We start from the raw sequence: 48,117 nt of genomic DNA, 5'->3' as shown, positions 1-48,117 counted from the left end.
TAATTGTCGTCGGCAGCGTCAGATGTGTATAAGAGACAGCCCGCGGCCCGACTCACGGCCTCGTCACTCGGTCGTGACCGGTCCGTCCGTCGGCTGCTCCGGTGCGACGAGGCGTCGCGTCCGCCGCAGCGCGAGGACGAGCAGACCGGCGACGACGAGCAGGCCGGCCGCGAGGAGCGCGCCGGTCGTGAGCCCGGCGCCGGTGACGGCGAGCGGACTCGCGGTGTCCCGGCCGGTCGTGGCCTCCGGCGCACCCGGCGTCGCGCCCGGTCCCTCCGGAGCCGGGCCGGTCCCGGGCTCGGTCGCGATGAGACCGCCGTTCCAACGGAGGTCCTCGCCGTCGGTTCCGTTCGGCGACGGGTCCGCGATCACGATGTCCGGCATGACCCACTCCGCCGGGTCGATCGCGGAGTTCCGGAGATCGTCGTCGCCGACCCGAGGCGACGTGGCGTCGGCCATCAGGTCGTCCGGGAGTCGCACGTCGATCCGGTAGGCACCGGAGCGGAGCGCATCGAACCGGTACCGGCCGTCGGCGTCGGTCGTGGCGGTCCGGGTGACCGGCTCCCCGCGCTTGTCGGTGCCGGTCAGTTCGAGCTCGACGTCTGCGACACCGGGCCCGGGCGTCCCGTCGAGCCCGTCGTCGTCGAGCCCGTTCGCGTCGAGATCCCACCAGATGCGTTCGCCGAGCGCCGAGCTCACCAGCTGAGCCGCGACCTGGGGCGATTGTGCGCCGAGCGATTGCGTCGCGGAATGCACGACGGCGTCGTTCACGAACCGGGCGTCGACCGCGGCACCGATGGTCGTCAGCTCGTAGTCCACGACCACTGGCGCGAACGGCGTGAGCTCGGCGACGGTGGCCTCGATCGCGGTCGCCTCTGCGATGGACGCCGGGCAGCCGGTCATGCCGAACTCGTCCGCCGCGCACCACCGCGCTCCGTCCGGCAGGGTGCCGAAGCCGTCGTCGACGACGGGGTCGACGTTGCTCGCGACCGCATCACCGGGGGCCGCCGTGTAGCGGAGGTCCGCTCCGTCCGACGAGGCCGAACCCGCCAGGACGCCCTGCCCGGTCGAGCCACGTTCGTCGCCCGGGTACGGGAGGACGTCGATCATCCGCACCTCGCGCTGCACGGCCCCGGCGCTCATGTTCCCGAAGACGACGTCGACCTCGACCGCGTCGCCGAACTCGACGACGGACCGGGCCACGTGCTTGTCGATCTGCAGTCCGGATGGGGTGGTGACCACCATCGACTGCCAGGAGTAGTGGGAGTCGAGTCGTCCTGGCTCCGCGGGGAAGTCCGTCAGGGACCCCGGGTCGTCCGGACTCGCGACGATCGCACGATTGAGGAACTGTCCGACGGAGAACCGGTCCGAGACCGCGATGTAGGCGATCACCGGCTCGGCTCCCTGTCGGATCCGCCCGAGGTCCCAGGTGAGGAGCGTGCTGCCGTCCGCCTGCGGGACCACGGTCGTGGCCGCCGGGGTCGCCGAACCCTCGTCGAAGAGGAATCCGGCCGGCAGGGAGTCCGTGACCGTCACGGCGTCGGCTCGATCGGCCACCCCGTCGGGGGTGATGATCTGCGGACGCACCTCGAAGGTGATGGGTGAGCCAGCCGCGATCGGTGCCGGAGCGCCAGGCGCGACCTCCGGTGAGGTGGCCCGCTTGTTGAGCGTGACCGCCGCGTTCGCGGCGACCAGTTGATCGCCACGGGGGTACTGTGCGTTGCCCTCGGACGCGCGGTACCGGCCGTGCCACCATCCGTCCTCCACCCAGGCGGTCGCCGACTCCCGGTCCGGACCGTTGCCGGAGGACTTGATGCTGTAGGTCTCGGTGATCATGGTGCCCACGTCGAGGCCCTGTCTGGCCTGCAGTTGCACCCACAGGGTCACGCTCGTGCGAGGAGGGAGCTCGCCGTCGACGGGACGAAGACGGACCTTCGTGATGTCGTCGGTGTCGACGAGTGACGGGTCGGCGATCCAGGTGTCGTCGGCGTCGTCGCAGGTGGTCGCATCCATCTGCGCCTGCCGGGTCTCGGCGTCGGCCGCGGCGTCGACGCTGGGCGTCGTCCCGTACTCGACGATCACAGCCCCGGCGGTTGAGCGGAACTCTGCAGGGTCTCCTCCGCCGGGACGCTCACCGACCTGCTGGGTGGCCGGGTCGAACACCGCGCAGAGCACGGCGCCGGTCAGGGGGCTCGTCGTGGTGTTGTTCCAGGCGACGGTCTGCTCGAACCGCTGGCCGCCGGCGACAGGCCCGTCGCCGGAGCCGGCCGTGCTCTGTCCGGGCACCATGCGGTTGTCGGTCCGGCGGTCCGAGTACCGGCTCGCGTGGTCTCCGCCGCCGGTGCGCTGGGCGATCGTCGCGGTGGCGACGTTGTCCGCCAGCGGCTCCGGAGCGTTCGGCAGAGGCGTCCCGTCCGCGGCGACACCCGTCACGCGGAGATCGGCGAGGTCCAGCCGCACGGGCAGGGCGCCGTTCGCCGGGACGTCGTCCTCGGGCACGAACACGCCGAATCGTCCAATGGCGAGGTAGCCCTGCGCCGTGATCGCGGAGCCGGAAGCGGACCGCGAGGGGATGTGGTCGCCGCTCAGGTCGGCCCCACTGACCGTGACGAGGACGGAACGGCCGTCGGCTGCCGGCTCGCAGGTCCAGGTCCCGGAATCCGAGACCGCGTCGTCGCCTCCGCCCGCCGCCTTCGGGAAGACCGCGGAGTCGAAGGCCCCGGTGAGACAGCTCTGCGGCACCGGCCTCCCCTCAGGGTTGACGGTCGCGAGCCGCGCGCCGGCTGGATACCCGTTGAGATCGATGACGAAGGTGACGTCGCCCACGACGTTCCCGGATCCGCGAGCGCCGCGTCCCTCATCGGTGCCGAAATCGGTGATCGAGAGGTAGGTGTCGTGTGCGATGTACCAACCCACGGTGCCGTCCTGCTCCTGCACGCCGTCGACGACCGGCCCCCGTCGGACGCCGACGTTGACGCGCGGGCCGCTGCTCACCACCAGATCCGGTGCGGTCGTGCTGGCCCGGATCTCGGACCCGTCGGCGGCGTCGGCGGCGATGATCTCGATACCGTCCTGCGGCGCGCTGATGACGGTGCCGTTCGCCGGCGCGGTGGTGAGCATCGCGGTGAGCTCGATGGCGCTCACGGAGTTCGGGAGGACGTCGGAGCGGACGCAGTCGAGGACGGCGCGGTCGGGACTGACCGTCGATCCGGCGACGCAGTACCCCGGCAACTGATCGACGGTGGGCCACTGCAACCCTTCGGGCAGCCGCTGTCGGACGACCACCCGGTTGTCGCGGGCGGCCCCGCGCAGCTGCGCCTCGATCGTGTATGTCACGGCGTCGTGGGACCGCAGCACCGCGTCGTCGGGTGAGACGTCGAGCCCCGGACCGGGCGCCTGATCGAAGGGAACGCTCCCGGTGGCGGTCCGCTGCAGCGAGGTGTTGAGGCCGAGCGACTGGGTCGCGGCGGCAGCGGGAGTCGAGGTGGTGTCCGGTGCCGTGACCGGCAACATGGCGCCACCGGTGACGGCGACGATGGACAGGGCGCCGAGCGCCCTGCGGAAGAGGATGGTGTTCACGTGGGTCCGACCTTCTGGAGGAGAGGGGGCCGTCACACGATACACAAATTGGTCGACTGATATGTGGAATACGCAAGAATCCCGACGATGTAAGACGGGTGTTGGGGCCGGGTCATGTGCGGTGGACCGGCGGAGGAGGGTGTCCGCGGCGCGGACGGCTCCTTCGGTCGGATCGCCCGGCCGCGCGCGCCAGCGTCTACTGCAGCGCGGACGTCAATCTGGCGAGGTTGTCGAGCACCGTCGACCGGAGGGGCTGCTTCAACCATTCCGCGAGCGTCAGTTCCTTGCTGATCTCCCGGTACCCGTCCTCGACGCCGCGCATCTCCTGAACGAACTCGCGCCCGCGGACCATGAGCGAGACCTCCAGGTTGAGACCGAAGGAACGCATGTCCATGTTGCTCGACCCGATGACGGCGACGTCGTCGTCGATCGTGAAGTGCTTCGCGTGGAGGATGTACGGCGCCGGGTACTGGAAGATCCGCACGCCGGCTCGCAGGAGCGCCTCGTAGTAGGAGCGCTGCGCGTGCCAGACCATCGCCTGGTCGCCGATCTCCGAGACGAACAGGTCGACCGGCACACCACGCTGGACCGCCGTCGTGACCGCTGCGAGCAACGACTCGTCGGGCACGAAGTACGGACTCGTGATGACGATGCGCCGCTGCGCCGCGTAGATGAGGGTGAGGAACAGCTTGAGGTTGTTGTCGCCGTCGAACCCCGGCCCGCTCGGCACGACCTGCAGCTCGAGGTCGCCCACCGGTCGGGCCTCGAGCAGACCGACCTCATGAGACAGGACGTCGCCCGTCTCGCTGTACCAGTCGCTTAGGAAGATCGTGTTGATCCCCGCGACCCCGGGGCCCTCCACCCGCGTCATGAGCTCCTGCCACTGGAGACCCCGCTTGATGTTGCCCGGCTTGTTGTAACTCCGGTCGATCATGTTCTGCGAGCCCATGAACGCGACCGCGCCGTCGACGATCACCATCTTGCGGTGGTTCCGGAGGTCGGGACGTTGGAACTTGCCCTTGAACGGTTGGAGCGGCAGCATGAGCGCCCACTGGGCACCCATCGCGGTGAGGCGTTTCAGCGTGTGCTTGTAGTCGGGGGTCCGCCAGCTCGCGAAGTGGTCGAGCAGCACCCGGACCGTGACGCCGCGGGCCACCGCGCGCTCGAGCGCGTCGAAGAACGGCTTCGTGGTGCGGTCGCAGGTCAGGATGTAGAACTCGACGTGCACGAACTGCTCGGCACGGTCGACCTCGTCGGCCATGGCATGGAGCGAGGCCTCGTAGTCACCGATGAGACTCGCGGTGTTCCCGCCCTGCAGCGGCATCGACCCGAGGTTGCGGTTGAGCGTCACGACCGACCGGAACCAGGCCGGGGCGTTCGACGTCAGGTTCGCCTTGACGAGGTCGCGGGTCGTCTGGCGGATGTAGACGTTGATGTCGTACTGCTTCCGCCGGCGCACCCGTGGGAGTTTCGGATTGCCGATGAGGAGGAAGGCGATGACACCGACGTACGGGATGAGGAAGATCGCGAGCAGCCAGGCCATCCCCGCGGTCGGGCGCCGGTTGCGCGGGACGACGATCACCGCGATGACACGGATGATGAAGTCCAGGACGAGGGCCGTGATGCCCAGCCAGTTCCAGGAGAACTCGATCGTCATGTCGCCCATCCGCTCAGCTGCCGAGGCTCCAGCCTACTGACCATGCCGGACAGCTGTGGGGCGACATCGCCACGTGATACGGGCGGGTCAGACCTCGCGAGGGGCGGAGGGCTCGACCGGCGGGAGACCGAGCTTCGCGCGCTGCTCCGCCTCGACCTGCGCGTACGCCTTACGCTCGTTGCGGTCGGACCGCAGGATGGCGCGCATCACGACCCAGAAGATGATGCCGACGACCACGGTGGGCAGCAGCGACCAGAGCGCGTTGAGCCAGTAGTCTTCGATCACTCCTCAATCGTACCGCCCTTCGACAGGCTCAGGGACCGGAGGGTTCGCTCAGGGACCGGAACGACGTGGTCGCGCGATGCCGAACGAGCGCGCAGCGGCCTCAGGAGCCTCCGGCGAGGGCGCCCCACAGACCGCTGACGACGAGGTACAGGCCGATCCCGCCGACCACGATCCAGATGGTGATGCGCGCCGTCGTCGGCCCCTGTTTCTTCGGGTCCTGGTGGTCGCCGGGGTCCATCATGCTCATCGTCGCGCCTGACTGTCGGTGGTCGTGCTGCCGGGTGGCCGCTACTTGACCAGGGGGAAGAGGATCGTCTCGCGGATGCCGAGACCGGTCAGCGCCATGAGGAGTCGGTCGATGCCCATCCCCATGCCTCCGGACGGCGGCATCCCGAACTCGAGCGCCCGCAGGAACTCCTCGTCGAGACGCATGGCCTCGACGTCGCCCTGTGCGGCGAGCTTCGCCTGCTCGATGAAGCGTTCGCGCTGCACGACCGGGTCGACGAGCTCGGAGTAGCCGGTGGCGAGCTCGAAGCCGCGGACGTAGAGGTCCCACTTCTCGACCGCGCCATCGATGGAGCGATGGGCGCGCACGAGCGGGCTCGTGTCGACCGGGAAGTCCATGACGAAGGTCGGGCGCTCGAGGCCACCCTTGACGAAGTGCTCCCACAGCTCCTCGACGTACTTGCCGTGGATGGGGTGCGGGACCTCGACGCCCTCACGCTCGGCGAGCGCCTTGAGTTCCTCGATCGGCGTCTGCGGCGTGATCTCGACACCAGCGGCGGCCGAGAGGCTCTCGAACATCGAGATGCGGTCCCACTCGCCACCGAGGTCGAACTCCGTGCCGTCGGCCCAGGTGACGACGTGGCTCCCGCTCGTCGCGAGCGCGGCGTTCTGGACGAGGGTCTGCGTGAGGTCGGCCATGGTGCCGTAGTCGCCGTAGGCCTCGTACGCCTCGAGCATGGCGAACTCGGGGCTGTGCGTGGAGTCGGCGCCCTCGTTGCGGAAGTTGCGGTTGATCTCGTAGACGTGGTCGATGCCGCCGACGACGGCGCGCTTCAGGTACAGCTCGGGCGCGATGCGCAGGTAGAGCTCGGTGTCGAACGCGTTCGAGTGGGTGACGAAGGGGCGGGCCGAGGCTCCACCGTGCATGACCTGGAGCATCGGCGTCTCGACCTCGACGAAGTCGCGCTCGGTGAAGGTCTGGCGGAGGCTGGCCACCGTCTTGGCCCGGTCGAGCACGTTCTTGCGCGCCTGGTCGCGGGCGATGAGGTCGAGGTACCGGCTCCGGACCCGCGTCTCCTCGTTCAGCTCGTTGTGGAGATTCGGCAGGGGCAGGATCGCCTTCGCCGCGATGGTCCACTCGGCCACCATGATCGACAGTTCGCCGCGGCGGCTGGAGATGACCTCGCCGGAGACGAAGACGTGGTCGCCGAGGTCGACGAGTTCCTTCCAAGCGGCGAGCTGTTCGTCGCCGACGCTGGCGAGGCTCACCATCGCCTGGATGCGGCTGCCGTCACCCGACTGCAGGCTGGCGAAGCAGAGCTTGCCGGTGTTGCGCAGGTGCACGACGCGGCCTGCGACGCCGACCGTGACGCCCGTCGCCTCGTCGGGCTGGAGCTCACCGAATCGGGCGCGCACCGCCGGGATCGTGTCGGTGATGGGGAGGGTGACGGGGTAGGCGCCACCGGCACCCGACGTCGCCTCGTCGATGAGGCGCTGGCGCTTCGCGAGCCGGACGGCCTTCTGCTCGGAGAGCTCTGCCTGCTCTGCTGCGTCGTCGATCGGCTCTGGCGTCGTGTCAGTCATGCGGTGGGATTCTCCTCGTGCGGTCACTGGAGTTTACCGGGGACCGTGCGGGCCGCGCGCACGGCCGGTTTCCTATGAACCGGCTATCGACGCCCTGACAAGGGTCTGCGAACAACCATTCGGAGGACATCGCCGGGTACCCGGGCCGTGCTTGGCTCGAAGGACAGGAGTCCCGATCGGGGGCACCGACGCCGGAAACGAACTCGAAAGGCTCGTCATGACGACGCTCTCCGACCACCAGCACACCGACCACCGTGAAGCCACCACCGTCCCACCGGTACCGGCCTCCCCCGCCGCGCCGCGCGGACAGGCGGGGATCGACGCCGGTCTCCTCCTCCTGCGCCTGGCCCTCGGTGTGGTCTTCATCGCCCACGGCCTCCAGAAGTTCCTCATCGACTCCATTCCAGGCGTCGCCTCCGGGTTCGGAGGCATGGGCATCCCGGCACCGGAGATCGCGGCGGTCGTCGTCGCCGGGCTCGAGGTGGTCGGTGGCCTGCTGCTCATCGTCGGCCTCGGCACGCGCATCGTGGGCGCCCTGCTGGCGGTGACGATGGCCGTGGCGATGGTGCTCGTGCACCTGCCGGCGGGGTTCTACGCCGCAGACGGTGGCTTCGAGTACGTCATGCTGCTCGCGCTCGCGTCGCTCGCGCTCACCCTCGCCGGCCCGGGCCGATTCGCGATCGACGCGCTGATCCGTCGCCGCCGCAGCCGGTGACACGGGCCCGCCCGCCTGCCCGGACTCGGGTGGGCGGGCGGCGGTTCGTCCACCCGGCTAGAGCAGCTCGTCGACGTCGGGCGTGGTCGCCCCGCGCAGCGCCTCGTCGACCGACGACCGCACGAGCGACGACAGGAAGCCGCCGGCGTTCTCCACGCCGATCTCCTGGAGCAGAGCCGTCGACTGCTGCACGACCGCGCGGGAGAAGCTCGCGGCCGTCTCCACCGCTTCGGCGTAGGCCGCACGATCGGCCTCGGCGATGATCACGGGCTCCGCGCCCATCTCGACCACGAGCGCCTGCCCGATCGGTTGGACGGGGGCCGGTGCGGTCACGGCGAACGAGGTCTCGTGCAGGCGCGCGAGATCCAGGCTCGTGCCGGTGAACACCATGGCCGGGTGGATCGCCAGCGGAATGGCACCGGCGCGCGCTGCCGGAGCGAGCACCGCTGTCCCGAACCGAGCCGAGGTGTGCGCGACGAGCTGACCCGGCTGCCACGCACCGACCGCCGCGAGCCCTTCGACCAACGACGCGAGTTGCGCATCGGGCACGGCGATGACGACGAGTTCGCTCCGCTCGACCACCTCGGTCGGATCGAGCACCGGCACATCCGGCAACAGGGCGTTCGCCCGTTCAAGGCTCTCTTCCGACACCGCGGTGATGCCGACGATCGCATGTCCGGCTCCCCCGAGCGCCGCTCCGATGACCGGGCCGACGCGACCACTCCCGATGATCCCGACGCCGAGCCTGGCGCTCCGTCGTTCCGCGCTCACGTGGTCCTCCGGTCCTGGTCGGTCGTCGGGAACGGCACGGACGGTGCCGGGCTCTGCTCCTGCCACGGCTCGGCGTGCGCCCGCGTCGTCGGTTCGGTGCCGGACTGCGCCACCGGCTCATCGAGGTAGGGCGCCGTCGCCTGCGCCTCGTCGGGCTGGTGCTCGGGGTCGAAGCTCGCCCACCGGTGGCTGCGGTCGGTCGACTGCGCGACCACGATCGCCGCCGACGCCGCGTCGAACATCCGCACCGCCTCGTCGCGGGCCATGGCCGGGAGCTTGGCGATCACGGGGCCAGGGACCGTGTGCGCGGTCGCGGAGGCGAGGTCGAGCGCGCGCAGGAGCGGCCCCTGGTCGACCCGGATGCTCTGCAGGCGTGCGAGCGGGAGGATGTGGAGTTTGCGCCAGACCACCCCCTGCCGGAACAGCAGCATCCCGTCGCGCAGGGCGTAGCCGGTACGACGCCAGGAGAACCAGTTGATCCATCGCGAGCGGCGGGGCGAGCCCACGAAACCGACGCCGTCGCGTGTGGCGAGGGCCGACTGCAGGGGCGCCCAGGCGCTGCCGTCGATGCGGCCCGCGAGCATCAACTCCACGACCTGGGCGGCGTCCACGAGCGACCCGACCGGCAACACCGTGTTGCTCGTCGCACCCCGAGCAGCCTGCTCCAGTGACAGGCCGGCCTTGTTGATCCGGACCCGCCACCAGCCGAACGGGCGCCAGATGATGGGCTGTGACACCTCGATCGCGTGGATCCGTCCGGGCGGGACGGTGTCGTTCGTCGTCGAGAAGAGCCCGAAGCCGATGCGGACGCCCGAGGGCGTCGCGGCGATGCTGTAGCGCAGCGACTTCGTCACGCTCGACCAGACGAAGGCCCCGAGACTCAGCACCATCGGGACGAGCCAGAACCAGGCCCAGTCCAGCCCGTTGACGAGGAGCACGACGCCGGCCACGACCGAGATCAGGACGATCACGGTGAACGGGCTGAGCAGCGTGGATCCGACCAGGCGTCCGAGCGTCAATCGCACGACGGAGTCCGGCACCGCCTCCTCCGGGTCGAGTTCGGGCGAGATGAAGTCGTCGACGCGCTCGGTGACGAACCGGGACACCCCGCCGGCGCCGTCGGGCACCGATTGCGGCGGCAGGGTCGGGTCGGCCGGGTCGCCGGCTGCGGCGGTCTGCCGGCGTTCGGCGAGCTTCACCCCGCTCGCGAGCGTGAGGACGTCCCGGCGGAGGCCGTCGGCGTCGGCACCGTACAGGTACTCGAGTTTGACGTTCGCGTCCTGGCCCGCGACGCTCACGTTGATGCGGGAGGCCCCGATGAGCCTGGCCAGGAGCGGCTTCTCGATGGAGACGCCCTGGATGCGGTCGAGCTTGGCTTTGCGGTTCGTGCGGAACAGGATCCCGCTGCGCACCTCCACCGCCTCGTCGGTCACCCGGAACGTGTGCATGCGCCATGAGAACCAGAACACGGCGATCACCACGATGAGCCCGACGGCGATCGCGAGGAGCACCCACCCGACGAAGCCGTGGTTGAGGATGTAGTCGATCGGGTCGGTCGGCTGCTCCATCCCCGGAGCGGGGATGAAGAACTCGATGAGTCGCTCGCGGAGGTTCGCGATCACGATGCCGAGGATGGCGACGAATGCGATGCCGCCTCGGAGCAACGGCGTCGCCGGGTGCAGCCGGTGCCACTGCCCGTCGACGAGACTCTGCCCGGCCACCCGCGGGACGATCGCCTCGGCCGTCGGCTTCACCCGAGGACCCGCGGCCGGAGCCTCGAACCGCTCCGGCGGTCCTGCCGCCTGGTGCTCGCTCACAGTCCGGTCCGCCGGCTCTCCGCCACGGCGACCAGATGGTCGCGCAGCCCCTCGGCCTCGGCTTCCGGCAACCCGTTGATCACCACTCCGGTCGAGGCGGAGGCGGTCACGAACTTGAGGTCGGCGAGGCCGAACGCCCGCGAGAGGGGCCCGCGGTTGATGTCGACGAGCTGCATACGCCCGTACGGCACGGCGACGAAGCGCTGCCACATGATCCCTCGGCGGAACAACAGATCGTCCGCGCGCAGTTGGTACCCGATCGATCGGATGCGACGAGGGATGAACGCCGCGGCGATCAGGGAGATCACGGCGAAGGCGGCGAACGGCCACCAGATCCAGGTCCAGTCCCAGACGAGCGCGACGAAGACCACGGCCGCCGTGACGAGCACGAGACCGGCACCCTCGGAGATGAACTCGACGGCGATGAGCTTGCGACTCACGCGTCGCCACTGGGCATCAGGCAGTTCCAGCCGCTTGCCGCTCTGCTCCGCAGGGTCGGCCTGGACCGTCTCCGGCGACGACAGCTCCTCCAGCGGCGTCTCGATCAGCGGCCGCTCGGCGGGCTGATCAGGTGTGGGACGGGGCTCCCCCGGGTGCGGCGTCGTCATCATCATCCTTCGGAACGGTGCAGAACCACTCGGCCACCAAGGCGGCGACGACGAGTGCGACGGATCCCACGATGGACGCGATCACCAGCCACAACGAGCCTATCGCGGGCAGGATCGGGCGGGTCAGGACGAAGAGCAGGATCCCGACGGTCGCCCCGGCCACCAGGGAGCCCGCATGGCTCGAGGCCTTCGCGAGCGCGGCGACCCGCATGGCGCGGAACGGATCGATCCGACGGGTGGCGCGACCGGTCGTGCTGCGGCGGATCGGCCAGGACAGGGCGATGAGGATGATCGCGACCGCCACGAGCGAGACCGCGAGGGTGACGGGCGGGATGATCGACGCGCGTCCGCCGGAGACCATCGCGACCTCGACGAGGAAGCCGAAGACGACGCCCACCCCGGCGAGGACGATGAGCGGTGTCGCGGTGGTGCGGGTCACGGGTGCGTGCCGTCGTCGGGGACCACGGAGCCGTCCTTGGCGGCCGCAAGGGTGTCGAGGCGGCCGACGCCGGGCAGCGTCGCGTCGGGGTCGAGGAGCAGCCAGGGCACGACGACGAACCCGCGCTCGGCGGCTCGCGGGTGCGGGACCGTGAGGCGTTCGTCGTCGATCGTCTCGTCGTCGTAGGCGACGAGGTCGAGGTCGAGCGTCCGATCGCCCCAGCGTTCCTCGCGGACGCGGCCGTGCGCGAGTTCGATCCGCTGGAGTTCGTCGAGGAGCGCGTGCGGCTGGAGGCGGGTGCGGACGGCAGCGACACCGTTGAGGTAGGCCGGAGCCGACTCGTCGACACCGGACGACTTGACGGCCGCGCTCGACACGAGCGGCGACGGCCGCACCTCGAGCACCCCGTCGACGGCGGCGAGGTCGTCCACCGCCTGTGCGATCGTCGCGCGGCGGTCCCCCAGGTTGGCCCCGATGGCCACGACGGCCCAGACGGCGCGCGGCTTCGGTGGTCCGGGCCGACGGGCGGGGTCGTGGATCGGTGTGCGCGAGACCATCAGACGGCCCGCCCGGCCTGGGTGCGGTCGGCCTGGGTGCGCTCGATCGTCACCGCCACGTCCGCGAAGGGCACCGTGATGGGGGCGCTCGGCTTGTGCACGGTGACCCGGACCGCCTCCGCGCGCTCGTTCGCGAGCACCACGTCGGCGATGCGCTCGGCCACCGTTTCAATGAGGTCGACCGGGTCGCGCTCCACGGCCGCGACGACCGCCTCGGCGAGCTCGCCGTAGTGCATGGTCGCGCCGAGCTCGTCGCCGCCGGCGGCCGGGCGGAGGTCCAGCGACACGGTGACGTCGATGACGAACTCCTGTCCGGCCTCGCGCTCGAAGTCGAAGACGCCGTGGTGCGCGAACGCACGCAGGCCCGTGAGGGTGATCGAATCAGTCATCGGCTCCACCTTGCCATGCATCGAGGGTATCGAGAGCGAGTCTGGTTGCGGCGACGTCGTGGACGCGCACACCCCAGGCTCCGGCCTGCGCGGCCAGCACGCTCACCACGGCGCTCGGCAGGTCGCGCGCCTCCATCGGGGCGTCCTCGGGGAGGAGCGCTCCGATGAACCGCTTGCGGGACGCACCCACCAGCACCGGGTACCCGAGCTCGCGCAGCAGGTCGAGTCGGGCGAGGATGCGCCAGTTGTGCTCGGCGTGCTTGGAGAACCCCAGGCCGGGATCGACGACGATCCGGCCGGGGTCGACGCCCTGACCGCGGAGGGTCGTCACCCGGTCGTCGAGTTCCCGAGCGACGTCGACCGCCGCGTCGGTGTAGGTGGCGCGGCTCGCCATGTCGGCCGAGTGCCCGCGCCAATGGCTGATGACGCAATCGAGACCGGACGCCGCCATGACGCCCGGCATGCGATCGTCGGCGAGGCCACCGGAGACGTCGTTGATGATCGAGGCACCGGCGTCGGCCGCAGCACGGGCGGTCTCCGCGTTCATCGTGTCGATACTCACTCGCGCACCAGCGGCGGCCAGTGCGGCGATGACGGGTGCGACCCGGTGCTGCTCCTCGCGGGTGTCGACCCGGGCGGCACCGGGCCGGGTCGATTCGCCGCCGACGTCGATGATGGTCGCGCCGGCCGCGATGAGCTCGAGCCCGTGGGCGACGGCGTCGTCGACGTCCAGGTACCGGCCGCCGTCGCTGAACGAGTCGGGGGTGACGTTGACGACGCCCATGATCTGGAACATGCGATCACCCCGCCTGGTCGGCGGACGCGCCGATCAGGACCATCAGCTCGGCCCGTGCAGCCGGATCGGCCAGGGCTCCACGGCTGGCGATGGTGACGGTGGTGCTCGTCAGCTGGCGTGACCCGCGCATCGAGACGCAGCCGTGTGCGGCCTGGAGCACGACGAGGACGCCGCGGGGCTCGAGCCGTTCGACGAGGGTGTCGGCGATCTGCTCGCTGAGGCGCTCCTGGACCTGCGGGCGCGAGGCGAGTGTGTCGACGAGCTTCGGCAGGGCACCGAGTCCGATGACGAGTTCGTCGGGCAGGTAGGCGATGTGCGCCGTGCCGAGGAACGGGAGCAGGTGGTGCTCGCAGACGGAACGGAAGGCGATGTCGCGGACGAGCACGACGTCGCTGGTCGCGCCCTCCTCGATCGGGATTGGGCGCGCCAGGTGCACACCGGCGTCCTGACCGACGCCACCGAAGAACTCGGCGTACGCATCGGCGACACGCGTCGGGGTGTCGGCGAGGCCGTCGCGGGAGGGGTCCTCGCCGATCGCCTCGAGGATCTCGAGGACCGCTGCGGCGATCCGCTCGCGGTCCACGGACGACCGCGAGGCCGAGCCCTGATCGGGCTCGGCCTGCGCGGCTGCGACCGCGTCGTCCGCGGTGTGCTCGCCGTGGGTCATGCGGGCTAGGCGGTCGCCGGTCGCGGCTTCGTCGCGCGGGTGCGCTTGGGCTTCACGGGAGCCTCGGGCTCGGGCTCCGAGCTCACACCGCCGTCTGCCGCGCCGGAGTCGATGGGTGCGGTGAAGGACGCGGAACCGACGGCCGAACCCGACCCGACGGGACGCTTCTTGCTGGACAGCCAGACGGGGCGCGGCGGGAGCTTCTTGACGTCCTTGAAGATCTCGGCCAGCTGGTTGTGGTCGAGGGTCTCCTTCTCCATCAGCTCGGCGGCGAGGCGGTCGAGCACGGCCCGGTTGGTCGTGATGACCTGCCAGGCTTCGTCGTGTGCGGCCTCGATGAGCTCGCGGACCTGGGCGTCGACCCGCTGCGCGATCTCCTCCGAGTAGTCGCGCTGGTGGCCCATGTCGCGGCCGAGGAACATCTCGCCCGAGGACTGCCCGAGCTTGACGGCACCGACGTCGGTGGTCATGCCGTACTCGGTGACCATCTTGCGAGCGATGCCCGTGGCCTTCTCGATGTCGTTCGACGCACCCGTGGTCGGGTCGTGGAACACGAGCTCCTCGGCGACGCGGCCGCCCATCGCGTAGGCGAGCTGGTCGAGCAGCTCGTTGCGCGTGACGGAGTACTTGTCTTCGAGGGGCAGGACCATCGTGTAGCCGAGGGCACGGCCGCGCGGGAGGATCGTGACCTTCGTGACCGGGTCGGTGTTGTTCATCGCCGCCGCAGCGAGCGCGTGCCCGCCCTCGTGGTAGGCGGTGATGAGCTTCTCCTGCTCGCGCATGACGCGCGTGCGGCGCTGCGGGCCGGCGATGACGCGGTCGATGGCCTCGTCGAGTGCGCGGTTGTCGATCAGCTGGGCGTTGGAGCGCGCCGTGAGCAGCGCGGCCTCGTTGAGGACGTTGGCGAGGTCGGCGCCGGTGAAACCGGGCGACTTGCGGGCGACGACCTCGAGGTCGACGCTCGCGGCGAGCGGCTTGCCCTTGCCGTGCACCTCGAGGATCTTCTTTCGGCCTGCGAGGTCGGGGGCGTCGACGCCGATCTGGCGGTCGAAGCGACCGGGGCGCAGGAGCGCGGGGTCGAGGATGTCGGGGCGGTTGGTCGCGGCGATCAGGATGACGTTCGTCTTGACGTCGAAGCCGTCCATCTCGACGAGCAGCTGGTTGAGGGTCTGCTCGCGCTCGTCGTGTCCGCCGCCCATGCCTGCACCGCGGTGGCGACCGACGGCGTCGATCTCGTCGACGAAGATGATCGCGGGCGAGTTCTCCTTGGCCTGCTGGAAGAGGTCGCGGACGCGGCTCGCACCGACACCGACGAACATCTCGACGAAGTCGGAACCGGAGATCGAGTAGAACGGCACGCCGGCTTCACCGGCGACGGCGCGGGCGAGGAGCGTCTTGCCCGTTCCGGGAGGGCCGTACAGCAGGACGCCCTTCGGGATGCGCGCACCGACGGCCTGGAACTTCGCGGGCTCCTTGAGGAAGTCCTTGATCTCCTCGAGCTCCTCGATCGCCTCGTCGGCACCGGCGACGTCGTCGAAGGTCACCTTCGGCGACTCCTTCGAGACGAGCTTCGCCTTCGACTTGCCGAACTGCATGACCTTGTTGCCGCCGCCCTGCATGCCGGAGAGCATGAGCCAGAAGAAGACACCGATGAGGAGCAGCGGGAGGAGGAGTCCGAGCATCGACAGGAGCCAGCTCGGCTGGGGCACCTTGTCGTTGTAGCCACCGGACGGGTCTGCGGCGTCGACGGCCTCGACCACGTCGGCCGCACGGGCGCCGACGTAGTAGAACTGCACCTGCTTGCCGAACTCGTCGTCCGCCTTCGTCAGCGTGAGGTCGACTCGCTGGTCGCCGTCGGTGATGACGGCCTCCTTGACCTGACCCTTCTCGAGGAAGGCGAGACCCTCTTGCGTGGAGACCTCACGGAAGCCGTTCATGCTCATCAGGCTGATGCCGATCCAGAAGACCAGGGCGGCGATGATGAGGTACGGGATGGGACCCTTGAAGAGACGCTTGACGTTCATAAGTTGAGAGGCCGGGGCTGGCCCGTTCCCTTTCTGCAGGAGGGGTCGACGGGCGGAGCCGCGTCGGAAATCAGGCTACCCCCTCGCCGCTGGATGCCTCCCCTGTGTTTGCCGTGGGCTTAACGGGGGTGCGGTGTGAGGTCGGTGGAGTGGTTCAGGCGTAGACGTGCGGGGCGAGGACGCCGACGTCGCGGAGGTTACGGTACTTCTCGTCGAAGTCGAGACCGTACCCGACGACGAAGTCGTTCGGGATGTCGAAACCGACGTACTTGCACTCGACGTGCACCTTGGCGGCCTCGGGCTTGCGGAGGAGCGCGCAGACCTCGATGGACGCGGCTCCGCGCGAGGCGAAGTTCTCGAGCAGCCAGGAGAGGGTGAGGCCGGAGTCGATGATGTCCTCGACGATCAGGACGTGGCGGCCCGTGAGGTCGGCGTCGAGGTCCTTGCGGATCTGGACGACACCGCTCGACTTCGTGCCAGCGCCGTACGAGCTGACGGCCATCCAGTCCATCGAGAGCGGGATGCGGAGTTCGCGCGCGAGGTCGGCCATGACCATGACCGCACCCTTCAGCACGCCGACGAGCAGGACGTCCTTCCCGGCGTAGTCGGTCTCGATCTGCCGGGCGAGTTCGGCGAGCTTGTCGCGGATCTCCTGCTCGGTGACGAGGATGGTCGTGAGGTCGTCGGAAATGTCGCTCTGCTCCATGCGTCGAGTGTATGCGAGATGACCCGGAAGCCCGTGCGCCTCCTGCTCGGAGAGCCGGCGGTCAGCGGGCCGCGAAAACGATGCGTCCCGCGTGTCGGGACGCCGTCAGGCCGGGCAGGTCGATCGGACCCTGGCCCGCCCAATCGGTGACGAGCCGCGCGACCTCGATCGTCTGCGACCGCGTGAGCGAGACGCCGAACTCGCTCTTCACGATGTACCGGATGATCCGCTGGCGGAGCGCTGCCGGGTTGGCCGCGAGTGCCCCGGCGCTGACGGAGATCCCGGCCTCGGCGTGCTCGACGAGCTCCTCGATGGTCTCCTCGATCATCTCCTCGAACGCGTCCGCGTCCTCCCGGGCGGCGTCGGCGGTGCGGGTGAGGGCCTCGGCGATCCCCGGCCCGAGCTCCGCCTCGAGCACCGGCAGGACCCGTTCCCGGACCCGGACCCGCGCATAGGCGTCGTCGGTGTTGTGCGGGTCGTGCCACGGTTCGAGTCCTTCTGCAGCGCACGCCTCGCGGGTCTGGGAACGCCGGATCCCGAGCAGCGGTCGGAGGAGCGCACCGGAGACGGGCGCCATCCCCTGGAGGCTGCCGGTTCCGGACCCGCGAGCGAGGCCGAGGAGCACGGTCTCCGCCTGGTCGTCGAGGGTGTGCGCGAGCAGCACCAGGGACGCACCGACCTCGACTCGCGCGGCGTCGAGTGCGGCGTACCGTGCCGCCCGTGCAGCGGCCTCCGGCCCACCCTCGGAGCCCACCTCGACGACCCGGACGAGGACGGGGTCGAGCCCGAGGGCACGCGCCTGGTCCGCGGCACGCGCCGCGACGTCGGCCGAGCCCGGTTGCAGTCCGTGGTCGACGATCACGGCGCCGGCCCGCAGACGGAGCTTTCCGGCTTCGAACGCGGTCGCGGCGGCGAGCGCGAGCGAGTCGGCGCCACCGCTCAGCGCGACGAGCAGGTCGGCACCGGCGACGTCACGCGACGCCGCTGGCGCCGTGCCCGCGATCGCGTCGCGCACCGCCTTCCGCAGGGCGGCGACGGACGGGTGGAGCGGGGGTCGGACGTCGTTCACGCGGACCACGCTATTGCACCGCGCCGAGCGCCTCCCCACACCGTTCGCTCCGGGACGCATCGGTTATGGTTGGTCCTCGTCGGCGACCGCGCCGACTCAACGTCATCCAACCGCGCAAGGAGCAGGCTTATGGCCGAGTACGACGCCGTCATCGAGATCCCGCGGGGCAGCCGCAACAAGTACGAGATCGACCACGAGACCGGTCGGGTCTTCCTGGACCGCGTCCTGTTCACGAGCTTCGTCTACCCCGCCGACTACGGCTTCTTCGAGAACACCCTCGGCGAGGACGGCGACCCGGTCGACGTGCTGGTCCTGCTCGACTTCCCGACCTTCCCGGGCGTCGGCATCAAGGTCCGCCCCGTCGGTGTGCTGCACATGACGGACGACGGCGGCGGCGACGACAAGGTCATCGCCGTGCAGTACAAGGACCCGCGCTGGTCGCACATCCAGGACCTGACCGACATCCCGCAGGCGACGCGCGACGAGATCGAGCACTTCTTCGTCCACTACAAGGACACCGAGCCCGGCAAGTGGGCGCGGATCGACGGCTGGGGCGACGCCGCAGCGGCCGAGAAGATCATCCTCGCGGGCTTCGACAAGCTCAAGGCGGAGGGTCACTGAGCCCCTGCGGACCTCCGCACACCGCATGACGAAGCGGCCGGCACCCGAGGGTGCCGGCCGCTTCGTCGTGCGGGTCGCTGCGCTCGATCAGCCGAGCGGCGCCCCGCGGTCGGCCATGAACGGCTGCGCGTCGATCGCACTGCCGTTGATGCGGACCTCGAAGTGCAGGTGGCAGCCGGTGGAGGCACCCGTCGTGCCGACGTAGGCGATGACCTGCCCGGCGGAGACCTGGTAGCCGACGCCGACCTGGATGCCGCCGTTCACGATGTGCGCGTAGCCGGTCGAGACGCCGGAGCCGTGGTCGATGAGGATGAAGTTGCCGTACGTGCCGTACCAACCGGCGTAGGTCACGGTGCCGGCGGTCGCCGCGTAGATCGGGATGCCACAGCCGCCCGCGATGTCGGTCCCGCGGTGGAAGCTGCCTGAACTGCCGCCGCCGGTGGAGATCGGATCGCGGTAGCCGTACGTGCCCGAGATGCTGCCGGAGGCCGGGATCGCCCAGCCCTGGCTGCTGAGCTGACCGCCGTCGGCGCTCTCGCCACGCGCGGCCGCTGCCGCAGCTTCGGCGGCCTTCCGCGCGGCCTCGCCGGCTTCGAAGTCCTTGACCGTCTTCGCGGTCGTGTCCTGCAGCGCCGTCAGCTGGGCGTTCAGCGTGACGATCAGCTCCTGGTTCTTCTCGAGCTTCGCCGCCGCCGCGGACGCCGCCGCCTGGGCGGCCTCCATGGCCGCCTGCGCCGCCTGCCGGAGCGACTCGCGCTCGTCGCGGGCGACACCGGCCTGTTCACCGAGCGCAGCCGCGGTGTTGCGCGCGGCGACCGCCTGCTCGTAGACGCCGTTGCTGTGCTCGGCGACCTGGTTCATGTTGCCGAGCTTCGACAGGAGGTCGGTCGCGCCCTTGCTCTCGCCGTCGAGGAAGAGGCTCAGGCTGAGGTCGGCGCCGCCGGAGCGGTAGAGCTGCGAGGCGACCCGACCGGCCTGCTTCGTCGCGGTGTCGGCCTCGGCCGTCTTGGCGTCGGCCTGCGACTGGATCGCGGTGGCTCTGGCGTCGGCCTCGAAGAAGGCCTCCTCAGCGGCCTGGAACTCCGTACCGCGCTTCTCGGCCTCGTCCTGGGCGACCTGCAGCTCGTCCTGCAGCTGGACGATGAAGTTCTTGATGTTCGTGACCTCGGCGGCCTTGGCGGCCTCATTGCCCTTCGCGGCCTGGACGTCGTCCCACGAGGGGTAGTCGGCTGCCGACGCCGGGCCGGCGACACCGAAGGAGCCGACGATCGCGAGCGACATGACGATGGCGGCGGTGAGGCGTCCTCGCCACCGCACGGAGGACGCCGATCCGGCGTTGGTCGTCCGGCTTCGGCGCCAAGCGCCGGCAAGCTTCTTGCTCATGAAGTAGGGGCCCATCTCGGTTCGCTGCAGTCACATCGGTCACATCGGTACCACTGTCCACGCTAGCCCGACGGGGGTCGGGACCGGCTGTGGACACTCCCGTCGGCCGCGGCATCCGGGAGTGGTCCACGCCAGAGGCTAACCCCGGCCGGGGGCCGTGGAGTGGTCATTCGGCGCCTGTCGTCACATCCGGCATGGAGCGCCGATCGCTGCTCCGCGAACCCGATTTTGGATTCGGGGGTTTCATCCGTATGCTTGTCGCTCGGTAGTCATGAAGCTTCAGGGCTTCGCGGCCCTATCGTTTAGCGGCCTAGGACACCGCCCTTTCACGGCGGCAGCACGGGTTCGAATCCCGTTGGGGTCACCACCGACTACTGGAAAAACAGCCGCTCGGATTCAGGTATAGTGAGTCTGCGCGACTGCGAGAAGCACCGAGTAACACCAGCATCACCGCAGTTCGCATCACCAGCAATTCAACATGTATGGCCCTGTAGCGCAGTTGGTTAGCGTGCCGCCCTGTCACGGCGGAGGTCGCGGGTTCAAGTCCCGTCAGGGTCGCAAAAGGTCGGAAGCCCTCTCGCAAGGGAGGGCTTCTGCTTTTGAGACATCGGCGCCGTTCGTGCAGCTGATGTACTCGGCTCTGTAGCTCAGTTGGTAGAGCGCACGACTGAAAATCGTGAGGTCACGGGATCGACGCCCGTCGGAGCCACGGAACCCCCACCTAGCTTCTACATGGTGGGGGTTCTTTTTTTCGCCCGGACGCCCGGAACACCTACGCCACCACCGGAGTTGCCACTCCTGGCCCGCGGCGGACAGACTCGCACTGTGGAATCGAAACCGTCACGCTGGGTGACCGCCTCCGTACTCGCAGTCATGCTCGGCACGTCGCTCGTCGCCTGCTCGGACACGCGGTACGGACTGCCACGTGGTGAGGCCGTCGGCACCTGGCGCAGTGGGGACACCCGGCTCGAGCTCGCCGACGACGGGACCTTCGAAGCCACCGCCTGGCCCTCGGATGTCCAGTGCAGTCTTGGCGACGACCCCCGCGCGGACGACCCGATCGACTTCTCCGGGACCTGGATGGTGGACAACGAGGGGACCCACCGGGACCTCGTCCTGCATCCCGGCGACGGCGCATGCGAGACGTCCCGGATCACCTCCGACGTACGGAGCGACGACGGTCTCGCGCGCCTGTGCATTCACGCCCGTGGATCCTTGTCCGGCCCGGCCGAGAACTTCTTCACCCTCTACCAGGGTGATCCTCCGGAGACCGAGGATCCGGATCGCTGCCTGAACTACTAGCCCGCGGGGGCAGATGATTATCGCCCGCCCGATCCCTGAACCTTCCCCGCTCCCTGCGGCCTGTCGAAGGGCGCACGGAGAAGCATCCAAGACCAGCGACACCCATCCGGTACCTGAGCTTGTCGAAGGGTACTCGTAGGCACTTCGACAAGCTCAGTGACCGGAAGAGGTGCACCCGCACTCACTCCGGTCTCCGCGCAACCTTCCCCGGTCCCTGAGCTTGTCGAAGGGCACACGGGAGAACCCCGCAAAACCGGTATGCCTCCTCCGGTCCCTGAGCCTGTCGAAGGGCACACGAGGACACTTCCACAGCCGACACAACTCAGCATCTGGAATGTCAGTGGTCCATGGTGGACTGGAGTCATGACCGAGACCATCACCACCGCGATCCGCGCGAGCGACGAGCACGCCGCGCGCCTCGCGGAGTTCTCGGATCACTACGCGGACATCCAGCGGCGGCGTGCTGCTCTGGATGCCGAGGAGGCCCGGCTACTCGCCCGTTCTGCGGCCTATGCGGACGCGCTCGCGGACTCGGTCGTTCCGGCCGTGTTCCCGCCGGCCGAGCGCCTGGCGCTCTCCCGCCGGTCGACCTGCGCGGCCCTCGCGATGGCGACCCGAACGCCCGAGCGGACGGTCCAGCGCGCGACGAACGACGCGGAACGGCTCGTGAACGACGCACCTGCCGTGCTGGCCTCGCTCGAGGCCGGGCGCATCTCGGCGCGTCACGCGCAGACGATCATCGATCAACTCGGTGACGTGCCGACCGCGGGGCGGGCGGTGTTCCTCGCTGAGGTCCTTCCGATTGCGGAGGAGTCCACCAACGCGAACCTCCGCAGGCGCGCTCGCGTCCTGCGCGAGCGACTCCACCCCGAGTCCATCACAGCACGCGCCCGGCGGTCCGAGGCGGACCGCCGGGTCGAGTTCGAGCCAGCGGCCGACGGCATGGCGTGGGTGCACCTGTTCACCACGGCGCCCATCGCGCAGGGCATCATCGAGCGCGTCGAAGCGGCGGCAGCGGAGTCACGCGCAGCTGGTGACACCCGCACCTGCGCCCAACTCCAGGCAGACGCCCTTGCGGCCCTCGCGCTCACCGGTGTCACGCCCGACGACGTCATGTCGAGCCCGGCGCTCCCGCACCCGATCGAGGTGCAGGAGCACATCAAGCCCACCGTGCAGATCACGGTGCCGGCGTTGAGCATGGCCGGTGTCAGCGATGCCCCGGCGACGCTCGACGGGTATGGGCCGATCGACCCGGAGACGGCGGCACGCATCGCGATCAACGCGCCCAGCTTCACCCGGATCCTCGTCCAGCCGGAAACCGGCGCCGTCCTCTCAGCGGGGCGGAATCAGTACCGCGTTCCCGCCGACCTGCAACGCGCGGTCCGCCTCCGGGACGGCACCTGTCGGGCACCGGGGTGCAGCAGGCGAGCCAGGGCCTGCGACCTGGACCATTCGATTGCCTGGCAAGACGGCGGGACGACAGATGTCGGGAACCTCGCCTGTCTCTGTCGGCATCACCACCGGATGAAGCATCTGCCCGGATGGAACCTCGACCACGGTCCCGGCGGGGTGCTCGACTGGACAACGCCCGACGGCAAACACCACCGGACCGAACCGGACCCCGCACCGTTCTGACCGTTTCCGGTCCCTGGGCTGCGCCGCACTGAGCTTGTCGAAGTGTCGAAGGGTTCCCCGTGGGCACTTCGACACGCTCAGCGACCGAGAAAAGTGTGCCCGGAACGATGAGGCGTCCTCGTGGGCACTTCGACAAGCTCAGTGACCGAGAAAAGTGTGCCCGGAACGATGAGGCGTCCTCGTGGGCACTTCGACAAGCTCAGTGACCGGCAGAGGTGTGCCCAGAACGTTTCGGTCCCTGAGCTTGTCGAAGGGCAGGCGGGGTGCTCTCGCTCGGTGCGCGGGAGGACGTCCGCCGGCTCACATCGTGCACCTCCGTCCGCAAGCCCCAGACATCCGGGGCCGATCCGGACAGACTGGTCGTATGAGTTCTGCAGACGACCGCACGACCGACGGCCCCGACGACGCCCACCGAGTCCCCGCAGGGGTCGACGACGCGACTGTGGAAGCGGTCGGCAAAGTGACCGAGGCGCTCGAAGTGGTCGAGCAGGCGCGCGGCATGCTCTACGGCTTCCATCGCCTGACCGGCAAAGCGGACCTCGCGCTCGGCGAAGCCGCGGACGCCCTGCGCGAAGCCGGACACGACGCCCTCGCCGACCGGATCGACACCGAGCTGGTCGGACGCAATGTCATCGACGGACGCTGGACGTTCCAGATCGTCGAAGACTACGACGGCAACTACTGGGAACCGTTCCGCACGCTCGAGGCGGAGGTCCGCAACGAACTGGCGGGCGGCCGACGCCACCTCGCGGAAGCCGCCATGAAGGAGGACCGCCGCACGCACGGCGCGCCCCACCACGAAGCCACACCGCCGACGGTCTGAAGCCGCACGGCATGAGGGCCGCGTGGCGTTAGGCTCGATCCGATGACCGATGCACCCGTTTCCCGGACGAAGTTCTCCCGCCAACGGGTGATCGTCGGAGCCGCCGAGTTCGCCGACACGTATGGCGCCGACGCCCTCACGCTCGCCGCCCTGGCCCGCGAGCTCGACACCTCGGCACCGGCCCTCCTCAAGCACGTCCGCAGCACCGAGGACCTCCGCGCCGCCGTCGCCCAGCTGGCCCTCGCCCAACTGGCCAGCGGACTCGACATCGCGACGACCAGTCTGAGCGGGTCCCCTGCACTCACCGCGCTGGCCGAGGGGTACCGCCGCTTCGCCCTCGCCTATCCCGGCCGGTACGCCCTCGCGTTCTCGATCGAGGACGTCCGCGCCGACACCGGCGAGCCGGCCGACCGCGAGCTCGTGATGCTCGTCGAACGGGCACTCGCGGGGCGCGGTCTCGACAGTGTGGCGATGACGGACGCCGGACGCATCGTCCGGGCGGCCCTCCACGGCTTCGTGTCCCTCGAGCTCGTCGGCGGCTTCACCCGCGGCGCCGACCCCGCCACCAGCTACGCTGCCCTCGTGGACCTGCTCGACCATTCGTCCGCGCTCGGCTCACGCCACCTCCAGGAGACGCCATGACCAGCACGACCACCACCGCCCCGACCGTCCTCTTCGTCTGCGTGCACAATGCCGGTCGATCCCAGATCGCAGCCGGCTTCCTCGACGCCCTCGCCGGCGACCGGGTCGAGGTGCTGTCGGCCGGGAGCGAACCGAAGGACCGGATCAACACCGTGGCGGTGGAGGCGATGGCCGAACACGGCATCGACATCACCGCAGCCGTGCCCCGCATCCTCACGACCGACGCCGTCCGGGCGTCCGACGCGGTCATCACGATGGGCTGCGGCGACGCCTGCCCGATCTTCCCCGGCAAGCGCTACGAGGACTGGGAACTCGAGGACCCGGCCGGCCAAGGCATCGAGGCCGTCCGCCGCATCCGCGACGACATCGAGGAGCGGATCGCCGCGCTGTTCGTCGAACTCGTGCCCGCCGAGGCGTCCGAGTTCTCGGCCACCATCGGCTCGGTCGCCCACGAAGCGCTCGGCGCGCACGGGTTCACCCGCTTCGAGCAGCTCACGCGGGTCTCCCCCGCCGCCCTGCTCCGCATCCACGGCGTCGGACCGAAGGCCGTCGACATTCTGACCGAAGAACTCACAGCCCGCTCACTCGCCTTCGCCTCCTGAGGACGCCTGCGGCGCGCAACCCCATTGCCCAACGCGACACCAGTCGTATCGTGGTCGTATGAGCAAGCACGCAGCGAACGACGACAACCTCCCCGAGGACCACGAGACCACCGAGGACTCCATCGAGCAGGAGGTCGACGGCGAGGACACGTTCCTCCCCATCGCCGAGCCGACCACCGGTCCCGCTCCCGCCCCGTAACCCGACGCGCCTCCGGGGCCGCGGATCAGGGGCCGACGAGGGCCTGGAGGTCGCGCAGGGAGCCGTCGAAGACGTTCACGTCGATGAACTCCTCCTTGCCGACGTACCCGGGCATCCGTTCCCGGCTGGTGTACTGCCAGAGGTCCCACGCCCGCCCGTCCGACAGGACCGGCGGCGTGACGACCGAGCGGATCCACATCGGGTTCCGCTCGTACGAGCCCGCGAGGAACGCGTCGTAGTACCGCATGGTGGCGTAGATGATCGGCGGCCGACCGTAGTGCTCCTCGAGTGCCGCGAGGAGCGGATCGAGCACGGCGGCGACCCGCTCCGCACTCGGTGGCGTCCGGCAGTAGTCGGCATAGCACTCGAGATCGATGGTGATCGGGAGAGCGCCCGCCGTGACCGGCACGGTGTCGAAGATGTTCTGCGCCTGCGTCTCGGCAGGGCTGTCGAAACTCAGGAAGTGGTACGCCCCGATCAGCAAGCCGGTCTCGTCGGCCGCTCGTTGCGCGCCCGCCCAGTTCGCGGCGAACCGTTCGTCCTGATCACCGGATCCCTCGGTCGCCTTCATGATCGCGAAGTCGATGGGCTGCGCCGCGAGGACGTCCCAGTCGATCTCGCCCTGGTACGAGGAGACGTCGACACCGCGCACCGCGTACGAGGCGGCCAGGATCGCGTTCGGCCGCACCAGCCCCATGGCGACGAGCACCGCGCAGATCCCGCCGATCGCGAGCGTGCCGGCGGCCCCGACGACGATCGGCCACCAGCGTCTCCAGAATCGGCTCATCGACTCACTCTGTCACGTCCCGGCCGTGTCCCGGTGCAGGGCGCCTCAGCGCGGGTAGAGGACGGCTGCCCGCGGGTCGACCACGAAGTCGACGACGTCACCTGTCGACCAGCCCGCGGCCGCGAACTGCTGCACGGCGACGTCGGCGGTGATGACCGCCGAGCGGACCCGGACGGCGTCGCCCCTGGGTTCGAGGTCGGTGATCGTCGCCCGGAGGGCGCCTGACGCAGTCGGGCCGCCAGACCCGCCAGCCTCGCGGACCTCGACGCGGGACGGTCGGAACGCGCAGGCGACGGCGACCCCGGCCGGGATCGGGTCGGCCTCCGCGGAGGGGTCGACCTCGACCGCGACCTCCGCTCCATCCGGCAGACGGAGCCCGCGTGCCGTGCGGACGCCCGTCAGCAGTTCGAGTCCCGCGAGGTCCGCGGTGAACGCCGTCCGCGGCCGTTCGAGCACCTCAGCCGTCGGCCCCTGCTCGACGATGCGCCCGGCGTCCAGGACGATCACCCGGTCCGCGAGCGTGTACGCGTCGAGCACCTCGTGCGTCACGAGCACGGTCGTCCGCCCACGCAACTGCTCACGGAGCATGCGGCGCAGGTGGGGCGCGACCGTCGCATCGAGCGCGGCCATCGGTTCGTCGAGGAGGAGGAGGGCCGGGTCCGGGGCCAGCGCGCGGGCGAGTGCCACCCGCTGCGCCTGGCCGCCGGACAACTCGGCAGGACGGCGCCTCTCGAGCTCAGACGCCTCGACCTCCGCGAGCCGTCGTCGGGCGATGTCCCGAGCCTCGCCGCGTGACGCACCGGCGACCAGCGGGCCGTAGGCGACGTTGTCGAGCACGGAGCGGTGGGGGAAGAGCAGTGCTTCCTGGGCCAGGAGCGAGATCCCCCGCCGATGCGGCGGCGACCACTGGTCCCGACCCGGTCCACCGACCGCGAAGAGCTCGCGACCGGCGAGGGTCGCGTGACCCGTGTCCGGACGCAGGAGCCCGGCGAGGACCGCGAGCAGCGTCGACTTGCCGGCGCCGTTGGGGCCGAGCACGGCGACGGTCTCCCCCGCGGCGAGGTCGACGGCGAGCTCCCAGTCGCGTTCACGCAGCGTCGCTCGGAACGCCAGGGCCGCCCCGGTCATCGAACCACTCCGGCGACGGTCCGTCCACGGCGGATCGACCCCTGCACCCCAGCGACGCCGACGACGAGCACGGCGACGACGACGAGGACGAGCGACAGTGCGACAGCGGCGTCGGGATCCGTCTCGCGCTGCAGGTAGATCTCGAGCGGCAGCGTCCGGGTGACCCCCTGGAGGCTGCCCGCGAAGGTGAGGGTCGCCCCGAACTCGCCGAGGGCCCGCGCGAACGAGAGGATCGCGCCCGACACGACGGCGGGCGCGAGGAGCGGCAGCGTGACGGTGCGGAAGACGGTGGTGGGACGAGCACCGAGTGTCGCGGCGACGGCTTCGTACCGCGAGCCGGTCGTGCGGATCGCCCCCTCCAGGCTCAGCACGAGGAACGGCAGGGCGACGAAGGTCTGGGCGAGGACGACGGCGGTCGTGGAGAACGCGATGTCGATCCCGGCGTCCGCGAGTGCCGGTCCGAGCAGGCCGAGCCGGCCGAAGGTGTAGAGCAGGGCGATCCCGCCGACGACGGGCGGGAGCACGAGCGGGAGGAGGACGAGTGACCGCAGCAGACGCTGCCCCGGGAACCGGGTGCGCGCGAGGACGAGGGCGAGCGGCACGCCGAACACGATGCAGAGGGCCGTCGCGAGTGACGACGTCCGCAGACTCAGCCCGAGCGCCGCGACCGACGACTCCGAGCTGACGAGCGCACCGAAGTCCGCCCAGTCCACCCGCAGGACGATCGCGACGAGCGGCAGCAGGACGAACGCCGCGCCGACCATGGCGACGACGACGATCCAGCGGGGCACCCCCGAGCCGAGTCCTCTCACGGGGTCACGGTGCGCCGAAGCCGGCTTTGGCGAGCACCCGCTGTCCCTCGGCGCTCACGACGTAGGCCGCGAAGGCCGCCGCGACGGCGGGGTTCGCGCTCCCTGCGAGCGGCGCGATCGGGTAGGTGTTGACGGCCTTCGACGACTCGGGGAAGGTGATACCCCGCACGGCGTCGCCGGCCGCGATGACGTCGGTCACGTAGACGAGCCCGGCGTCGGCCTCGCCCGAGGTCACCTTGCCGAGGACGTCGGTCACCGACGACTCCTCGCTGACCGGGCTCAGCGCGACACCCGAGGCGTCCTCGACGGCGACGGTGGCCGCTCCACAGGGGACCTGCGGCGCGCACACGACCGTCTTGACGCCCGGACGGGCGAGGTCGGCGAAGGTCTTCACGTCGGCGGGGTTCGACGGGGGCACGGCGATCTGCAGGACGTTGGTCGCGAAGTCGACCGGGTCGCCCTCGACGAGGTCGGCATCGGTCAGCTTCGCCATGTTCTTCTCGTCTGCGGACGCGAAGACGTCGCCGGGAGCACCGTTCGTGAGCTGCGTGACGAGGTCGGAGGAGCCGGCGAAGGTCAGCTCGACGGTCGTACCGGGGTGCGCCTCCTCGAAGTCCTCCGCGAGCGCGGTGAAGGTCGTTTTGAGCGAAGCCGCCGCGTAGACCGTGATGGAGCCGCTGAGCTCATCCGTCGTGGCCGAGGCGGTGGGTGTCGGCGTCGCGGCGGGGGCGGCGCACGCGGACGCTGCGAGCAGGACGCCGGTGCCGAGGGCCAGCGCGCTGAACAGTCGGAAGGATCGACGGGGTGCGGTGCGGTTCATGAGCTCGCCTTCGGGGTCTCGATGAGGACCGTCGTGGCCTTCACGACGGCGATGGCCGTGGAGCCGAGTTCGAGGCCGAGTTCACGCACGGCCTCACTGCTCATGAGCGACACCACGCGATGCGGGCCGCACTGCAGTTCCACCTGCGCCATCACCGTGTCCATCGTGATGTCGGTGACGATGCCGACGAAGCGGTTGCGTGCCGAGCGTCCGATCTCCGAGGGGTCGACGGGGAGGACGGCGTTCTCCCGGGCCAGCCGAGCGAGCGAGAGGCCGTCGACGACCGCTCGGCCCGCGTCGTCCTTCGCGCTGACGAGTGCGCCCTGGTCGATCCAGCGACGAACGGTGTCGTCACTGACCCCGAGGAACAGGGCGGCGTCTCGGATACGGATCTGCGGCATGGAGACAGGCTAGTGCACGCATTCGCGTTGATACGACGTAACCGTAACCGCATTCGCGTTCCGGGCCGTCGGCAGTCGACCGGCGCTTCGGCCCTCCGCGACGCCCACCGCTCCGAAGCATCCCTATGAGATCACGACTGCTCGCCGCCGTCACCCTGCTCGCCCTCGCCACCGGCCTCACCGCCTGCGCGTCCCCCGGCTCGGGGACCGGCGGCGCCCCGGGCGACGGACCGCTCGTCGCGTTCTACGGCGATTCGTACACCCTCGGCACCGGAGCGAGCGACCCGGCCAACCGCTGGTCCACCGTCGTCAGCGAGGAACGCGGCTGGCGGGAGTTCAACCCCAGCGTCAACGGCCTCGGGTTCGTGAACCACCGCGACCGCTTCGGCGACGGCAGCGGCGACCTGCCCTCCCTCATCATCGCCGAGCAGCCCGACATCGTCTTCGTCACGATGGGGCTCAACGACGCGTTCAGCTTCGACGACGCCGCCGAGCGGATCCACGAACAGATCACGACCGACCTGCAGCGCCTTCGTGACGCCCTCCCGGACGCCCGCTTCATCGTGGTCGAACCGTTCTGGTACACCGACGAGCGTCCGCAGTCGATCGAGACGATCATCGGCTGGGTGGACGACGCCGCGCAGGAGATCGACGCCGACACCATCCCCGGGGCGTCGCACTGGATCGAGGGGCACCCGGAGTGGATGGCCGCGGACGGCCTCCACCCGAACGACGAGGGGTACGCGGAGATGGCTCGGCGGATGGATGCCGAGCTCGAGCGACTCGGACTCTGACGCCCCGGTGTCCGACGCGACTCAGCCCAGGCGGATGCCCCGGTCCGCCATGAACGGGACGGCATCGACGCGCGAGCCGCCGATCCTGACCTCGAAGTGCACGTGGCATCCGGTCGAGGCACCCGTCGTCCCGACGAGCGAGATGTTCTGACCGGCGGACACCCGCTGACCCTCGCCGACGAGGATGCTGCTGTTGTGCGCGTACCCCGTCATGACGCCGCCACCGTGGTCGACGAGGACCCAGTTGCCGTAGGTGCCGAGCCAGCCGGCGTAGACGACCGTGCCGGCGTTCGCGGCGTAGACCGCTCGCCCGCAACCCGCTCCGATGTCGGTGCCCGAGTGGAACGGGTTGACGCCGGGCACGGGGCGACCGGGTCGCGGTCCGTAGTTGTCGGTGATCCGGCCGGAGATCGGCAGGGCCCACCCCTGGCTCCCGACGGCACCCGAGGCACCGCCGCCACCGCCGCCGCCGCCTCCGCCACCGCCCGCGTTCGCAGCGGCCTCGGCAGCCGCGCGTGCAGCCTCAGCCGCAGCCGCCGCGGCTGCAGCAGCGGCGGCCGCAGCCGCCTTCACTTCCTCGCCCTTGCGGTAGTCGGCCTCGGTGGCTGCGCGGTTCTCCTTGAGGACCACGAGCTGGGCCTCGAGCGTCGCGAGGTACTCCTGCTGCTCGGACACGGCGGTCTCGGCGTCGGCACGGGCTGCGACCGCATCTCCGAGCGCGGTCTCGGCTGCCGCGGCGAGCTCGCCGAGGGCGGCCTCGGCGATGGTCGCCTGCTCGGTGAGGAGCGACGCCGTGTTCGCATCGGTCCTCGCCCGGTCGTAGGTGCCGTCCGTGGACTCGCTGAGCTTCGTGATCGTGCTCAAGCGCCCGAGGAGCGACTCCGGCTCCTGGCCGTCGAGGAATGCGGCGGTACTGAGGTCGACGTTCCCCGACCGCAACCACGCGGCGACGAGCGCGCCGGCCTGGCGTTTGGAGGCCTCTGCCGCGGTCGTCGCGGCCACGGCCTGCTCGCGGAGCGAGACGGCACGGTAGCTCGCCTCGTCGACGGCCAGCTGAGCGGCCTCGTACTCGTCGGCACGGAGGACGGCCTCAGCTTCGGCGAGCGCCGCAGCGGTCTTCAGCTGCTGGACGAGCCCTTCGATCTGACCGATGGTCGACTGCTTCGAGGACTCGCTCGAGCGGGCCGCCTCGACGTCCTCCCAGCTGGGGTACTCCGCAGCGGCGGCCGGCTGCGCGAGACCCATCGAGAGGACGATGACTCCGGCGAGGGCCGCGGCGATGGAGGCGCGACGGCGCGCGGGACGGAGGCGTGGCATGCTGCCATGGTGGCAGTGGTCAGCCCCGTTCGGGGGGAGGCTCGCCCGCCTGGGAACGAACCGGCTCCGCCCGGTGGGCGAGCACGAGGTCGAGCAGCCGGTCGGCGATGCTGCGCTTCGAGCCGGTCGCCTCGCCGACCACCTCGCCGGCGCCGTCGATCACGACGACCTCGTTGTCGGGCGTGCCGAAGCCGTTCGTCCACCCCACGCGATTGAGCACGAGGAGGTCGGCGCCCTTGCGTGCCGCCTTGGCGCGGCCGAGGGCCAGCAGCTCCTCACGGTCGGCGGCGGTCTCCGCAGCGAACCCGACGACCATCCGTCCCGGCACCCGGGCCGCGGAGAGTCCGGCGAGCACGTCGGGGTTGCGGACGAGTCGCAGGGTGAGCTCGTCGCCGGTGTCGTCCTTCTTGATCTTCCGTTCGGCGATCTCGGCGGCACGGTAGTCGGCCACGGCTGCCGCCATGACCACGAGCGTCGCGTCGGCCGCCGCGTCTTCCATGGCCGCTGCGAGTTCCGCTGCGGTGCCGACCGGGACGACCCGCACACCGTCGACCGCTGCCGCTTCGGCCGCGACGTCGGCGTCCAGGTGCGCCGCGACGAGCACCACCTCGGCCCCTCGCTCGGCGGCGGCCTGCGCGATGGCGAGCCCCTGCCGACCGCTCGACCGGTTCCCGAGGAACCGCACCGGGTCGAGCGGCTCACGGGTGCCGCCGGCCGAAACGACGATGCGCTCGGCCCGCAGGTCGTCCGGGTGCGCGTCCGCTCCACCGGCGCGTCCGGCGAGCAGCGCCAAGCCGGCGGCCACGATGTCGTCGGGTTCGCTCATGCGTCCCGGCCCCGTGTCGCCGCCGGTCAGCGCGCCGTTCGCCGGCCCGATGACGGCCACCCCGCGCGATCGCAGGAGGGCGACGTTCGCGGTCGTCGCCGGGTGCTGCCACATCTCGGTGTGCATCGCCGGCGCCAGCAGGACCGGCGCCCGGCTGGCCAGGATGGTGGTGCCGAGGAGGTCGTCGGAGAGTCCCGCCGCGAGTTTCGCGAGGGTGTTGGCCGTCGTCGGCGCCACGACGATGAGTTCCGCGCGCTGCCCGAGGGCGACGTGCCGGACTTCGGCGACGCCGTCGTACAGCGAGGTCGTGACGGGGTTCCGGCTGATCGCCTCGAGTGTCGGCAGGCCGACGAACCGGAGGGCGCTCTCGGTCGGCACGACGTGGACGTCGAAGCCCGCGAGGACGAACCCGCGGACGACGCCGACCGCCTTGTAGGCGGCGATCCCGCCCGTGATCCCGACGACGACCGTGCGCCCTGCCGCCTCCCGCGATGCGTCCTGCACGCCCATGCTGCCTCCTCGCTTCCGGCGCTCCCGCGCCGGGTCCTCGTCTAGTCTGTCCTAGTCCGGCCGGCCGAGGAGGAACCAGCGTGTGCACCGTGATCATCGACTTCGAGCCGGGGCGCGCGTGGCCGATCGCCGTGCTCGGGCTGCGAGACGAACAGCCGGGGCGTGCCTGGGACCCACCAGGCGCGTGGTGGCCCGGACTCGGTGACAGCGTCCGCGGCATCCACGACCGCGAAGCGGGCGGCGCGTGGCTGGCGACGAACGACGACGCCCCGGGCGGCCCCCGGGCGGCGGTGGTCCTCAACCGACGCGAGGACCTCGACATGCCCGCCGACGGGTGGACCTCACGGGGCGTGCTGCCGCTGGAAGCCGTCACGACCGGCGTCGACCCGGACGACGCCCGCAGCGCCAGGTCCTGGAACCTCGTGGAGCTGCGTCCTGACCGCGTCACCGTCACGAGCTGGGACGGCACCTCGCTCCGGTCCATCGACGTCGAACCCGGTCTCCACCTCGTGACGCACGAGGGCCCCGACCACCTCGACGTCCCACGGGTCCACCGGTGGCGGCCGGCCTTCCTCGACGTCCCGTCGCCCATCGGGCCGTTGGACGGTGCGACGGCCGCGTCCTGGGAGCCGTGGTTGCGCACGTTGCGCTCCACGACGACCGTCCCCGCCGATGCAGACGAGGCGATCGTCCGCATCGACGACCACGACGGCCTGCGTCTCGCCTCGCTCTCGGTGACGGCGCTCTCGCTCGGCCCCGACGGTGCGGTGCTCCGGAACGCCCGACTCGCCGAGCCCGGCCATCTGCCGGAAGAGCTCGTCTGGGAGTGACCAGGACGGCGACGGTCGGCACCCGCCGGGAGCCACGGGACCCGGATCGGACTGCCACCCGTGTGGAGGGCGCACTGGCGCGCTCGATACTGTTGCAGCATGGCCCTGAACCCCGTGCGACTGCGACTGCTCGAGGCGTTCGACCGCCTCGGTACGATCCGCGCCGTCGGCCGTGAGCTCGACCTCAGCCCCTCGACCGTCTCGCAGCAGCTCTCCGTGCTCGAGGCCGAGACCGGCGCCGCGCTCCTGGAACGACGCGGCCGGACGCTCACCCTGACGCCGACGGGTGCGCTGCTCGTCGAGCGCGCTCGGGCCCTGCTCGCGCAGATGGACGCCATCGAGGTCGAACTGGCCGAGGTCGAGTCCGAGCCGTCCGGTCGGTTCCGCGTCGCCGGGTTCGCGAGCGTCATCGCCCCGATCCTCATCCCCGCCGCGCGCTCCCTCGCGCGGCAGTACCCGCGCCTCGAGGTCGAACTCATCGAGGTCGAGCCGCACGAGAGCACCACCGCCGTCCAGCGGGGCAGCTGCGACGTCGTGATCACCGTCGATCAGGAGGACGGGTTCCTCCTCGACCCCTCAGTGCACAGCGTGCCGCTCACCACCGACCCGCTCCTGCTCATCGCGCCGCTCGACCACCGACTGGCCGCGCAGGATCAGGTCACCTTCAGTGAGCTGCAGACGGAGTCGTGGGCCCTCGACGCACCGGGCACCTACCTCGGCGAACTCGTCCCGCTGATCTGTCGTCGCGCGGGGTTCGAGCCGAGGGTGGCCGGACGGTTCACGAGTTACGAGGTCGTCATCGACCACGTGGCCGCCGGCCTGTCGATCGCCGTCCTCCCGGACATCGCGATCGGCTCGCGGACGGACGTCGTGCGGAAGCCCATCGCCGGGATGAGCGAGCGGAAGATCGTCGCGACGGCGCGGAAGGGCTCACTGCAGCGTTCGGCCGTCGCGGCAGCGCTCGCGGCGGTACAGCGTGCCACGGACGAGGCCGTCGCCCGCTGAGCCGCGGCGGAACCAGCCGAGACTCCCTTCGGGGAGGATCAGCCGTGGTAGCCGGACTTGGCCATGGCGACGAGCGCCCCGACCAGGCCGATGCCGCCGAAGACGGTGATGAAGGCGATCACGCCGATGAGGATGTCGTTGACGGTCATGCACCCATCGTACTGAACCCGACGGGCCCCACGACTAGGGTTGGTCCGTCCCCCGACACCACCCGGAGCAGCACCATGATCACCTCATCGAGCGAATCCCAGGCTGCCGCCTTCCGCGACGGCCGGATCCCTGCGACGGAGCACCTCGACGCCGACACGGTCGTCATCGCCGTCCCGACCGGCGACCCCGACAATCCCTTCACCCTCTGCTCGGTGCTCTTCGGCACCGACGGTCGCGCGATCGTCGTCGACCCCGGAACCGACACCCCCGAGGGCCGCGAACACCTGCTGCGGGAGCTCCGCGGCATCGGCGTGACGACGCTCACGGGCGTCGTCGTGACCCACCTGCACCCCGACCACCTCGGCCTCGCCGGCGCCCTCCGCGACGAGCTCGCCGCACCCGTCCTCATGCACCGTCTCGAAGACGAGGCGGCGGGCTCGACGCCGCCGGGCCCGGCCGACCTCGCTCTGGCATTGGACGAGTGGGGCGTCCCGGCCGACGACACGACCGTGCGCCCCTGGGCCACGGGTGCGACGGCACCCGCCGGGCACCTCGGCGACACCCGTGCGGACCGGACGCTCGAGGACGGCGAGCTGCTGACGCTCCCCGGTCGCTCGATCAGGGTCCTGCACACCCCCGGCCACACGACGGGTCACCTCACCCTGCGCGATGAGGACCGCGGCTACCTGTTCACCGGTGACCACGTGCTGCCGACGATCTTCTCGGGGCTCGGGCTCGGGGCGCGCACCTCGGAGAACCCGGTGACGGCCTACCTGTCGTCGCTCGACCGCGTCCGCGGCTATGACGGCGATCAGGTGGTCCCCGGACACGGCTTCCGGTTCACGGGACTCGCGGACCGCTGCGACGAGCTGGCCGCGCACCACCTGCGGCGAGCGGACGAGGTGCGCGCCGTCCTCGCGGACGACCCCGATGCGAGCGTGTGGACCGTCGCCTCCCGCATCGGCTGGTCGGCCGGGTGGGACGCACTGACCGGTCTCCTCCGCGTCTCGGCGCTCACACAGACCGACTGGCACCGGGCACGCCTTCAGCAGCTCGCCGGCTGACCGTCCGCGCTACCGGCTGAGGCCGGCCCACCCGGATCGACGACGCGCCAGTGCCCGTTCGAAGGCGTAGAGCCCACCGCCGGCCGCCACCCCGGCGGCGAGCACCGCGAACACGACGACCCCGATCGTCGAGGCGAGTCCGATGGGTGCGGCGATGAGGCCGCCGACGATCAGGACGAGGAAGGCCGCACCACCACCGGCGATCCAGGCCCGGTGGACCGGGCCCCGCTCGCCCCAGTGGTCGAGGATGCCGAGCGCCAGCAGCGCACCGACCGCCCCGACGGCGGCGAGCATCCCTCCGACGAGTCCACCGACGAGGACGGCGATCCCGCCGAGATCGGCCGGATGCACCGAGACGGTCCCGACCGTCCCGAAGAGCTCTGCACCGGCCGCGAGGGCCGCTCCGGCGACCGCTCCGACGCTGACGGCGAGGCCGAACAGCGGGACGACACGGAGGAGGGACCAACCCGGGTCCGCTGCTTCATCGAACACGTCCATGGCTTCGACCGCCTCCTGCGCGCCTCGTCGTCGACGGCGCTTGGCGCTCAGCGTGGCATGTCGGTGCGTGGTGCCCCAGGGCGTTGCGCGCGGAGGAGGAGCGGGTGTAAGGCTCCGGCGTCTGCTACCAGCCGCGCGTGCCCGGGGCGCCCTTGAACGGCCCGACGATGCCCGGCGTGATCCATCCGCCGTAGAAGTCGCCCTCCTGCGCCTGCACCGGCACTCCGTCGACCTCGCAGGCGTCCATGCGTCCCGGATAGACGGCGATCATGCCGAACAGCGGCGCGTATCCCGGACGCGGATCGGGGTAGGTCCACGCGGCGGCACCGGCGACCGCGTCGCCCACCCGCACGTCGAGGTAGTGGGCCTCGCCCTTGAACTCGCACATGGTCGTCCCGTCGACCGGCACCAGGACCCCCGGCGAGAAGTCCGCCGCCGGGACGTAGTACACCGGCGGGTGGCTCGTCTCCAGGACCCGGACCGCGGCCGTCGACTCCGCGATGACCGTGCCGCCGAACCGGATCACGACGCGCTCGTCGCGCGGCTCGACCCGCGGCGGACGCGGGTACTCCCACACGGACTCCTCACCGGGTCCGGGCTGGACGGGCAGGGGGCGGCGGAATCGCGAGGAGTCGGGCATCTCCCCATGCTGCCCGGTCCACCTGAGCGACGACCGCGAATCAGGCGCGCCGGCCCACGGTCCGTAGCGCGAGCCAGAGCAACCAGGCACCCGCCGCCGCATACCCGATCAGTAGCAGCACGACGGCCGTCGACCTGAGGTCGTAGACGACGGGGATCACCGGCGAGCCACCGACGCCGGCGTCCGTCGACTTCCCGTTCGCGGTCAGGAGGGCCAGGACGAGCAGCACCGCGGCACTCGCGAGGATCGGTCCGCCGGTGGCCCAGACCTTCTGCTTGGTCGTCCAGGCGCGCGACCGCCACAGCATGACCATGCCGGCCACCCAGCCGACGAACGGCACGACGAGCCCTCCGAGCATCACGAACAGGGCTGCCGTGATCGCGAACCCGCGGCGTTCGAGGACCTGCTCCGCGAACGGCCGGCCGTCCTCGGGTGGGCGGGCACCCTCCTCGTCATCGTGTCCGATCATGCGCTCCTCCTCGTCGACGTCGCGCGGACGTGCATCCGTTCACCCTGCTTGCCGAACAGGCTGAGGAACTCCACCGCTGCGGCCTCGGCCCGGCCGAACCAGTGCGGGACGCGGGTGTCGAACTCGGCGACCTCTCCCGCGGTGAGCACGATGTCCTGGTCGCCGAGGAGGAGCCGCAACCGACCGTTGAGGACGTAGAGCCACTCGTAGCCCTCGTGGACCTTCTGCGTCTCAGGCGTCTGCGGGCCGTCGCCGCCGTGGATGATGCTCTTGAACGCGTGGAGGCCGCCCGATCGACGCGTCAGCGGCACGATCGTCTGGCCGTACCGCTGGACGGGCTTCAGGTGGACGCGGGGATCACCCGTCTGCGGAGCACCGACGAGGTCGTCCAGGGGCACCTGGTGCGCCTTGGCGAGTGGCAGGAGCAGCTCGAGGTTCGGTCGGCGCTGGCCGGACTCGAGCCGGGAGAGCGTGGAGACCGAGATGCCCGTCTCAGCCGACAGGGCGGCGAGGGTGGTGCCGCGATGCTGCCGGATGGCTCGCAGCCTCGGCCCGACGGCATCCAGGACGCCGTCGATGGACCGTTGCTCGTCGTGTGCATGCGCCATGGGTCGATTCTCGCTCCCACGTTGCCGCTTCGGCAAGTCTCCTTGCCACTTCGGCACCGGTCGGCGCACCCTGGACACCTCCCAGCACGTCGACCGAACGGAACGATCCATGAGCACCCCCGTCACCCCAGCAACCAGCACCGACCTCGTCGACGCCGTCATCGTCGGCGGTGGCGCCGCCGGGCTCAGCGCAGCCATCATGCTCGGACGATCACGACGGTCCGTGATCGTCGTCGACGGCGGCGAGCCGCGGAACGCACCCGCCGACGGCGTCCACGGTTTCCTGACCCGAGAGGGCACCCCGCCTCGCGAGCTCCTGCGCCTCGGCCGAGCGGAGGTGGCGTCCTACGGCGTCCGCGTCGTCGACGGTCAGGTCGTCGATGCCAGGCGCGACGATGACGCGTTCACCCTGACGACGGCGGACGGCACGATCGTCCGAGGCCGCCGCCTCCTCATCGCCACCGGCACCGCCGACGAACTCCCGCCCATCCCCGGCCTCTGGGAGCGGTTCGGCCGCGACGCCCTCCACTGCCCCTACTGCCACGGCTGGGAGGTCCAGGACCGCGTGATCGGTGTCCTCGGGACGAACGCGGAGGCCGCAGCCCACCAGGCGCAGCTGTTCCGGCAGCTGAGCGACCGGGTCGTCGTGCTCCGCAACACCGCGGGTGCCTTCACGGCGGAGCAGGAGGCGGCGTTCGCGGCGCGGGGCATCGAGGTGGTCGACGGCGTCGTGGAGCGGCTCGAGATCGCCGACGACCGGCTCGTCGGCGTGCGATTGGACGACGGCCGCACCGTCCCCGTCGAGGCGCTGGCCGTCGCCCCGGTCAACCGAGTGCGCGCCGAGGCGTTCACCGGTCTCGGGCTCCACACGCGACCGCACCCGCGTGGGGCCGAGTTCGGCGACGCGATCGGCGTCGACGAACTGGGCGCCACCTCGGTGCCGGGTGTCTGGGCGGCCGGAGACGTCACCAACCTGCGTACCCAGGTCCTGCAGGCGGCGGCCGCCGGATCGATGGCAGGTGCGATCATGAACGCCGACCTCGTCCAGGAGGACGTGCGCCGCGCCCTCGCGAAGCGGTAGAACCACCACTGTCGCGCGAGACGCGGACATGGGACGATGACGGCACGGGGGCAGGGGCTCCCGTGCCGTCTCCGTTCCGACGAGGAGAGACATGCCGGGTGCACCCACCACGATCGACGACTACCTCGCCGCGCAACCCACCGACGCCGCGGACGCCATCGAGGAGATCCGACTCCGCGTCCACCGCATCGTGCCTGGAGTCACCGAGGCCATCCGCTACGGCATGCCGACGTTCATGCTCGACGACCGCTACCTGCTCTACCTCGGCGCCTGGAAACACCACATCGCCCTGTACTCGATCCCCCCGTTCGACGGCCCCCTCCAGAACGCCGTCGCCGACTACCGGGCCGCGAAGGACACGCTGCAGTTCCCGTTCAGCCGGCCGATCCCCTTCGAGCTCATCGATCGGATCGTCACGGAGCTGTTGGAGCGGCGTCGGGCGGCCGACGCACGCCACGAGCACTGAGGGCGGCGTGGGAAGTCACGGGAGCATCGCGCCGGCACCGTGGGCCAGCCAGAGCCCGACGGTGGCGAGGGCGACCGTCAGCGGGGCGACCACGAAGCCGAGCGCGATGAACCGGCCCCAACCGAACTCGACGTCCGCCGCGGTGAGCCGCGCGTGCCAGAGCAGCGTCGCGAGCGCCGCCCACGGGGTGATGAGCGCGCCCGCGTTCACGCCGATGAGCAGTGCCGCGAAGCGCACGGGGTCGCCGGCCACCGGCTCGAGGGCCAGGTACGCCGGGAGGTTGTCGACGAGGTTGGCGCTCGCCATGCCGACCCCCGCCAGCTGCAGGAGCGCCAGGAGCGAGTCGCCGGTCCCCGCGATGGACGCGAGCGCCCGCGCGAGCCCGAGGGCGTGAGCCGCCTCCACCACGAGGAACAGTCCTGAGGCGAGCAGGACGAGCTGCCACGGAACGAGGGCCGGACGGAGCGCCCCGGGACGCCGGATGAGGAAGACGACCACGAGGATCACCGCCGCACCGAGCGCCGACATCCACACCGGGATGCCGGACACCAGCAGCGGCAGGAGCACGAGCACGACGAGCCCGGACGTCCACAGCAGCACCCGGTCGTCGTCCTGCGCCTCCACGTCCACCGTGTAGGCACCGGCGAGCTGACGGCGGTACACGATCGCGAGGACCACGCACGGGACCACGACCGCGATGATCGCGGGGACGACCATGAGCGCTGCGAATCCGCCAGGGCCGAGCGGACCGCCACCCGAGGCCGTGGCGGCCTCGTCGATCGCGTGCTCCGCGAGGAGGTTGGTGAGGTTCGACACCGGCAGCAGCAGCGACGCCGTGCATGCCAGCCAGACGGTGGTCAGGGCGAACGGCACCGGCGACAGCCCGGCGTGCCTCGCGAGCGTGATGACGACCGGCGTCAGGAGGACGGCTGTGGTGTCGAGCGAGAGGAAGACGGTGCTGAGCGTGGCCAGCGCGACGACGAGCACCCACAGCAACCAGGTGCTCCCCCGGCCCCAGCGCACGAGCCGCGAGGCGACGAGGGTGAACAGGCCGGCGTCCGCAGCGAGTTCGGCGACGACGGTGATCGCGACGACGAACAGGAGGATCGGCCAGACACGGTCGGCGATGCCGAGGGCCTCCGGGGCGGGGAGGACACCGGTGAGGATCGCGATCGTCCCGATGACGAGCAGCACGACGCCGAGCACGGCACTGCGCACGAGGCCTCCTTCACCACCGGTCCGTCGGTGCGCTGTCGCCCGCTCGGCAGTCGATCATACGACGGCTCGTCGACCGCGTGCTCCCGCGCTCGTCGACGGGTGTCAGGCCCGCACCCAGCGCCCGATGAGTTCGAGCAGGGCGGGCTCCGCGTCGGCCGCCGCATCGATGGTCGAGAAGGTGACGACACCGCGGTCCGGTGCCGCCCACACCACGAGACCGGAGGGGTCGTCGAACCGGAAGGCGTCGCTGTCGTCCCGCTGATGCGCGCCCCGGTGCAGGATGATCCGGATGCGGTTCGCCGGGTGCAGGGCGAAGGTGACGCGGTCCTCGCCGTCGTAGACGAAGCTCGGCGCCTTCCACTTGAGGTGCTCCGAGATGCCCTCGTCCGAGGCCATGATCGCCTCGCGCAGCCGAACGACGGCCGGCTTCAGCTGGTGCGTCAGGGAGGCGAGGTAGGCGTCGACCTCGGCGGAGCTCATGGGGTCAACCCGTCGGGCGACCGACGTAGGGTGCGACGTCGCCGGATCCCCAGATACCGCCGACCCGGGTGCCGGCCCGCTCGTTGGCCGCTTCGACGATCTGGCCGTTCCCGAGGTAGATGGCGACGTGGTAGTAGTCGTAGCCGCTCGACCAGAAGATGAGGTCGCCACGCTGCTTCTGGCTGTAGGGCACGAGGCGTCCCTGCGACTGCATCGTGTAGTACTGGTTCGTCGCGGAGTGCGTCCCGATGCCGCTGCCGTAGGCCGCGCGGGTGAGGCCCGAGCAGTCCCAGACGTTCGGACCGGAACCGCCGAGCTGGTAGCCCTTGCCGACCTGGGCGAGCGCGAAGGCGATCGCCGACTCGACGCCGGCGGAGTCCGGAGGTGCGACCGCGCCGCCGCCACCACCGCTGGACGCGCCGCCGCCACCGCTCGATCCACCGCCGCCGGACGAACCGCCGGACGAAGCAGGAGGGGTGTTGGCCGCGGCAGCAGCAGCCGCTGCTGCCGCCGCTTCCGCCGCCTGGCGAGCGGACTCACCGGCCGCGTACCCGCGCTCGGTCTCGGCGGTGGTGTTCTTCAGGGAGGCGAGCTGCGCGTAGAGCTGGTCGGCCTGCTGCTCCTGGGCCGCAACCGCTGCGGATGCCGCCGCCGAGGCGCTCTCCGCCTCGTCGTACTTCGTCTGTGCTTCGCCCTCGAGGCGTTCGCGTTCCGTCTTCGCCACCTCCGCCTGGTCGGTCAGGCCGCTCGCCGCGTTGCGGTCGGTCACTGCCGCGGCGTAGCTCGCGGCGTTCCGTTCGCCCAGCTTGTCCATGACGGACAGCCGGGACAGCAGGTCGTCGGACTTCCCCGCGCCGAGGACGAGGTCGAGCGAGACGTCGCCACCGCCGCCACGCGACAGCTGTGCGATGAGCGCACCGGCGCGCTGCTTCGAGACCTTGGCGGCGGCCGCAGCGGCCTCGGCCTGCTCGCGCAGCGCCGACTCGCGGGCGGTCGCCTCGGTCACGGCGTCCTGCGCCTGACGATAGGCCTCGGCGGCGATCTGCGCCGTGCGGAACGCGGCGTCGGACTGCTCCTGCAGCGAGGTGATGAGTGCAGTGATGTTCGTGATCTCGGCGGCCTTCGCGGACTCGCTCGACTTGGCCGCTTCGACATCGGCCCAGCTCGGATAGTCGTCCGCGTGGGCGGGCAGGGCACCGACGGTGAGTGACGCCGTGACGACGCCGACGGAGAGGGCCATCGCCAGCCAGGGACGGCGGCGGCCGTACTGCGCACCGGGCGTTCGTGCGGGGGTCATCATTCTCCAGTCCGACGACACGATCACGGCGACCTCGGCGGGTCGCGGCCGTCATCCTGTCACAACAGTCACAATAGAAACTTTGATCACACTAGCCACTCTCGTCCCGGAGCACCAGCTCGAATCCCCCCGGACGGGGCACGGGCGTGCCTGGGTGTGCCCCTGAACGGACACCCGACGTGCAGCCCCGACCGGACGTCCTCGCATCTTGAAGGTTCCCCGTGGGCGCTTCGACAGGCTCAGCGACCGGGAAACGTCGGCCCAGCGGGCAGGTCAGGCGGGTTCGACGTCCTCGGGCGACCACCGGGCGGACTCGCCCGAACGGATGATCGCGAGCAGCTGCGACCGCAGCGCCGATTCATCGGGCAGCTCCGGGAAGACGTCGGCCTCGAGCCGGTGTGCCGCCAGCCAGGCCTCGTCACCCGCTGGTGTCCGGCTCACCACGTGACGACGACGGTCGTCGGCCGCCGCGATCCGCTCGATGTGGCCGGCCCGCTCGAGTCGGTCGAGCGTGCGTGACATCGTCTGGTTCTGCACGCGGGCTCGTCGGGCGAGCTCCTTCTGACTGGCGGGGCCGCTGTCGAGCAGGTGCAGCACGATGAGACCGGCGTGGGTCACCCCGATGCCGTCCAGGGCCTGTTGCCAGGTGTGCTCGATCAGTCGTGACGCCGTGGACAGGAGGCGCCCGGTGGGCCAGTCGGCCATGGGATCGCGGGCGGCGTCGGCGATCACGCCATCGGTCGCGCGCGCTCCATCCATGGCACCAATGTAGTCGCTGAGCCTACGGCCGAGCCGCCACCCACGACCGGCGTGACGTCGGCAGTGGGTGCTGTCCCCCACCGGGCGGCGACGAGAGCGACCGACGAGGTCCGTCGTCATCTCGGCCGATGACGACGGAATCGCGCGTCGAAGGACCCCCACACCCCCAGCATTGGGGGCGGCGACCCCCCTGGAGTGGGGGATCCGCCGATGACCCCCGCTTCCTACAGTTGAGGGATATCCAAGGGGGACGCTCATCTCGACCGGTTTCACCGGTCGGTCGTGGGCACACGAGCGACGTCGCGTTCTCCGCGGGCGGCCCGAACCGCCCTTGCGCATCGCGCACCCGAACCGCACCCGAACCCCACAAGTGGATAGCAACCCAATGACGACGTACCCGAACCGCCGTCGGTCCTCCCGACAGATCCGTCCGCGCACCCGAAGCGCGGCGTTCGCCCAGTTCCGCTCCGAGGGGTCGACCCGAGCATGAGCGCCGACGTGAACGACAACGCCTTCCCGATCACGGGACCCATCGCGCTCGTCCGACGCCGAGCTGCTGCGCTCGGCGCGGAGTCCTCCACCGTCGCGGTCAAGTCCATGACCCAGCGCGAGTGGTCGAAGCGCTACCGTCGCTGGCTCATCCTCACCGACAGCGTCATCGCACTCTTCGCCGTCTCGGCCGCCTTCGTCGTGCGGTTCGGCGACGACCCGGTCGGCCCCGAGGCCCAGCAGCTCTACATCCTGCTGTCTGGCGTCATCGTGCTCGTGTGGCTCGCCTTCCTCGGCTTCACCAGGACCCGGGACAGCCGCATCATCGGTTCCGGTGTCGCCGAGTACAAGCGCGTCGTCAACGCCAGCGCGTTCGCCTTCGGCATCCTCGCCATCGTCTTCCTGATCCTGAAGATCGACATCGCCCGGGGCTACTTCATCCTCGCGCTCCCCGCGGGGACACTCGCGCTCCTCGCTTCCCGCTGGATGTGGCGCAGATGGCTGCTCAGCCGTCGTCGCGTCGGTGAGTACACCGCACGGACGGTCGTCGTCGGCCGGCGTGACGACGTCGCGTACGTCCTCGAACAGGTCGCCAAGCAGCACAGCATGAGCTACACCGTCGTCGGTGCGGCCGTGGTCGACCAGGAGACGGCCGAGCCGTTCTCGAGCCGGGGAACCTCGGTGCCGGTCATCGCGCACATCGACGGCGTCGCCCAGGCCGCCGCGAACCTCACCGCCGACGCGGTCATCATCGCCGGCCCCGTCGACGGCGGCAGCGACTACGTCCGCCGACTCGGGTGGGACCTCGAGGGAACGGCGACCGAGCTCGTGCTCGCGGCCCGACTCACCGACGTGGCCGGGCCCCGCATCCACTTCCGCCCGGTGGAGGAGCTGCCGCTCATCCACGTGGAGATCCCGCAGTTCGAGGGTGGTCACCACATCATGAAGCGCGCACTCGACATCGGGCTCACGAGCCTCGGGATCCTCCTCATCTCGCCGGTGCTGGCACTCGTCGCCCTCGCCGTCAGGCTCGACAGCCCGGGCCCGGTCCTCTTCCGGCAGGAACGCGTCGGCAGGAACGGTGAGCGCTTCACGATGTTCAAGTTCCGGTCCATGGTCACCGACGCCGAAGCCGCCCTCCCCGCCCTCATGGCGCAGAGCGAGGGCAACGGCGTGCTCTTCAAGATGAAGAACGACCCGCGCATCACGCGCGTCGGTCGCATCCTGCGCAAGTACTCCCTCGACGAGTTGCCTCAGCTGTGGAACATCCTCACCGGCGACATGAGTCTCGTCGGGCCCCGGCCGCCGCTGGCGAGCGAGGTCGCCGAGTACGAGAAGGACGTCCACCGGCGTCTGCACATCAAGCCAGGCCTCACCGGCATGTGGCAGGTCTCCGGACGTTCCGACCTGACGTGGGAGGAGAGCGTGCGCCTGGACCTCTACTACGTCGAGAACTGGTCCATCACGGGCGACCTGATGATCATGTGGCAGACCGTCAAGGTCGTGCTCAAACCGGTCGGCGCGTACTGATGTCAGGACTTCTGTCGGTGATGCCCCCAAAGCGAGGGGTGTCCTGCGAAAAGAGGACAAATCCCCTTCCAGAGGGGGCAACACTTCGATACAGTCGTCACCATCACCGCCCGCAGTCACACGGCGAGTCACCCGAAAACGGCTCGATCGCACAGCTGCTCACTGGCGAGACCCGCACACCCGAACCCTCCCGCGACGCACCGCAGCGACGACTTACCCGAGCCGTCGGCGCATCACGTCCGGCACCGTGCGCGCCTCGCCACGATTCCCGCACTCCGGCACCCGTCCGGTCGCGGAACACCCGAACCCGGGCGCGCCTTCGTCGCCCGACCGCTCACGACCGCCCACCCGAATCAGCGATCGTCTGCAGCGCCCACATGAGAACACAAGGACCGGCATGACCCGAACTGCCCCCATGACTCAGCCCACGGAAGACCCCGACGTCGCCGAGCGGTACTCCGACATCGTCGCCCGTCTCGCCGGTGCACAGAAGAAGCGGACGCGAGGCGCTCCGGCGTACTCGATCTACGTCAACCGCAAGGCGGGTCGCTACCTCGCCGCGGCGGCGTACCAGCTCGGTCTCACGCCGAACATGGTCACCGTGATCAGCGCGGTCTTCACGTTCAGCGGCATCATCATGCTCGCGACCCTGCCCCCGACCATCGGTCTCGGTGTCGGCGTGTGGCTCTGTCTCGCGATCGGGTACGCCTTCGACTCGGCCGACGGCCAGGTCGCGCGACTGCGCGGCGGCGGATCACCGTCCGGTGAGTGGCTCGACCACGTCATCGATGCGACGAAGATCTCGTCCCTCCACCTCGCCGTCCTCATCAGCGCGTTCCGGTTCTTCGAGCTGCCGACCCCTGCGCTACTGCTCATCCCCATCGGCTACTGCGTCGTGGCGGCCGTCGCGTTCTTCGCGATCATCCTCAACGAGCAGCTCAAGCGTGTCTACGGTGCCGACCCGGCTCCGGAGAACGGCCACAGCACCATCCTGCGCTCGCTGCTCGTCATCCCGACCGACTACGGCTTCCTCTGCCTGATCTTCGTGCTCCTGGGTGCCCCGCAGGTGTTCTTCGCCGCCTACACCCTCATGTTCCTCGCCAACGCCGGCCACCTGCTGCTCGCGTCGGTGAAGTGGTTCCGTGACATGGAGCGGCTCGGCTCGGTCGGGACCGCGTCCGGCGGCCAGCCCGTCGCGCTCGGCCGGTGACCGCCATCGACGCATCGGAGACCACCCTGGACGCTCACGAGCTCGCCGGCACCTCGGCCACCGATGCCGGTCAGACGGTCCTCATCGCGAATCCGTCGGGCGACGTCTACGGGTCGGACCTGCAGATGCTCGAGAGCATCAGCGCGTTCGTCGGGCGCGGGTACCGGGTGATCGTCGCCCTCCCCGCCGACGGCAAGCTGGTCCCGAGGTTGCTCGCCCGCGGCGCGGAAGTCCGGTTCGTCCCCTTCCCCGTCTTGCGGCGGGCCAACGCCTCGCTGGGCGGCGTCGCCTCGCTCGCGATGGAAGGCCTGCGCTCCGTCCGCTTCCTGCGGAGGGTCATCGAGGAGATCGCGCCGACCGCGGTCTACGTCAACACGGTGACGCTCCCATGGTGGATCCTCGCCGCACGTCTGACGCGCACACCGGTCGTCTGCCACGTGCACGAGGCGGAGACCACGGACGGCAGGCTGGTCCGGTTCGCCCTGAACTCGCCGCTGATCCTCGCCGACGCGCTCATCGTCATCAGTCGCGCAGCGGTCGAGGCGACCACCACGGCCGCACCCGGGCTCGCCCGGAAGGTCCGGCTCGTCTTCAACGGCGTCGCCGGCCCCGACGTCGATCCCACGCCGGCGCCGATCGGCTCCGAACCGCATCGACTCGCGATCGTGGCCAGGCTCTCCCCGCGCAAGGGGCCCGACATCGCCCTCGACGCGGTCGGGATCCTGCGCCGTGCCGGGCGCGATGTGCGGATCGAGATCGCGGGCACGCCGTTCGAGGGGTACGAGTGGTTCGAGCAGCAGCTCCGGGACCGTGCCGACCAACCGGACCTCCGTGGCGCGGTCACCTTCTCCGGCTACGTCTCCCCGATCTGGCCGGCGTTGGAGCGCGCGCACCTCGTCGTCGCCCCCTCGCTCCGGGAACCCTTCGGCAACGCCGTGGTCGAGGCCCAGCTGGCGCTGCGACCCGTCGTCGCATCAGCAGCGCTCGGTCATCTGGAGAGCATCGAGGACGGCGCGACCGGCCTGCTCGTGCCGGCGGGTGACGCCGAGGCCATGGCCGCAGCGGTCGCCGAGCTCCTCGACGATCCGGGCCGGAGCGCACGGATCGCCGACCGGGCCCGCCGCTCGGCGCAGGAGCGCTTCTCCCCGGAGCGCTACCGATCCGAGATCATCCAGGTGGTCGAGTCCGTCCGGCGCGTCCGCGTCTGACGGCGGGGTCGCCGACCGGCCGACGCACCGACCACAACACGAGGAACGGCCCCTGGCATGCCAGGGGCCGTTCCTCGTGTCACCTGGGCTCGCGTCCGATCAGGCCCCGAAGAACTCGTCGACCAGGCGGCGCGTGCTCTGGATGTTCTGCCGGCTGGAGGCGCCGAACACCATCGACTCGATGTTCGGCTGCTCGGAGAGCCATTCGATCGCCTCGCGCGGCGGGATCGCGCCGGACGCGTAGACGGACATCGCGACGGCACGGAACCGACGCTCCTCGAGCACCCGCTGGTAGCCCTCGATCCCTCCCGACATGCGGAAGCCGATCTTGTTGATGTTCGAGCACACGATCGGGTTCTCGAGGCCGGCCTCGTCCAGGGCGTCGAGCAGCAGGGGCAGGTTCATCGTGATGAACCCGGGCTGCGCGTGGTACTTCGTGCGCACGTGGTGGTCGAAGATGGCGAACGCGTCCTTGAAGCCGAGGCCGAGCAGGAGGTCCACGACGACGTTCTGCAGCCAGATCACCGGCGTGTCGACGCCTCGGAACATCGCCATCTCGGCGTCGATGAGCAGCGTGATGATGCCCTCGACGTCCTTCGTGGCGAACGCCTTGCCTCCACGCAGG

The 48,117-nt window shown here is 70.5% G+C and carries 49 protein-coding genes, 3 tRNA genes and 1 pseudogene (1 of these 53 running past the window's edge); 20 read left to right on the top strand and 33 right to left on the bottom strand.

Annotated features, from left to right (window positions below):
* Positions 1-63: 63 nt before the first annotated feature.
* The 5 genes from ACQG07_RS12695 to lysS form a co-directional block, all read right to left on the bottom strand.
* Positions 64-3,579 carry an SdrD B-like domain-containing protein gene (locus ACQG07_RS12695; RefSeq protein ID WP_426738460.1) on the bottom strand — a complete coding sequence of 1,172 codons (3,516 nt, stop codon included), beginning with the start codon at positions 3,577-3,579 and terminating at the stop codon, positions 64-66.
* A gap of 196 nt (positions 3,580-3,775) precedes the next feature.
* A complete protein-coding gene (gene cls / locus ACQG07_RS12690) occupies positions 3,776-5,245 on the bottom strand; it encodes a cardiolipin synthase (protein ID WP_137242235.1) in 1,470 nt (489 codons plus the stop codon).
* Between the two features lie 78 nt (positions 5,246-5,323).
* Positions 5,324-5,521 carry a hypothetical protein gene (locus ACQG07_RS12685; protein WP_194718988.1) on the bottom strand — a complete coding sequence of 66 codons (198 nt, stop codon included), beginning with the start codon at positions 5,519-5,521 and terminating at the stop codon, positions 5,324-5,326.
* A gap of 100 nt (positions 5,522-5,621) precedes the next feature.
* Positions 5,622-5,768, bottom strand: coding sequence for a hypothetical protein (locus tag ACQG07_RS12680; protein ID WP_153303387.1), 147 nt, complete (start codon positions 5,766-5,768; stop codon positions 5,622-5,624).
* A gap of 41 nt (positions 5,769-5,809) precedes the next feature.
* The gene (gene lysS / locus ACQG07_RS12675; protein WP_159877844.1) at positions 5,810-7,330 is read right to left on the bottom strand and encodes a lysine--tRNA ligase; all 1,521 of its coding nucleotides are present in this window, start codon (positions 7,328-7,330) and stop codon (positions 5,810-5,812) included.
* A gap of 217 nt (positions 7,331-7,547) precedes the next feature.
* Here lysS and ACQG07_RS12670 point away from each other — a divergent pair, with 217 nt between their 5' ends.
* Positions 7,548-8,045: a DoxX family protein gene (locus ACQG07_RS12670; protein ID WP_426738459.1), complete on the top strand. Its 498-nt coding sequence runs from the start codon at positions 7,548-7,550 to the stop codon at positions 8,043-8,045.
* Between the two features lie 57 nt (positions 8,046-8,102).
* Here ACQG07_RS12670 and ACQG07_RS12665 read toward each other — a convergent pair whose 3' ends face one another.
* The 11 genes from ACQG07_RS12665 to tilS all read right to left on the bottom strand — a co-directional run bounded on the left by ACQG07_RS12665 (position 8,103) and on the right by tilS (position 17,888).
* On the bottom strand, positions 8,103-8,816 hold the full coding sequence (locus ACQG07_RS12665; RefSeq protein ID WP_229939420.1) for a Rossmann-like and DUF2520 domain-containing protein: 714 nt from the start codon (positions 8,814-8,816) through the stop codon (positions 8,103-8,105).
* Complete coding sequence (locus ACQG07_RS12660; RefSeq protein WP_159877842.1) at positions 8,813-10,633, bottom strand: PH domain-containing protein; 1,821 nt, start codon at positions 10,631-10,633, stop codon at positions 8,813-8,815. Before ACQG07_RS12660 ends, ACQG07_RS12665 begins: the two co-directional genes overlap by 4 nt.
* Positions 10,630-11,244, bottom strand: coding sequence for a PH domain-containing protein (locus tag ACQG07_RS12655; protein WP_425313573.1), 615 nt, complete (start codon positions 11,242-11,244; stop codon positions 10,630-10,632). Before ACQG07_RS12655 ends, ACQG07_RS12660 begins: the two co-directional genes overlap by 4 nt.
* A complete protein-coding gene (locus ACQG07_RS12650; RefSeq protein ID WP_086474548.1) occupies positions 11,201-11,680 on the bottom strand; it encodes a DUF3180 domain-containing protein in 480 nt (159 codons plus the stop codon). The genes ACQG07_RS12655 and ACQG07_RS12650 overlap by 44 nt, the downstream gene beginning before the upstream one ends.
* Positions 11,677-12,237 (bottom strand): 2-amino-4-hydroxy-6-hydroxymethyldihydropteridine diphosphokinase, encoded by a 561-nt coding sequence (gene folK / locus ACQG07_RS12645; RefSeq protein WP_079705158.1) that lies wholly within the window; start codon positions 12,235-12,237, stop codon positions 11,677-11,679. Before folK ends, ACQG07_RS12650 begins: the two co-directional genes overlap by 4 nt.
* Entirely contained in the window at positions 12,237-12,626 is a 390-nt protein-coding gene (gene folB / locus ACQG07_RS12640) for a dihydroneopterin aldolase (RefSeq protein WP_079705157.1), read from the bottom strand. Before folB ends, folK begins: the two co-directional genes overlap by 1 nt.
* Positions 12,619-13,422 (bottom strand): dihydropteroate synthase, encoded by an 804-nt coding sequence (gene folP, locus ACQG07_RS12635; protein WP_079705156.1) that lies wholly within the window; start codon positions 13,420-13,422, stop codon positions 12,619-12,621. The genes folB and folP overlap by 8 nt, the downstream gene beginning before the upstream one ends.
* Before the next feature lie 4 nt (positions 13,423-13,426).
* Positions 13,427-14,089, bottom strand: a complete 663-nt coding sequence (gene folE / locus ACQG07_RS12630; RefSeq protein WP_159877840.1) for a GTP cyclohydrolase I FolE — start codon at positions 14,087-14,089, stop codon at positions 13,427-13,429.
* A 5-nt stretch (positions 14,090-14,094) separates the two neighbouring features.
* The gene (gene ftsH, locus ACQG07_RS12625; protein WP_079705154.1) at positions 14,095-16,113 is read right to left on the bottom strand and encodes an ATP-dependent zinc metalloprotease FtsH; all 2,019 of its coding nucleotides are present in this window, start codon (positions 16,111-16,113) and stop codon (positions 14,095-14,097) included.
* Between the two features lie 154 nt (positions 16,114-16,267).
* The gene (hpt, locus tag ACQG07_RS12620; RefSeq protein WP_064294334.1) at positions 16,268-16,819 is read right to left on the bottom strand and encodes a hypoxanthine phosphoribosyltransferase; all 552 of its coding nucleotides are present in this window, start codon (positions 16,817-16,819) and stop codon (positions 16,268-16,270) included.
* Between the two features lie 61 nt (positions 16,820-16,880).
* A complete protein-coding gene (gene tilS, locus ACQG07_RS12615; RefSeq protein WP_426738458.1) occupies positions 16,881-17,888 on the bottom strand; it encodes a tRNA lysidine(34) synthetase TilS in 1,008 nt (335 codons plus the stop codon).
* A 129-nt stretch (positions 17,889-18,017) separates the two neighbouring features.
* Between tilS and ACQG07_RS12610 the strand changes: the two genes are divergently transcribed.
* The gene (locus tag ACQG07_RS12610) at positions 18,018-18,509 is read left to right on the top strand and encodes an inorganic diphosphatase (RefSeq protein WP_079705152.1); all 492 of its coding nucleotides are present in this window, start codon (positions 18,018-18,020) and stop codon (positions 18,507-18,509) included.
* An 87-nt stretch (positions 18,510-18,596) separates the two neighbouring features.
* On the opposite strand, the gene ACQG07_RS12605 is transcribed toward ACQG07_RS12610, so the two are convergent.
* Positions 18,597-19,892: a M23 family metallopeptidase gene (locus ACQG07_RS12605; RefSeq protein ID WP_426738457.1), complete on the bottom strand. Its 1,296-nt coding sequence runs from the start codon at positions 19,890-19,892 to the stop codon at positions 18,597-18,599.
* A 291-nt stretch (positions 19,893-20,183) separates the two neighbouring features.
* On the opposite strand from ACQG07_RS12605, the gene ACQG07_RS12600 reads away from it, so the two are divergent.
* The 9 genes and pseudogenes from ACQG07_RS12600 to ACQG07_RS12560 all read left to right on the top strand — a co-directional run bounded on the left by ACQG07_RS12600 (position 20,184) and on the right by ACQG07_RS12560 (position 25,095).
* Positions 20,184-20,259: transfer RNA gene (locus ACQG07_RS12600), tRNA-Glu, on the top strand.
* A 117-nt stretch (positions 20,260-20,376) separates the two neighbouring features.
* Positions 20,377-20,450: transfer RNA gene (locus ACQG07_RS12595), tRNA-Asp, on the top strand.
* A 78-nt stretch (positions 20,451-20,528) separates the two neighbouring features.
* Positions 20,529-20,601: transfer RNA gene (locus ACQG07_RS12590), tRNA-Phe, on the top strand.
* Between the two features lie 116 nt (positions 20,602-20,717).
* Positions 20,718-21,194 carry a hypothetical protein gene (locus tag ACQG07_RS12585; protein ID WP_426738456.1) on the top strand — a complete coding sequence of 159 codons (477 nt, stop codon included), beginning with the start codon at positions 20,718-20,720 and terminating at the stop codon, positions 21,192-21,194.
* Positions 21,195-21,557: 363 nt separating this feature from the next.
* Entirely contained in the window at positions 21,558-22,829 is a 1,272-nt protein-coding gene (locus tag ACQG07_RS12580) for a DUF222 domain-containing protein (RefSeq protein ID WP_426738455.1), read from the top strand.
* Between the two features lie 364 nt (positions 22,830-23,193).
* Positions 23,194-23,652, top strand: a complete 459-nt coding sequence (locus ACQG07_RS12575; RefSeq protein WP_064294389.1) for a hypothetical protein — start codon at positions 23,194-23,196, stop codon at positions 23,650-23,652.
* 42 nt (positions 23,653-23,694) lie between these two features.
* On the top strand, positions 23,695-24,294 hold the full coding sequence (locus ACQG07_RS12570) for a TetR-like C-terminal domain-containing protein (RefSeq protein WP_159877833.1): 600 nt from the start codon (positions 23,695-23,697) through the stop codon (positions 24,292-24,294).
* A pseudogene (locus ACQG07_RS12565) lies at positions 24,291-24,701 on the top strand (arsenate reductase ArsC); the annotation flags it as partial. The gene ACQG07_RS12570 and the pseudogene ACQG07_RS12565, both read left to right, overlap by 4 nt.
* Positions 24,702-24,954: 253 nt before the next feature.
* A complete protein-coding gene (locus ACQG07_RS12560) occupies positions 24,955-25,095 on the top strand; it encodes a hypothetical protein (RefSeq protein ID WP_159877829.1) in 141 nt (46 codons plus the stop codon).
* Between the two features lie 25 nt (positions 25,096-25,120).
* On the opposite strand, the gene ACQG07_RS12555 is transcribed toward ACQG07_RS12560, so the two are convergent.
* From ACQG07_RS12555 to ACQG07_RS12535, 5 genes are read right to left on the bottom strand one after another with little or no spacing between them, the layout of a single operon-like run.
* A complete protein-coding gene (locus tag ACQG07_RS12555) occupies positions 25,121-25,882 on the bottom strand; it encodes a GH25 family lysozyme (RefSeq protein WP_159877827.1) in 762 nt (253 codons plus the stop codon).
* Between the two features lie 45 nt (positions 25,883-25,927).
* Positions 25,928-27,010: a sulfate/molybdate ABC transporter ATP-binding protein gene (locus ACQG07_RS12550; RefSeq protein ID WP_426738454.1), complete on the bottom strand. Its 1,083-nt coding sequence runs from the start codon at positions 27,008-27,010 to the stop codon at positions 25,928-25,930.
* Complete coding sequence (locus ACQG07_RS12545) at positions 27,007-27,774, bottom strand: ABC transporter permease (RefSeq protein ID WP_426738461.1); 768 nt, start codon at positions 27,772-27,774, stop codon at positions 27,007-27,009. Before ACQG07_RS12545 ends, ACQG07_RS12550 begins: the two co-directional genes overlap by 4 nt.
* Before the next feature lie 52 nt (positions 27,775-27,826).
* A complete protein-coding gene (gene modA / locus ACQG07_RS12540) occupies positions 27,827-28,642 on the bottom strand; it encodes a molybdate ABC transporter substrate-binding protein (RefSeq protein WP_426738453.1) in 816 nt (271 codons plus the stop codon).
* Positions 28,639-29,043 carry a TOBE domain-containing protein gene (locus tag ACQG07_RS12535; RefSeq protein ID WP_274499449.1) on the bottom strand — a complete coding sequence of 135 codons (405 nt, stop codon included), beginning with the start codon at positions 29,041-29,043 and terminating at the stop codon, positions 28,639-28,641. The genes modA and ACQG07_RS12535 overlap by 4 nt, the downstream gene beginning before the upstream one ends.
* A gap of 125 nt (positions 29,044-29,168) precedes the next feature.
* On the opposite strand from ACQG07_RS12535, the gene ACQG07_RS12530 reads away from it, so the two are divergent.
* Positions 29,169-29,837: an SGNH/GDSL hydrolase family protein gene (locus tag ACQG07_RS12530; protein WP_426738452.1), complete on the top strand. Its 669-nt coding sequence runs from the start codon at positions 29,169-29,171 to the stop codon at positions 29,835-29,837.
* Positions 29,838-29,858: 21 nt separating this feature from the next.
* Here ACQG07_RS12530 and ACQG07_RS12525 read toward each other — a convergent pair whose 3' ends face one another.
* A complete protein-coding gene (locus ACQG07_RS12525) occupies positions 29,859-31,154 on the bottom strand; it encodes a M23 family metallopeptidase (protein WP_426738451.1) in 1,296 nt (431 codons plus the stop codon).
* A gap of 19 nt (positions 31,155-31,173) precedes the next feature.
* Positions 31,174-32,490 (bottom strand): bifunctional phosphopantothenoylcysteine decarboxylase/phosphopantothenate--cysteine ligase CoaBC, encoded by a 1,317-nt coding sequence (gene coaBC, locus ACQG07_RS12520; RefSeq protein WP_426738450.1) that lies wholly within the window; start codon positions 32,488-32,490, stop codon positions 31,174-31,176.
* A gap of 80 nt (positions 32,491-32,570) precedes the next feature.
* On the opposite strand from coaBC, the gene ACQG07_RS12515 reads away from it, so the two are divergent.
* From ACQG07_RS12515 to ACQG07_RS12505, 3 genes are all read left to right on the top strand, one after another.
* Complete coding sequence (locus ACQG07_RS12515; RefSeq protein ID WP_426738449.1) at positions 32,571-33,320, top strand: NRDE family protein; 750 nt, start codon at positions 32,571-32,573, stop codon at positions 33,318-33,320.
* A gap of 99 nt (positions 33,321-33,419) precedes the next feature.
* Positions 33,420-34,325 (top strand): LysR family transcriptional regulator, encoded by a 906-nt coding sequence (locus ACQG07_RS12510; protein WP_426738448.1) that lies wholly within the window; start codon positions 33,420-33,422, stop codon positions 34,323-34,325.
* A 224-nt stretch (positions 34,326-34,549) separates the two neighbouring features.
* A complete protein-coding gene (locus ACQG07_RS12505; protein ID WP_426738447.1) occupies positions 34,550-35,539 on the top strand; it encodes an MBL fold metallo-hydrolase in 990 nt (329 codons plus the stop codon).
* Between the two features lie 9 nt (positions 35,540-35,548).
* Here ACQG07_RS12505 and ACQG07_RS12500 read toward each other — a convergent pair whose 3' ends face one another.
* From ACQG07_RS12500 to ACQG07_RS12485, 4 genes are all read right to left on the bottom strand, one after another.
* Positions 35,549-36,037, bottom strand: a complete 489-nt coding sequence (locus ACQG07_RS12500; RefSeq protein ID WP_079705138.1) for a hypothetical protein — start codon at positions 36,035-36,037, stop codon at positions 35,549-35,551.
* A 124-nt stretch (positions 36,038-36,161) separates the two neighbouring features.
* Positions 36,162-36,677: a DUF427 domain-containing protein gene (locus ACQG07_RS12495; protein ID WP_079705137.1), complete on the bottom strand. Its 516-nt coding sequence runs from the start codon at positions 36,675-36,677 to the stop codon at positions 36,162-36,164.
* Between the two features lie 40 nt (positions 36,678-36,717).
* Positions 36,718-37,146: a hypothetical protein gene (locus tag ACQG07_RS12490; RefSeq protein ID WP_426738446.1), complete on the bottom strand. Its 429-nt coding sequence runs from the start codon at positions 37,144-37,146 to the stop codon at positions 36,718-36,720.
* Positions 37,143-37,754, bottom strand: a complete 612-nt coding sequence (locus ACQG07_RS12485; RefSeq protein WP_079705135.1) for a helix-turn-helix domain-containing protein — start codon at positions 37,752-37,754, stop codon at positions 37,143-37,145. Before ACQG07_RS12485 ends, ACQG07_RS12490 begins: the two co-directional genes overlap by 4 nt.
* Positions 37,755-37,863: 109 nt before the next feature.
* Here ACQG07_RS12485 and ACQG07_RS12480 point away from each other — a divergent pair, with 109 nt between their 5' ends.
* Entirely contained in the window at positions 37,864-38,835 is a 972-nt protein-coding gene (locus ACQG07_RS12480; RefSeq protein ID WP_426738445.1) for an NAD(P)/FAD-dependent oxidoreductase, read from the top strand.
* Positions 38,836-38,926: 91 nt separating this feature from the next.
* Complete coding sequence (locus ACQG07_RS12475) at positions 38,927-39,301, top strand: iron chaperone (protein WP_124768721.1); 375 nt, start codon at positions 38,927-38,929, stop codon at positions 39,299-39,301.
* A gap of 15 nt (positions 39,302-39,316) precedes the next feature.
* On the opposite strand, the gene ACQG07_RS12470 is transcribed toward ACQG07_RS12475, so the two are convergent.
* The 4 genes from ACQG07_RS12470 to ACQG07_RS12455 all read right to left on the bottom strand — a co-directional run bounded on the left by ACQG07_RS12470 (position 39,317) and on the right by ACQG07_RS12455 (position 43,055).
* A complete protein-coding gene (locus tag ACQG07_RS12470; protein WP_426738444.1) occupies positions 39,317-40,519 on the bottom strand; it encodes an SLC13 family permease in 1,203 nt (400 codons plus the stop codon).
* A 102-nt stretch (positions 40,520-40,621) separates the two neighbouring features.
* The gene (locus ACQG07_RS12465; protein WP_426738443.1) at positions 40,622-40,999 is read right to left on the bottom strand and encodes a DUF1801 domain-containing protein; all 378 of its coding nucleotides are present in this window, start codon (positions 40,997-40,999) and stop codon (positions 40,622-40,624) included.
* 4 nt (positions 41,000-41,003) lie between these two features.
* On the bottom strand, positions 41,004-42,296 hold the full coding sequence (locus tag ACQG07_RS12460; RefSeq protein WP_426738442.1) for a C40 family peptidase: 1,293 nt from the start codon (positions 42,294-42,296) through the stop codon (positions 41,004-41,006).
* Between the two features lie 273 nt (positions 42,297-42,569).
* Positions 42,570-43,055, bottom strand: a complete 486-nt coding sequence (locus tag ACQG07_RS12455; protein ID WP_197977384.1) for a MarR family winged helix-turn-helix transcriptional regulator — start codon at positions 43,053-43,055, stop codon at positions 42,570-42,572.
* 486 nt (positions 43,056-43,541) lie between these two features.
* Between ACQG07_RS12455 and ACQG07_RS12450 the strand changes: the two genes are divergently transcribed.
* The 3 genes from ACQG07_RS12450 to ACQG07_RS12440 all read left to right on the top strand — a co-directional run bounded on the left by ACQG07_RS12450 (position 43,542) and on the right by ACQG07_RS12440 (position 47,492).
* Positions 43,542-45,074, top strand: coding sequence for a sugar transferase (locus ACQG07_RS12450; RefSeq protein ID WP_192004585.1), 1,533 nt, complete (start codon positions 43,542-43,544; stop codon positions 45,072-45,074).
* Positions 45,075-45,489: 415 nt separating this feature from the next.
* The gene (locus tag ACQG07_RS12445; protein ID WP_079705129.1) at positions 45,490-46,284 is read left to right on the top strand and encodes a CDP-alcohol phosphatidyltransferase family protein; all 795 of its coding nucleotides are present in this window, start codon (positions 45,490-45,492) and stop codon (positions 46,282-46,284) included.
* Positions 46,281-47,492: a glycosyltransferase family 4 protein gene (locus ACQG07_RS12440; protein ID WP_426738441.1), complete on the top strand. Its 1,212-nt coding sequence runs from the start codon at positions 46,281-46,283 to the stop codon at positions 47,490-47,492. Before ACQG07_RS12445 ends, ACQG07_RS12440 begins: the two co-directional genes overlap by 4 nt.
* Before the next feature lie 99 nt (positions 47,493-47,591).
* Here ACQG07_RS12440 and ACQG07_RS12435 read toward each other — a convergent pair whose 3' ends face one another.
* A protein-coding gene (locus tag ACQG07_RS12435) for a hypothetical protein (protein WP_192004583.1) crosses the window boundary here: on the bottom strand, positions 47,592-48,117 show its 3' portion. It continues 392 nt past the right edge of the window; the window shows 526 of its 918 coding nt (coding positions 393-918); the start codon falls outside the window, past its right edge — the gene reads right to left on this strand; its stop codon occupies positions 47,592-47,594.

The sequence above is a fragment of the Plantibacter sp. 2H11-2 genome (assembly GCF_050031945.1).
Taxonomy (GTDB): domain Bacteria; phylum Actinomycetota; class Actinomycetes; order Actinomycetales; family Microbacteriaceae; genus Plantibacter; species Plantibacter auratus.
Note: the sequence above shows the minus strand (reverse complement) of the source record. Positions and strands in the feature narration are given on the sequence as shown.

Excerpts from the sequence above, each read along its gene's own strand:
- folE (WP_159877840.1), bottom strand. The coding sequence starts at position 14,089 with ATGACCCACGGCGAGCACACCGCGGACGACGCGGTCGCAGCCGCGCAG.
- ACQG07_RS12450 (WP_192004585.1), top strand. The coding sequence starts at position 43,542 with ATGAGCGCCGACGTGAACGACAACGCCTTCCCGATCACGGGACCCATC.
- ACQG07_RS12530 (WP_426738452.1), top strand. The coding sequence starts at position 29,169 with ATGAGATCACGACTGCTCGCCGCCGTCACCCTGCTCGCCCTCGCCACC.
- ACQG07_RS12545 (WP_426738461.1), bottom strand. The coding sequence starts at position 27,774 with ATGGTCGGCGCGGCGTTCGTCCTGCTGCCGCTCGTCGCGATCGTCCTG.
- ACQG07_RS12550 (WP_426738454.1), bottom strand. The coding sequence starts at position 27,010 with ATGACCGGGGCGGCCCTGGCGTTCCGAGCGACGCTGCGTGAACGCGAC.
- ACQG07_RS12680 (WP_153303387.1), bottom strand. The coding sequence starts at position 5,768 with ATGAGCATGATGGACCCCGGCGACCACCAGGACCCGAAGAAACAGGGG.
- ACQG07_RS12475 (WP_124768721.1), top strand. The coding sequence starts at position 38,927 with ATGCCGGGTGCACCCACCACGATCGACGACTACCTCGCCGCGCAACCC.
- ACQG07_RS12670 (WP_426738459.1), top strand. The coding sequence starts at position 7,548 with ATGACGACGCTCTCCGACCACCAGCACACCGACCACCGTGAAGCCACC.
- ACQG07_RS12485 (WP_079705135.1), bottom strand. The coding sequence starts at position 37,754 with ATGGCGCATGCACACGACGAGCAACGGTCCATCGACGGCGTCCTGGAT.
- hpt (WP_064294334.1), bottom strand. The coding sequence starts at position 16,819 with ATGGAGCAGAGCGACATTTCCGACGACCTCACGACCATCCTCGTCACC.
- cls (WP_137242235.1), bottom strand. The coding sequence starts at position 5,245 with ATGGGCGACATGACGATCGAGTTCTCCTGGAACTGGCTGGGCATCACG.
- ACQG07_RS12505 (WP_426738447.1), top strand. The coding sequence starts at position 34,550 with ATGATCACCTCATCGAGCGAATCCCAGGCTGCCGCCTTCCGCGACGGC.
- ACQG07_RS12460 (WP_426738442.1), bottom strand. The coding sequence starts at position 42,296 with ATGACCCCCGCACGAACGCCCGGTGCGCAGTACGGCCGCCGCCGTCCC.
- ACQG07_RS12510 (WP_426738448.1), top strand. The coding sequence starts at position 33,420 with ATGGCCCTGAACCCCGTGCGACTGCGACTGCTCGAGGCGTTCGACCGC.
- folK (WP_079705158.1), bottom strand. The coding sequence starts at position 12,237 with ATGGTCTCGCGCACACCGATCCACGACCCCGCCCGTCGGCCCGGACCA.
- ACQG07_RS12555 (WP_159877827.1), bottom strand. The coding sequence starts at position 25,882 with ATGAGCCGATTCTGGAGACGCTGGTGGCCGATCGTCGTCGGGGCCGCC.
- lysS (WP_159877844.1), bottom strand. The coding sequence starts at position 7,330 with ATGACTGACACGACGCCAGAGCCGATCGACGACGCAGCAGAGCAGGCA.
- ftsH (WP_079705154.1), bottom strand. The coding sequence starts at position 16,113 with ATGAACGTCAAGCGTCTCTTCAAGGGTCCCATCCCGTACCTCATCATC.
- ACQG07_RS12455 (WP_197977384.1), bottom strand. The coding sequence starts at position 43,055 with ATGGATGGAGCGCGCGCGACCGATGGCGTGATCGCCGACGCCGCCCGC.
- ACQG07_RS12580 (WP_426738455.1), top strand. The coding sequence starts at position 21,558 with ATGACCGAGACCATCACCACCGCGATCCGCGCGAGCGACGAGCACGCC.
- ACQG07_RS12570 (WP_159877833.1), top strand. The coding sequence starts at position 23,695 with ATGACCGATGCACCCGTTTCCCGGACGAAGTTCTCCCGCCAACGGGTG.
- ACQG07_RS12490 (WP_426738446.1), bottom strand. The coding sequence starts at position 37,146 with ATGATCGGACACGATGACGAGGAGGGTGCCCGCCCACCCGAGGACGGC.
- folB (WP_079705157.1), bottom strand. The coding sequence starts at position 12,626 with ATGACTGATTCGATCACCCTCACGGGCCTGCGTGCGTTCGCGCACCAC.
- ACQG07_RS12535 (WP_274499449.1), bottom strand. The coding sequence starts at position 29,043 with ATGCCGCAGATCCGTATCCGAGACGCCGCCCTGTTCCTCGGGGTCAGT.
- ACQG07_RS12560 (WP_159877829.1), top strand. The coding sequence starts at position 24,955 with ATGAGCAAGCACGCAGCGAACGACGACAACCTCCCCGAGGACCACGAG.
- ACQG07_RS12525 (WP_426738451.1), bottom strand. The coding sequence starts at position 31,154 with ATGCCACGCCTCCGTCCCGCGCGCCGTCGCGCCTCCATCGCCGCGGCC.
- modA (WP_426738453.1), bottom strand. The coding sequence starts at position 28,642 with ATGAACCGCACCGCACCCCGTCGATCCTTCCGACTGTTCAGCGCGCTG.
- ACQG07_RS12445 (WP_079705129.1), top strand. The coding sequence starts at position 45,490 with ATGACTCAGCCCACGGAAGACCCCGACGTCGCCGAGCGGTACTCCGAC.
- coaBC (WP_426738450.1), bottom strand. The coding sequence starts at position 32,490 with ATGGGCGTGCAGGACGCATCGCGGGAGGCGGCAGGGCGCACGGTCGTC.
- ACQG07_RS12495 (WP_079705137.1), bottom strand. The coding sequence starts at position 36,677 with ATGCCCGACTCCTCGCGATTCCGCCGCCCCCTGCCCGTCCAGCCCGGA.
- ACQG07_RS12610 (WP_079705152.1), top strand. The coding sequence starts at position 18,018 with ATGGCCGAGTACGACGCCGTCATCGAGATCCCGCGGGGCAGCCGCAAC.
- ACQG07_RS12480 (WP_426738445.1), top strand. The coding sequence starts at position 37,864 with ATGAGCACCCCCGTCACCCCAGCAACCAGCACCGACCTCGTCGACGCC.
- ACQG07_RS12465 (WP_426738443.1), bottom strand. The coding sequence starts at position 40,999 with ATGAGCTCCGCCGAGGTCGACGCCTACCTCGCCTCCCTGACGCACCAG.
- folP (WP_079705156.1), bottom strand. The coding sequence starts at position 13,422 with ATGTTCCAGATCATGGGCGTCGTCAACGTCACCCCCGACTCGTTCAGC.
- ACQG07_RS12500 (WP_079705138.1), bottom strand. The coding sequence starts at position 36,037 with ATGGACGTGTTCGATGAAGCAGCGGACCCGGGTTGGTCCCTCCTCCGT.
- ACQG07_RS12575 (WP_064294389.1), top strand. The coding sequence starts at position 23,194 with ATGAGTTCTGCAGACGACCGCACGACCGACGGCCCCGACGACGCCCAC.
- ACQG07_RS12605 (WP_426738457.1), bottom strand. The coding sequence starts at position 19,892 with ATGAGCAAGAAGCTTGCCGGCGCTTGGCGCCGAAGCCGGACGACCAAC.
- ACQG07_RS12655 (WP_425313573.1), bottom strand. The coding sequence starts at position 11,244 with ATGATGACGACGCCGCACCCGGGGGAGCCCCGTCCCACACCTGATCAG.